Below are 57,671 nucleotides of genomic sequence, written 5' to 3'. Positions count from 1 at the left end.
AGGGCGTTTTTAGAGGAGGCTCGCCCGGGGCTCGGCAGAGCCTCGGGGGAGACTCCCCTTAATCATTAAGTCATTTTCTGAAAATGCTGGAAAAGGGATTGGCAAGCCCCCGATACAGTAGACACCTGACAGCGTTACACTAACGCAAAGAAAACAGGTGTTGAGCATGAGCGGGCAGCGCTACTCCGAAGAGTTCAAGATTGAAGCGGTCAAGCAGGTGACCGAGCGGGGCCACAAGGTCTCCGATGTGTGTCGGCGGTTGGGAGTGACCTCTGGCAGCCTCTACAAATGGATCAAGCACTACGGCGACAGCGACCACCAGCATCAGCAGATCAATGACCAGCAGGATGAGCTGCGGCGTATGCGAGCCGAGTTGCGCCGGGTCACCGAAGAGCGGGACATACTAAAAAAGGCCGCAGCGTTCTTTGCCAAGGAGTCCGAGTAAAGTATCGCTTCATCAGGGCTCACCAGAAGCAGTTCCCTGTCCGGGCCATGTGCCGGGTTCTCAATGTCCATTTCAGTGGTTTCTATGCCTGGCTTCATAACCCGGAAAGTCCTCGCGCCCAAGCGAATCAGCGTCTTTTGGGGCTCATCAAGCAGTCCTGGCTCGAAAGTGGCTGCGTCTATGGTTATCGCAACATCACCCTGGATCTGAAAGATCTGGGGGAGCATTGCAGCCAGAACCGGGTGTACCGGTTGATGCGCTACGAAGGGATCCGGGCGCAGCGCGGCTATAAGCGCCACAGAGGCTATTACGGCGGCCAGCCGGCCCACGTGGCCCCGAACCACCTTAATCGGGACTTCCAGGCCGCTAATCCCAATGAGCGGTGGGTCAGCGACATCACCTACGTTCGCACCCATGAAGGCTTTTTGTACCTGGCAGCAGTGGTTGACCTGTTTTCCCGTCAGGTCGTGGGCTGGTCGATGAAACAACGCATGTCGACCGACCTCATCATGGATGCCTTGCTGATGGCATCCTGGCGCCGACGCCCCAAGCAGAAAGTTCTGATCCATTCCGATCAGGGTGCTCAATACACCAGCCGGGAATGGCAGGGCTTTCTGGAAGAGCACAATCTAATGCCCAGCATGAGCCGTCGTGGTAACTGTCACGACAATGCGGTCGCAGAGAGCTTCTTCTCACTGCTCAAAAGCGAGCGGATCAAGCGCAGGATCTACAAAGACCGGGAAACGGCCCGACGTGACATCTTCGATTACATCGAGATGTTCTATAACCCCATCAGGCGACACGGCACCAATGGTGGTCTGTCTCCAATGGAGTTCGAAAAGCAGTACTTTGAGCAGCTCTCAGGTGTCTAGAATATCGGGGGCTTGCCAGATTGACATGGGAGAAAAGCACGATGCGGCGAAGACATGCCACATTGGCACAATACTAGCCTTCGTGGCGACGCTCTGTCCCTTCCCGCACTGTCACGGTCCAGACCAGGGCCAGGCTCAAGGGGACGGGCGTAAGCCGGGTCCCCGTAGAGGCCGATAGCCCTGATCGGCTGATGAGAAAAACCATAGAACCTTCAAGCCCGGCAGCAAACGCTTAACCGTAGTGGCAATAAAAAAGGTGTCAAAATTCCTTAATAACTCTTAAGAAACTTTGACACCTTTTTTGCGCTGACACCTATTCCTGGCTGGCATCTCAGCCATCTGTACCTCGGCCCCGCCTGCGTTGCACCGCGCAAGGCTTGAGGTACTACGACTGGGATGCTACGCGACTCCGCCCGCCCCGTAATCCTGATCCGTTATGGTTCCAGCGCTGGGTGTTACCTCACCTCTCAGTAGTGCAAAAGCGGTGGGTGATAAAAAAACCTGCACCGGGGAGAAACCTTTGGAACAATGAACCTAAATTTGCTTATAAAGGGTCAGAACATGCTCACGGAAATCTATCATGTTGCAAGCCGATGCGGTGCCGGCAAAAGTCGCGAAACCATCAACGAATTGATCCGCCACCTTTTGGACGAAGGCGATGGAGACCGGGCCTACCTTCTGGCTTCCAAGACAAACGAGCTGACTGGCGAGAACTTTGAGTATGCCAAGCAGCTGATTCAAAGCCATGCCGGCGGAAATAGCCTTGCTATCGAGCGGGTGGATTCGACCAACAATAAGGGCACAGTCGTTCGTGACCTGGAATCACTATTGGAGTCCGAGTTCAAAGGAATCATATTCGTTTCCCACAGGGCTTTGGCCTCCATCAACGCGGCAAAGCTGTCCAATACCAGGGTGGTGACCGATGAAGCACCTCAAGACCTGGCCGGTACTCTGATGGTTCGGTATGAGGCAAGGGACACTGGCTATCCGTGGGAAAAGTATCTCATCGAAGTTCCATCGGCGCACACCAATTACACCCGCGTCGAAATTGCTCCAGGGGCAGACCGGGAGGACATGCGTCGATATATCAGAGGAATCCAACAGAACCGGGATACGGCGACAACCCAGGATGTCGCCGATCTTCTAGAGTTCTTGCTGGAGGGTTATGAGGCCGCTTACACCACCACAACGAGATCGGATGGATCCATTTATCGTGTCTACCAGGCCGTGCATTATCACCGGCTTCAAGCATTGGCCACTCACGTCGATTTTCTGGCCATCCTGGCCGCACAGCTTGACCAGACCCTGTTCGGATTCATCAGCCAGCACCTCCTCGGTTTGCCGATTGTTGAAAGAGACATCACCGATCAGATCACACTTGTGCGCAAACACAGAAACCAAGTCCGGATTGTTCCCCTGCTGGACAGCGGGCGTTGGTCGACCACGCTTCGTGAGAAGCCAGCCTACGAGTCCTTAACGCGCGGCGGTCATCCAATCAGCTCAAAAGAGTCAGTTGGCCAATTTGCTCAAACGTTTGCGGCCCAGCTGTTAAAGCAGGAACCTGCTGTGATCACACTGAACGACGATGAGCCATTAGCTCCCAGCCTTTCACACCTCAAAGACTCCCTGACATCCACGCATGTTCACGGAATGAACCATTTTCGCCATTTGGATCACGCGGTGTATTTGGCCTCTACCAATCCCACGCCGTTCGAAAACAAAATCCTGAGTATGTTTGCTAAAAACCACGAGCTAGAGAAACACAAGCTTACCCGGGCAATTATGGTTGAACGCTGCTATGAAGTGGCCTATCAATGCGTAGCCAGAACCAGCATTCGTAATACCCTCGTTGATCCAGATAAGGAACACCTGATCATTGTTCCTGACATGCATTACGCAAAGTATATCGAGAGCTGGTTTGAGCCTGGGTGCGTCACCATAGACACCCAGTACTCCTACCAGGTCGAGCGCAACCGCAAGAAGAAGGATCTCAAGATAACTAAACAGTTCAATCTAGTCGTCCATATCATCACGCAACACAAGCAGAAAAAGGGCAAACTCCCACAATTGGTAGCGCAGGCAGGCATCTCTATGTCCACATTCAAGCGTTACAGAGAAGAATTCCGGCCAGAACTTGAAGTGGTCGGGTTGATCAAGCCCAAGCGTCAACAGGCTATCAAACAGACGGCCTAAACCTCGCCAACTTCTCAGTACAGGTGGCTCCACACGGAATGTGAGCCAATCCTTCTTCAAAACTTTTCGCCAAATTTATTAAATGCCTACGCCGGCATTACTACCTGTATCGATACCGTAAATCGGAAATACCCCCCCCCTGGGGCCCCGACTCTTCGTATTTCCGATGACTACCCCACCCTTACGCTGCTGACCTACTGCTAAAGCACATCACTACACACCACTAACGCTACACCACCACACAGAAAGCCCAGACAGTCTGCTACAGCAGATCAGAAACCGCTTAAACCTGACAGTTAGCCTGCAAAGCAGAGCCAGTACGGCACAACAAACGCACAGCAGGATGGTCTGGGTCGGTACTGCCTTACCTCTCCCCGATAGAAACCGGGTTCTATTCCCGTTTACCACGATTGAGTGGAGCAATACCGGTACCACCACCCTTAATCCAGATTAAGGCGTCCTCCGGACGCTCGGTGAAAGCTGTCAGGAACAGCCTGTCGGCATTCCCACTTCACTCATTCACTCAACCAGACAACAACCGAAGATAAAACCATGAACAGACCGAAGTTTGACCCAGACTACGTCCAGATCTCCATCCGGGAAGCAGCAGAAGTTCTCGGAGTCAGTCTTCAACAACTGGACGAGCTACGAAGAACCGATGAGAACTTTCCAGACGGCTTCAAGGGCCAACATAACTGGCTCGACCCCATAAAGTTCCGTTTGGCCGACGTATACCAGTACAGTAAGTACCTAATGGCGGAATCAAAGCCAGTAAAAGGCGCCGACCCACCGTCTTAAGCGGAATCTGCCAGCCCTGGAGTCTGATTCTCCAGCTGATCCAGGTAGTCCGCATACCACTGCATCATCTTGCGACGCTGCTCCAGGTACTGGGCCTTGTTGTACACCCCGGCAATGCCCTTCTCCATGTGCGCCAGTTGGCTTTCGACGTACTGCTTGTCCCAGCCATGCTCTCTGAGCAGGGTCGAGGCGGTATGACGTGAGCCATGGCCCACCAGCTTACCTTTGTACCCAATCAGCCCCAGGGCCTTGTTGACGGTCCCTTCACTCATCACCGGGTGCTTGGGCCCGTAGCCCGGGAACAGGTATCGCCCCCTGCCGGTGTATTGGTGAAGCTCCCACAGATCCTCAAGGCTCTGGCGGGGCAGCGGCACAATGTGATCCCGGCTCATCTTCATCTTGGCCGCGGGGATGGACCACAGCGCCTGATCAAAGTCGATCTCCGACCACTCGGCGTAGCGGGCCATGCCCGGACGGCTGGCAGTGCGCAGCAGAAGCCAGATCATCACCTGGGTGCTGTGCTTGCTCTGCGAGCCTCTCAGGGCCTTCAGGAAGGCCGGCAGCTCCGACTCCAACAGGTAGGGGTAGTTGGTCTTCTGGTAGCGATCCACGGCGATGTGCTTGAGCTCAGAGGCTGGATTGAGTTCACACTTGCCCTGGCCGATGGCCAGCGAGAACATCTGATTGAGCCAGCCTCGGATCTTGCTGGCCATCACAAAGGCCTGGCGAGCCTCCAGGTCCTTCTGGATCTGAGCGCAGTCACCCCGGGTGACCTCATCCAGGGGCTTGTCCCCGATTGAGGGCAGAATGTAGTTGTCCAGGTACAGACGCATCTGACGGGTAGTGCCCGATGACCGCCCCGCCTGCAGCTTGTACTGGTACCAGTCCTCGGCCGCCTCGCGGAACAGGATCTTCTCGGCGGGCTGATCCAGGTTATTGAGGTCATGGCCTTCTGAGGCCAGTTCCAACAGCTCCCGGGCTTTCTCACGGGCCTTCTTGCCGGAGATCGCCGGGTAACCCCCGAGCCCTTTCCAGCTCCACCTGCCATTGGGACGCTTGTACCTGAGCAACCAGGACTTGCTCCCGTTGGGTTTGACCCGAAAGTACAGCCCGGTGGAGTCCCGTTCCCGGTAGTCTCTGGCTTCCGGCTCCAGTGAGTTCAGCACACTGTCGGCCAGTGGCCGGCGTTTGATCTGATCGCGTTTCATTATCCCCTCCGTGTACACCTGCTTTGGGGAGTGTACACGCCAGTGTACAGGAACAACACTGCTGGCAGGGTTTAATGTGGTTCAAGTTGGTTCATCGAAAACCCCGGAAATCGCCTGGTGGCGGGGGCTTGAAGCCAGTGTGGGTCAGCGTGGATCAGTACGTTTGGTGCGGCTGGCCGGACTTGAACCGGCACGCCCGAAGGCAGGGGATTTTAAGTCCCCAGTGTCTACCCATTCCACCACAGCCGCAGACGGATCAGGAGAGGCAGAGGATTGTATAAACCCCCGCAAGGGAACGCAATCAACGGTTCAGAAACAGAAAACCCCGCGGCCGTAACCGCGGGGTTTTCAACAGAGTCACTCAGCGGTGGTGTTTATGCTTCCGGCGGACGGAAAGCCACCTGCTGAATGAAGTCCACCTGGTTCAGGATGAACGGGCGCTGCATGTCGCCGTAGCGTTCAACGTTAACGAAGCCTGCATCCTCAAGCAGGTGCGTTACGTAGTTCTGACGCAGCGGATACATGTTGAGCTGGAACGTACGACCATCCTTGAAGGTATAGTGGAACTGTGCCAGACCGCGATGCAGCTGGGCCGGGCCAACATCCACACCATCACCACAATAGTTGTACGCATGCTTGGAGCTGTAGCCCTCGTCCAGCATGGTGTCGTAGTTGCGGTGATCGATGATCAGCATGCCGCCCGGGCGCAGTGTCCGGAACATGGCGTGCAGGGCATCGCGGCGCTGCTCGTGGTCGAACAGATGGGTGAAGGAGTTACCGAGACACACAATGGCGTCGTACTGTTCCTTGCCCAGGGTATCATCCAGGGTCAGCCAGTCGGCAACGCAGGATTTGTTGAAAGTTGCCCCGCGCGCCTTGGCGTTCTCCCGCGCCTTTTCGAGCATGTTCTCTGAGCCGTCAGTGGCGGTGACTTTGAAGCCACCCAGAGCCAGGGCTACGGCGTTGACGCCGGTACCGCAGGCAACGTCGGCGACGTCTTTTGCGCCGTGAGCGTTGAGCAGCCGTCCGTAGAAGGGTCCATCGCGTTCCAGGCGATCGTCCCAGCCGACCAGGTCATCCCAGTATTCAGCGAAACTGGGGGTATACTGCTCGTACTGTTCGCCGGCATTCGCGTTTTCTACAGCTGTCATGATTCGTTTCTCCTTGAAAATTGGTCCGCAGGAACATCCGCTTGTGTCATATAGGGAGTCCTGCCGTGGTTAACCGTACGCAGGTATTGCATACCGCTTCCCCATCGGTAGGTGGTTGGCACCACCGCCTGAAGGACCAGGCTGGCCAGCGATGGGAACGGGAACGCCGGGCGGGTTTGATGCCGGCGTCCGACCACGACCAAGGCGAACTGTACGCAGATTTCCGTTGACGGTACAGATTCAGAAACGTAAAAAAGATACCATTACAGTTTTCGGTTTTCCCCTATGGCAGCGCCAGGGAGCGATGTAGTTAAGGAGTACAGATGGGCAAGTGGCTCTACGAGGATGTGGCGGGACAGATCGCCCAGCAGATTGAGGACAGTGTCTACAGCCCGGGGGACCGGCTGCCGGGTATCCGCAAGCTGTCACAGCAGTTCGGGGTCAGCCTGGCCACCGCCGTGGAAGCGTGCCAGCTCCTGGAGGATCGCGGCATCATCCGGGCACGGCCGCGTTCCGGGTTCTACGTCCAGGAACCGGATGGTGCGCCTGTGGAGTGGCGCAAGCCCGAGAGTACCGAGGACGGGCCCACGCTGGTCACAGGCCAGGCCCGTGTACTGGAGCTGATCCGCCAGTATGGTGATCCTGCCCTGCTCCCCCTGGGACCCGCCGTTCCCGATCCCGAGCTGCTGCCACTTACGGCCCTGGACCGCTGCATCGGGCATGCGCGGCGGGTCCACAGGAACCGTGTGGCCGGCTATGATTTCCCTCCCGGCGATGAATCCCTGCGTGTGCAGATCGCCCGCCGGATGGCGGATGCCGGCTGCCACATCAGCCCGGATGACGTGGTCATCACCAGTGGCTGCCAGGAAGCAATCTCCCTGAGCCTGCGCGCCGTGGCCAATCCCGGCGACGTGATCGCTATTGAGTCACCCACTTTTTACGGCATCCTTCAGGCCATTGAATCCCAGGGCATGCGGGCTCTGGAGTTGCCGACCGAACCCGGTGGCGGCATCCACCCGGAGACTCTGGAAAGCGCCATCGAACGATGGCCGATACAGGCCTGCGTGGCCATGCCCAACTACGGCAATCCGCTGGGCCACCTGGCCTCCAATGAACGCAAGGAAGCGACTGTCCGGCTGCTTGCGGACAATGGCATTCCCCTGATCGAGGACGACATCTACGGCGAGCTGGGGTTCTCCGGCGATCGTCCCTGGGCGGCCAAGGCCTGGGATACGGACGGGGGCGTTCTGTACTGCAGCTCCTTTTCCAAGACACTGGGCGCCGGCATGCGGATCGGCTGGGCGGTACCCGGGCGCTTCCGGGACCAGCTCACCTACCTCAAGTACGCCACCAACCAGGCCGCCCCAACCCTGCAGACGCTCGCCCTCGCCCGCTTCCTGGACCAGGGGGGCTACGACCGTTACCTGCGGCGTATACGGCGGATCTATCAGCGTCAGGTCAACCGTGTTGCACGCGGCATACAGGAGCACTTCCCCCGGGGCACCCGGGTCAGCCGACCACGGGGCGGATTCGTGCTCTGGGTGGAACTGCCGGAGCACGCCAACACCCTCAACCTGCAACAGCACGCCCTGGAGGAAGGCATCAGCATCGCCCCCGGCCCGCTGTTCTCCTCAACGGAACGGTTTCAGCGCTACCTCAGGGTGAACTGTGGCATTGCGGACGCGGACCGGGTTGACGCAGCCATCGCACGCTTGGGGCGTCTTACACGGAAAAGGGCGTAAAATCAGGATAATGGAGGCGCGGGTCGGAATCGAACCGGCGTAAACGGAGTTGCAGTCCGTCGCATGACCACTCTGCCACCGCGCCTGAAACAGGGAAGGAAACTGGAGCGGGAAACGAGATTCGAACTCGCGACATCCACCTTGGCAAGGTGGTGCTCTACCAGCTGAGCTATTCCCGCTCTATGGAACTGTGCGCTGCCCTCGACAACGGGTGTGTATTTTACTGACGCCGTATCCGTCGTCAATAGCTGTTTTCAGGTGATTGATTCATCCTGGGTTTACGACGAACGGGCCCGCAAACCTATAGTCAGGAACGCCCACAGGCTGATGTGACCTGAGATCAGCGCGCTACAACCTGTTACACACTTCAATGCCTCCCAGCCCGTCAATGTGCGTATATCCCGGTACATACATCAATGACCAAGGAGTACCCATGGAACGCGTCAACTTCGGTTCGGAAGACATCGGGAACAAGCTTGCCGAGATGAGTGACCGTGACATCGACAAACTCGCCTTTGGTGCCATCAACCTCGATGCCAACGGCAAAATCCTGAGCTATAACAAGGCGGAAGGTGAAATCACCGGGCGTAAGCCGGAAGAGGTGATTGGTAAGAACTTCTTCACGGAAGTCGCTCCCTGCACCAAGACAGACGACTTTTTTGGCAAATTCCAGGAAGGCGTGAAGAGCGGCAACCTGAGCACCATGTTCGAGTACACCTTTGACTATCAGATGAAGCCGACGAAGGTGAAGGTGCATATGAAAAAGTCCCTCGACGGGGAGAGCTACTGGGTTTTCGTCAAGCGCGTGTGATGCAGACCGGAACCGACACCACCCTGGCGGTGCTCAGCCACCTGATCGGGAACGAACTCGCCAGCCAACGTGCTGCGGGCAGTAGCGATCTGGTAACCAGAGCCTCCGCCGGGGGCTCTCTCCGAGACGGCCCACTGGCGGTCGACTCTATTGAACAACTGGCACTGGCCAGAGTGGTCAATGAATTCTTTGACCTCGAGGCCAGTGGGCTTGATGAATGGCTCCTGCGAAAAGATACCATTGAGGACTGGGTCGCCCTGATCCGGGAAGGGCTTGCCGATGGCGCCCGGCATATCGGATTCCGTTCCGGGGGTACGACAGGCGACCCCAAACTCAACCGTATCCCGCTGCCCCAACTCGAGGCCGAGGTGGCGCTCATAGCCGGCGCCTTTGCGGACAGACGGCGTATCATCGGTGTGGCGCCCCCACACCATATCTATGGTTTCCTCTGGGGACCGCTTCTGGCCGACGCGCTGGACGTGCCCTACTGTCATGGTGACATGGCTCACCGGTACGCACTCGACCCGGCCCCCGGCGATCTGGTGGTTGCCTTCCCGGAGTGGTGGCGCTATCGCAGCGCTCGCGATACCGGTTTCAGTGCGGGCATTGCGGGCGTGACCTCGACTGCGCCCTGCCCGCCCGAAGTCATCCGGGCGCTGGAAGACAAGGGGCTTGACGCCATGACCGAAGTCTATGGTTCCTCCGAGACAGGCGGCATTGCCTGGCGATCCGACCCGGCCTCTCCCTTCACGCTCCTGAATCACTGGGAACGTGCCAATGACGGAGATGCTTCCAGCCTCTTTCTGCGGCCCCTTAAAACGAGGGTTACCGCTCCTGACGAACTCCATTGGCACGACCAACGGACGCTCACCCCCGCCGGAAGACGGGACGGGGCGATACAGGTTGCGGGCACCAATGTTGACCCCGCCGCCATTGGGCGGACGCTGGTAGAACACCCCGATGTTGCGGAGTGTGCGGTACGCTCGTTCGAGACAGGCAGCGGATCCCGGCTCAAGGCGTTCGTCGTACCGGCTGCGGACGGGGACAGAGAGACACTGGAGAAGACGCTGCGGGAATGGGTGAATGCCCGCCTCACAACGCCGGAACGCCCCGTGCGCTTTGATTTCGGTACGGCACTGCCACGCAATGAACTGGGGAAGCTGAGTGACTGGTGAAGGTGTCCGCTGGAGCGGACAAGACACAACCACTGATGATGTCGAATGCATCACGCTGGGCGCGGACCTGTCACTTGATGAAACCGCCTGGGAACGGATCCGTGAAAGCCATAACCGCCTGACTCGCTACCAGGGTGAACAGCGCCTGATCTATGGCGTGACCACGGGCTACGGTCCGCTGGCGAACACCATTGTTGGCAGCGACCACAGCGAGGCGCTTCAGCGCAATCTCGTCGCCCACCTCAGCGCCGGTGTGGGAGACCCCCTGAGCCGGGAACAGACGCGCGCCACCATGGCGGCTCGGGTCAGCGCTCTTAGCCGGGGCGCCTCCGGCATTGCCCCCGCAGCTCTCAATCAGCTGCTGACCTGCCTCAATGCCAACGCCCTTCCGGTTGTGCCCGCCATGGGAACGGTAGGCGCCAGCGGTGACCTGACCCCACTGGCCCACATTGCGGGCGCCCTCATGGGGAAAGGCTGGATCCGCCACGGTGACGGTGACCCCGAGCCCGCAGCGGCCGTTCTGGAACGTCTGGGGCTGGCTCCACTGGAGCCAGGGGGCAAGGATGCCATAGCGCTTGTGAACGGTACCTCTGCCATGACCGGGATTGCGGCGCTCAATGACCGTCTGGCGGACCGCGCGCTGCGCTGGAGTACACTGATCACGGTGGCTCACGCCCAGGCCCTTCGGGGACGCCGGGAGGCTTGGCACAGTGCGTTTGGCAACCTGCGGCCGCATCCAGGGCAACAGAAGCTGCACCGCTGGCTGGGGATTCTGGATGAGGCCCCGCCCGATGCGATGACTGATGAAGGACAGGTCGCAACAGATGCCCTGCAGCAACTCAGTGCGCCTATACAGGACCCCTACAGCCTGCGCTGTGCACCCCAGCTGCTCGGTGCCGTCGCGGACCAGGTCGACTGGCATACGCAGATCGTGACCACGGAACTCAACAGCGTGACCGACAACCCCATCCTCCCGGAAACGCTGGATCAGGCACTGCATGGCGGCAACTTCTACGGCCAGCATGTGGCCCTGGCCTCGGATGCACTCGCCAATGCGGTTATCACGCTGGCAGTGCACGCGGAGCGGCGTATTGCCCGCCTGGCCAATCCCCGCCTGAACCAGGACCTGCCGGCCTTCCTGACGGGATCGGAGACCGGCCTGCATAGCGGGTTCATGGGGGCGCAGGTGACGGCGAGCGCCCTGTTGGCGGAGATGCGCACCCAGGCAACGCCCGCCTCAATCCAGTCCATCCCGACCAATGGCGATAACCAGGATGTCGTGACCATGGGAACCATCGGGGCGCGCAGGACACATCACCTTCTGGCCCTGCTCTACCGGATTCTGGCTATCGATGCCCTGATGGCGGTCCAGGCCCTTGAGTTGCGTGCGGAGCCTCATCTGCGTTCCGAGGCAACAGCGCAGATGATGGCCTGGGTCCGCGCCCGTTCACCCTCGCTCACCAGTGACCGGGCCCTTTCCGAAGACATTGAAAAAACAGCCGAAGCCATGCGATCCCCATGGATGGTACCCGCCGACCTCGAGCTGAGCCATCAAGCGGATTGAAACGACCCGGATGTAAAACAGCCAGAGCTCTTCCGTTCAGACCGACGGCAGACCCGACAGTGCCATGGCGAGCTCCTCGTCACTGTACTCATGGTCGCTGAGCTCACCCGCAAAATAGGACGTGTAAGCCGCCATATCGAAGTGACCATGACCGCACAGGTTGAACAGGATGGTCTCGGCACTGCCCTCTTCGCGACAGCGGATGGCCTCGTCGATGGCACCACGCACCGCGTGGTTGGCTTCAGGCGCCGGCACAATCCCCTCATTACGCGCGAACAGGATCCCTGCCTCGAAACAGGCCTTCTGGGGATAGGCAACCGCCTCGAACAGGCCCAGCTGTTTAGCGTGCGAAACCAGCGGCGCCATGCCGTGATAGCGCAACCCACCGGCATGGAAGCCGGGCGGCGTAAAGCCTGACCCCAGGGTGTGCATGCGCGTCAGCGGGGTCATCTTCGCCGTATCGCCATAATCGTAGGCATACTGGCCACGGGTCAGTGTCGGGCATGATGAGGGTTCCACGGCCACCACACGCGGGCTTTCACCGCCACGCAGTGACTGGCCGATGAACGGGAAGGCGAAACCGGCGAAATTGGAGCCGCCACCAGTGCAGCCCACAATCACATCGGGCGAATCCCCCGCCATGGCCATCTGTTCCATGGTTTCCTGGCCGATGACCGTCTGGTGCAGCAGCACATGGTTCAGGACCGACCCCAGAGCGTACTTGGTGCCGGGATCCTGCGCTGCCAGCTCCACCGCCTCGGAGATGGCGATCCCCAGGCTGCCGGTATGGTCCGGAGTATCCGCGAGTACACTGCGGCCGAACTCAGTCTCATTGGACGGAGAAGCAATACAGCGCGCCCCGTAGGTTTCCATCACCGCGCGACGGTAGGGTTTCTGATTGTAGGAAACCCGGACCTGGAACACCTGCACGTCCATGTCCATGAGCGCACCGGCGTAGGACAGCGACGTTCCCCACTGCCCTGCCCCGGTCTCCGTGGTGAGACGCCGGATACCGGCTTCGTGGTTGAAAAAGGCCTGGGGAATGGCGCTGTTGGGTTTGTGGCTGCCGGCCGGACTCACGCCCTCGTACTTGTAGTAGATCCGTGCCGGCGTTCCCAGCGCCTTCTCCAGCGCGTGCGCACGATACAGCGGTGCGGGCCGCCACTGGCGATAGACCTCTCGAACGGGCTCCGGAATCGGGACCTCCCGTTCCGTGGTGACTTCCTGTTCGATCAGGGACGCCGGAAACAGGGGTTCAAGATCCGCGGGGGTCACCGGCTCATGGGTTGCCGGATTGAGTACGGCCGGCAACGGCTCAGGCAGGTCCGCCTGGAGGTTGTACCAGTGCGTGGGAATACGGCTTTCGTCGAGCAGGAACTTGGTGGTCATTGCGAGCCCCGGATTCAATGTTGAAAACGCCCCGCATGATACCCGGGCCGACTGCCGGCGTCATCGGGTCTCAGCCCGCAATACAACCATTCCAATTACTGAGACAACAGGCCAGTGATGGTCTCTCGTGTGGGCACTGAACCACTGTGTCTCAGCTGACCATCAACGGCCACAGCCGGGGTCGACATGACCTGGTACTGCATGATGACCTGCGGATCGGTGACCTTCTCTACCTCGGCATCAACGCCAAGCTCCGACGCGACCTCACGGATCGCGTCCGCGGTGGTGTCACATTTCTTACAACCGGTTCCAAGCACTTCAATACGCATTGGTATCCACTCCTCCTTCTTGATCAGGTTCAGGTAACGGAGCCCTCAGGCTCCAGCGAACAGCCAGGGACTGACCGCATTCATGATCCAGCCGACAACCATGAAATTGAGCAGCAGGATCACAAAGATGAGCCCAAGCAGACGGTACTGCATGACCTGCTTGAGCATGATGAACTCAGGGAAACTCGCCGCCACCGTGCTCATACAGAAAGCCAGCGTCGTGCCCACGGGCAGGCCTTTGACGATGAGACTTTCCATCACCGGGATGACCGCGGTCGCGTTGGAATAAAGCGGCAGTCCTGCAAGAACGCCCGCGGGAACGCTCCACCACTGGCCGGATCCAAGGTTCTGCGCAAACCATCCCTCCGGTACAAACCCATGCAGCGCTGACCCTAGCGCGACGCCGATAAGGACCCACTTCCAGATACGGCCCACTATGTCACGCACTTCCGAGCTGGCGAACCGGTGTCGGTCCTTGAGTGTCAGCTTCTGGGGGAGATCGCCCGCGTCGGGACTGTTCTGGACACCGGATTCAGCCTGTTGGTAGGCCTTCGCCGCGAAGGACTGGAGCCAGCGCTCGCCGCGCAGTAGATCCAGAATCATGCCACCGCTAACACCCACCAGAACGCCGATTACCACATACACCAGCGTGAACTGCCATCCGAGAAGGCCCCAGAGCATGATCACAGCCACTTCGTTGATGATGGGAGAGGTGAACAGGAACGCCATGGTCACTCCCAGCGGAATGCCGGCGCTGGTAAACCCCAGGAACAAAGGTATGCTGGAGCATGAGCAGAATGGCGTAATGGCGCCAAACCCGGAACCGAGAAAGTACCCCGTCAGGCGATGACGATGCTGGATGTAGTACCTTACGCGCTCCAGGTTGAGAGAAGCCCTGGCCAGGGCGATCACGTAGATCATCACAACCAGCAGCACGAGGATTTTACTGGTATCCTCCACGAAAAAGTGCATCGCATCGGCAAGCCGGGTTCCTTCCTCGAATCCCAGACTTCTATAGACAATCCAGTCGGCAAGCCATGTGAAAATCGCCAGCATTGGTATCCTCATTGAATGAAATGATCAGCTCTACAAAGGGAGACGAACCAATACGGAAAAGGATGCAGCTTTTTCAGGCAGACGGAGAGGCAGAGGTACGATGAGCTACGAATGCGTTCTGAACGCTTGGCATGACAATAGCGACGAGCTCGCAGGATTCCTGACACAGCGCGCGGTATCCCCCGAAGAAGCCGAGGATCTGCTGCAGGAAGTATTTGTGCGTGCAATGCGAGAGGGCAACGGCTTCTGTGGGCTGGATAACCCGAAAGCGTGGCTTTTCCGCGTTGCCAGGAATCAACTCATTGACCGCCAGAGACTGAGGAAGCCGCTGTCAGACCTTTCCGAAATCACACTTGAGACGCACAACGAGTCACGCTCTCCCGTTTCCGAACTGCAGCAGTGCATCGCCCGGAATCTCCCCGAGCTCGAGGAGCACGACCGGCATATCCTGCAGGCCTGTGATCTTGATGGGATGACCCACAACGATTACGCCAGCCATCAGGGTCTATCCCTGCCAGCGACCAAGGCCCGGGTCCGCCGGGCCCGGCAGCGCCTTCGAGCGCTTCTGGTCCAAAACTGCAATATAATCCTTGATGAGCAGGGCAGGGTCTGCTGCCATCGCGCGCTCAGCGTCCTCGACAGATGAGCGGCGCGGCGCGCCTTTACACCTTTACAGCCAGGCTTTCACGGCAGATTTCCCCAACAGAGCGTGCACCGGTCAGCGTCATCGCCACACGCATCTCACTCTCTATAAGCCCCAGAAGGTGGGCAACGCCCTGCTCTCCCGCCGCCGCCAGCGCATAGACATAGGCGCGGCCGAGCAGCACCCCGTGAGCGCCAAGGGCGAGCATGCGGACCACATCCAGACCGGAACGGATGCCCGAATCCGCCAGAAGCGTGAGTTCATCCCCGACCGCCTCCGCGATCATGGGCATGGCGCGGGCGCTGGAGAGCGCCCCGTCGAGCTGGCGGCCACCGTGGTTGGAAACGACGATGCCATCGGCCCCAAAGCGCACGGCATCCCTGGCGTCCTCGGGATCCAGGATGCCCTTGATCACCATGGATCCTTTCCAGAACTCCCGGATCCACTCAAGATCCTTCCAGCCGATGGCAGGGTCGAAGTTCCTGCCAAGCCAGCCCACATAGTCCTCCAGACTGATCGTCTCCCCGAGATAGGCAGACACATTACCCAGATCATGTGGGCGCCCCTGCACGCCCACGTGCCAGGCCCAGGAGGGATGGGTGGCGGCCTGCAACATACGGCGGGCCCCCGAGTACGGGCCGGACATGCCGGAATGGGCGTCACGGTAGCGGGCGCCCGGCACCGGCATATCCACCGTGAAAACCAGAGTCCGGACACCGGCCTCCCAGGCCCGCTCCAGTACGTTCTTCATAAAGCCCCGATCCCGGAGCACATAGAGCTGGAACCAGAGGGGGCGTTGCGAGGCCTGCTGCACCTCCTCGATCGGGCATACCGAGACGGTGGACAGCGTAAAGGGGACCCCCTTGGCGGCGGACGCCCGGGCCGCCTGTGCTTCGCCGCGCCGGGCATACATGCCCGTCAGCCCCACTGGCGCCAGGGCCACCGGCAGACTCAGATCCTCACCAAAAAGACGGGTTGAGAGGTCGACGTCACCGACTTCCTGCAGCACCCGCTGGCGCAGTGACAGCTCACGCAGGTCCTGGGTATTGCGCTGCAGGGTGTATTCGTCGTAGCTGGCGCCATCGATGTAGTGGAACAGGAAGGGCGGCAGCCGCCGGCGTGCCGCCTCACGGTAATCCTGGGTCGAGGAAATGATCATGGGAATACTGTCCTTGTCATGCTTACCGGTGTTCGGACGGGTCACCCCTGAGCCGCACGCCGAGGCCGGAATGGCGCTCCACGGCCTGGCTGATGCCGGCACGCCAGACGGCCTCATCCCCGATGACCATCAATCGGGAACGGGCCCGGGTAATTCCAGTGTAGATCAGCTCCCGGCTGAGAATCGCGGACGGCCTCTCGGGCAGCACCAGGGCCACGGAATCAAACTCCGAGCCCTGTGTCTTGTGGATGGTCATGGCGTAGACCGTTTCATGGTCCGGCAGTCGCCCCGGCGCCATGGGCATAAAGCCCTCCTCACCCGGGAACCAGGCCAGCAGTGGGGGCGCCTCGCCTTCCCGCTCCGGCTCGTCCGGCCAGATCAGGCCGATATCGCCATTGTAGAGGCCAAGCCCGTAATGGTTGCGCGTGATCATGATGGGCTGGCCGCGGAAGAAACGTTGCCGCTCCGGGTTGAGCGCAGCGGTAACACGCTCATTGATTGACTGGACACCATTGGGACCAACGCGGGCGGGACAGAGGATCCGGAAGGCCTGCAGCCGCGCGAAGGCGTCCTTCAGGTCGGTCGCTTCCGTGATGGGCCGGTAGTGCTGCTCCGTCCAGGCAGCAAGCTGTTCGGACAGCGCACCGCCGCCCTGCCAGACCACGTCCTCTTGAGCGCCCCGGAGAACATTGAGAGTGCCCTCCTCATCGCCGCTGATGGCAGCAGCGGCAAGCTGGCCGATACCACTGCTGCCACCGAATCGCCGGCTCTCCCTCAGGAAACTCAGGTAGTCCGCACCCCCCGAACCGTCGTCGGCGGGGTCAAGCTCAATGCCTAGGGCGGCGAGCTCGCGGCAGCGTTCGGGGCTGTAGGCTGCTACATTCCGGGGCGCCAGGTCCGCCAGCACCGACCCCGCGGCGACCGAGGGCAGCTGGTCGGCGTCGCCCAGCAGGATCACCCGGCATTCCGGCGGCAGTGCGCGAAACAACCGCGCCATCAGGGGCAGGTCCACCATGGAAATCTCATCCACCACCAGTATGTCCACATTGAGCGGGTTATCTTCGTTGTGGCGGAAGCGGTGGCTGTTCGGGATCACGCCGAGCAACCGGTGCAGCGTGGTGGCTTCCTGGGGGATGGCCTCCATTACCCGGGGAGCCACATCCGACGCCAATCCGGAGCTTGCCTTCACCACGGACTCGGCCAAGCGCTGGGCCGCCTTGCCGGTGGGTGCCGCAAGGTGCACCCGGGGCATTCCCTCACCGGAGGCGGACGCCTCAATCAGAAGGGCCAGAAGCCGGGTAACCGTATGCGTCTTTCCGGTGCCGGGCCCACCGGCGATCACGCTGAAGCGCTGGAAAAGCGCGTTAGCCGCGGCCACCTTCTGCCAGTCAGTCCTGGCCTGCCCTGCCTGACCGGGGAAGAGCCGCTCAAGGGCCGCCCGGGCGCCGGGCGCATCCACATTCCCAGTGACCGCCAGTCGTTCGCGGATGGACGCTGCCACTTCGGTCTCAAAACGCCAGTAACGACGCAGGTAGAGCCGATCCCGCTCAAACACCACGGGGGCATCATCATCCGGGCTGATCGCCAGAGCCGATAGGCCCTGCCGCCACTCTCCCAGCTCCGGGAACCGGATGCCCGGGAAGGTGTCACTCTGCCAGCGGGTCTGGCCGGCCCAGTACGGCAGGTTCAGACAGGTATGACCGTCCTGCAGTGCCTCGCTGACGGCCATCAGCGAATGCCGGAACCAGTCCTCACGGCAGCCGATCCATTCGCAAAGGGCGTCCGCCAGCGCCTGGTCGATGGCTTCCGGGGCCTCGCCTTCCCGCACAGGGTTGAGCACCGCGCTCATACCGCCACCTCCCGACCCTCAAAAAGGGCATCCAGGGCGAACAGTGCGCCCAGATCCGGCTCCTGTGCGTGGACACCGGTATCACGGCCCGGCGCCATCCCCCGCAGGTAAAGGTAGTGCACGCCCCCGAGATGCTGCCCCGGATCGTAATCCGGGATGCGGATCCGCAGGAAGCGATGGAGTGCCAGCATATAGAGCAGGTACTGGAGATCGTAGAAGCTCTCGCGCATATTGGCGGTCAGTGCCTCCGGGTTGTAATGGCCAAAGCCGTTGCCCAGGTGATTGGACTTGTAGTCCACGATGTAATAGCGCCCCTGCCACTCGTAGACCAGGTCGATGAAGCCCTGGAGCATGCCGTTGAGGCTTGCCGGCGGTGGCAGCGTGACCGCGGCATAACCTCCCCTGTGGCGTGCCAGGATGCGGCCCAGGGGTGGGTGCTGGTCCGCGTTCATGGGAAAGTAGAATTCGCTTTCCCTCAGGGTCTTCTCCGGCGGTAGCGCTCCCAGGGTTGCACCGCTGGGCAGCTTTACGGCCAGCAGGTCCCGCAGCCAGGCTTTGATGGGCTCACGGGTGGTTTCAGCAGGGGCCATCAGGCCCGGGTAGCGCCTTTCGGCCTGGTCCAGAACCCCGTCCAGGTCCGGGTTACTGAAATCCAGCCATTCCAGCACGTCGTGCAGCAGGTTGCCGGCTTCGGCGCCTTTCTGGAGGGAAAAGCGGATGTTGTCCGCTTCCCCATGGGGCTGGGTCTCTTCCAGTTCGTCCTGATCCCGGTCCCGGGCACTGGTGCCGCCATGGCGCGCATTGCGCGTGAGCGCCGAGAAGGAGGACAGCCACCAGTCCCTCTCAATACGTCCATGGAATTCAGCCGCGGCCAGCCCGTCAGGGGAAGCCGGCGCCGGAGCACTGCTCACCGGCTCATCGGTGCTGGTGATCGTCAGTACGCCACAGGCTCCTTCGTCATACTGTTGCCGTACAGCGCCTTCCAGCGCCTCAAAGCTGCTGACCCCAAGGCAGCGCGCCAGCGGCGAAGACGCCAGCTGATCAAACGCCGCGGCCAGCATGTAGACCCGCCGCTCGCCCCGGGTCGCGGCCACGTAAAGGAGACGGATGCTCTCCGCCGCTTCCTCCTCCGCAGCAAGATCAAGCTGCTCGTCCGACGGGTTCAGGGCCAGGTGCGTAGTGTGGTCCCGGGGATCATGGTAACGCACCAGCATGTCCCGGCCGCGGCCGCCCTGTTTGCCATAGCTGACGAACGGCAGGAACACGATAGGATACTCCAGCCCCTTGGCCCCGTGCATGGTCACCACACGCACCAGGTGGCCGTCGCTTTCCAGCCGGAGTTCGGTGTTCTGGACGGTGCTGTCCGTGCGCGCCTGCTCAAACCAGTGCAGCAGCGCCTCGGGCTGGCGGTGCTGCTGGCTGGCCTCCTGCAGCAGCTCCATCAGGTGCATGAGGTTGGTGAGGCTGCGCTCATGCCGCTGCGGCTCCGGTCTTGCCCGCCACTGAAGGAGCTGCAGCGCCATGCTCATGAACCCCTTGCGGTGCCAGCGCTCGCGCAGGGCCGTAACGTCGTCCAGAAGCCTGGCCCAGTCCCGTTCGCTGTTGCGCAGGTCAAACAGCTCCCGGGTGCTGTAACCGAACAGCATGGTCGCCAGTGCCGCCATCAGCTGGCGGTCATCCTCAAGGTTCAGGATGCCCCGCAGGGCCCGAAGCAGATCGAGGGATTCCGGGCTTTCCAGTACGTTGTCCCGGGCGCTCAGGTAGACGGAATCCAGCCCCCGGGCGGTCAGCGCTTCCTGCATGAGGGCGGCTTCCGTGCGGTCCCGGACCAGGACAGCGATATCCCCGGGCGCCACGGCTTCACCATCGACCTCTGCATCCGAAAGCAGCCTCAGGATTTCACGAGCCGTCCATTGCGCCAGGGGTTGACGCCCCTCCTTGGTATAGCCGGTGCCCTTGCTGCTGAGCCCTTCCATGTCATCCGCAACCGGCAGCAGTCCCCACTGGAAAGCCGCCCGTCCCGCCGGCCCGCGAACCGGCTCCCGGTCGGGCCTGCCGGCACTGACTGGCGGGTACTGGATGCCATAGCCGAAGATCCGGTCATGGGGGATGGCTTCGCGTGGATCCCCGGGTACGGCCTCGCCATGGAAGAGCCGGTTATAACCCCGGATCACTTCCGGCGCCGAGCGGTAATTGGCGCCCATGAACCACTGGTGATCCGCGTCATTGCGGGCGGTGAGATAGGCAAAGACATCACCGCCACGGAAACCGTAGATGGCCTGTTTGGGGTCGCCGATCATGCACAGCATCCGGCCCTGTTCCCTGGCCTCACCGTAGATCCCCTGGAGGATGGCGTACTGGTCCGGGTCCGTATCCTGGAATTCATCCACCAGTGCCACCGGGAACTGCTCTCCCAGGCTCCGGGCCAGGGCCGGTCCGCGCTCCTCCGACGCCAGCTGTTCACTCAGGCGGCGGATCAGATCGCTGAAATCCAGCTGGTCCAGCCGATCCTTGCTGGCGGCCAGGTGCGCCCGCGCGAAGATCACGCCCTTCCAGGCCCACCAGGCCTCACGCGCCCGCTGGAGGCCGGCGATGCCGCTGGCGAGCTCATACAGCGCGGGCATGCTCTGTTGCTTCTTCCCGCTGCTGAACGCCTCCTTCAGGAACCTGCCCTGGAAAACGTCCGGGATACTGCCATCCCAGTGACAATCGCTGAGGCGCTCCAGCTCCTCCTGGACGGCCTGCCAGTGGGCCTTGGTGTCCGGCGTTTTCCGGGCCGCAACATTCAGCGTCGCGAAGGCCTCCCGTTCCTCCGGCCACTGGCGGCGGAATTCCTGCCAGGCTGTCGCCAGATCCGGCACCCCGGGTTCCGGAAGCGTTTCGGTTCCCTTGATGGTGGATTCCCAGACCTTTGCGAAGGCGTCGGGCGTGGGCTGATAGGCGTAAAGCTGCTGGAAATCAGGCCCCTGTGCCTCCTGCCGGTACCAGTCCTCCAGCGCTTCACGCACCAGCGCGCTGCTGTCCACTTCCATGGCCGCCTCAAAGCTTATGCCACTGGTAAAGGCTTCCTGGGTCAGGGCTCGCCGACAGAAACTGTGGATGGTGTAGATGGCCGCCTCGTCCATGTGCAGGGCGGCGTTGCGCAGGCGGGCTTTCACGCGGTCTGTGTCCGGGAAACGCGCCCGCAGCGACACGTAGAAGGGCTCCTCCAGCTCTTCCCACTGACCATGGGCACGCTGGATCTCGCCCGCCAGGCGCCCCTTCAGCTCGGCGGTGGCGGCACGGGTGAAGGTCATCACCAGCAGCTGCTGCACCTCCAGTTCCCGCTCCAGCAGCAGGCGCAGGTAAAGCCGTGTGATGTTGTAGGTCTTGCCCGTGCCCGCACTGGCCTCGATCAGATGTATGCCTTCCAGCGGCAGGTGGGTAACGTCCAGCTCCTTCATCACACCGCCTCCGTGGTGTCGGTGATCGTCACGGCGGCCATCAACGGCCCGTACCGGCGGTCGATAGCGGCCAGAAGGGATTCCGCATCAGTGTCTTCATCAAAGAACCATCCGACATAGGCATCATCCCTGACCCCGGGGAAGCCGTTCCAGCTGTCGCCCAGCCAGGCCTTACGCAGCGCCCGGAGCCGTTTCGTCCCATCCGCATCAGCGTCCATGGTGGCCAGCTCACGCATCAGGTCGGCGTGCAGGCGCGAGGGCTCACACAGGCTCTCCCGCCAGGCTTCCACCAGCGCGGTCAGCTGGGATTCCGCCTCCCCTCGCCCCATGGGGTCCAGCTGCATCATGCGGAGGGCGCCGTCCCTGCCCCGGTGAATCCCAACAGAGGACCGCTCCGCCTCAAGGTTGGCCACCAGGTGATGGCACCAGAGCCGCAGCAGATCCTTGCCTTTCGGATTCGCCATGCGCCACAGAACCAGACGGCCATCCGCTGTCAGAGTCAGTTCCGCGGCCAGCGTCAGGCCATCAATGCTGTATTCAACAGCGGCGGTCTGGACGTGTGCGGCTCCTGAATCCACCAGAGCCTGCGCGAAGCCACTGGCCTGCTCCCGCCAGTCCGCCAGTTCCGAGGCCATCGGCGCATGGTCCGGAAGCTCCCCGGAAAGACGCGCGCGCTCCAGCACCGGGGTTTCATCGGCACCCTGAAGCTCGCAGTGGATCAGAGCTTCCTGGATCAGATAACGGCTGAGATGATTAGCCGCAAAGGGCTCCACATCCTCGAGTTCAGGCAGCTCGGATTCCTCCAGATAGAGGCCGAGGCGTTGCTGGGCATGGTGACGGGCCGGGTTCTCCAGCGCCCGGACCAGCTGCTCCAAAGTCAGCTGGTCGGGTTCAGGGTCAGGCGGCGGCAGGCGCTGTGCCTGCTCCCGTTCCGCCCCGGACTCGGTAAGGCGGAGCCACCCCGGGTCAAAGCTCGGCTCCGGGCCCTGGTAGTTGGTCGGGCTGAACGGCTGCAGCGGCAACGCCCTGATGGCGTCACGGCGCCAGCCGGTGGCGCCTTCCAGATAGTTCATCAGTTCTGTGAGCACCAGGGATGGCTGACGCTCCGCATTGGTATTGAGATCCCGCCCCTGGTAGCTCAGATAGAGATGCTCCCGGGCCGAGAGTATGGCTTCCAGGAACAGGTAACGATCATCCCCGCGGCGCGAGCGGTCCCCCGGGCGTGGGCGATCATTGGCCATCAGATCAAAGCCCAGAGGTGGGCGCTGGCGCGGGAATTCGCCGTCGTTCAGTCCCAGGATCGCCACGACCCGGAATGGAATGGAACGCATGGGCACCATGGAGCAGACAGTGATCTGCCCTGTCATGAACTGGCGACCCGTCCGGGCCGGGCTCTGCAGATTCTGTTCAAGGGCATGACGGATGACCGTGAGCGGCACCGGGTCCGTGAACGCCGCGTGGCTGGCGTACTGCCCCAGTTCCCGGATCACCTCCCGGAGCTGTTCATGGATCCATTCATGGCTTCGTTCCGTGCTGAACAGCGCCTGGCGCAGCCGCTCATGCAGGAATGTCTGCCAGTCACTGACCGTGCGCGCCCGGGCCATATCCCGCCGCAGCGCCTTGAGTGCGCGCAGGAAAGCGATCAGACGGCCGAGCACCACGGCGTCGCCGCCTTCCACCTGGGGCAGCAACAGCCGGTCCCGCAGCACCACTTCCTCATCACCCCAGGCAAACCCGATCAGTAATCGTTCGAGCCCCTGATCCCAGCTGTAGCGTTCACCGGCGCCCTCCCCGAGCCACTGCTGCTTGTGTTCGGCATCCAGCCCCCAGTGGATCGCAGCGGCATTGAGCCACTGGCCGAGCTGGGTTACCTGTTCGGTATCGAGCCCGAATCGCTGCTGTATGGCCGGCACCTGGAGCCAGCTGATGACACGGCTCACTTCAAAGCGCGCATCCGGCAGTGACAGCAGTTCAATGAACGCCGCCACTGCCGGGTCCGCATCCCCCGGATTGCGGTCGGCAATGGAACTGGGCAACGGCGGCACCCTTTCGGACAACGCCTCGCCACGGCCGGCAAACACCGCCTCCACGAAGGGCGCATACTGCTCCACGTTGGGGCACATCACCACTACGTCCCGTGGCGCAAGTTCCGGATCGTTATTGAAACGGTGCAGGAGCCAGTCATGCAGCGCCTGGACCTCACGCAGCGCACTGTGGGCACTGACAACACTGATACTGTTGTCACAGTGGTCACCGGGGGCTTCACGGCCATCCCGGAGATGCAGCACGTCACTCTGGAGTCGGGCCAGAAGGTCATCATTGTCCGGCTCAGTGAACAACGGCATTTCCTCGTCCGCCACCTCGCTGAGCAGACGCACGAACTGCTGACCCTGGTGGCCCAGGCCGGTGAGAAGCGGATTGCCGATATCCAGAACCAGTCCGCTGTCATCGTCGTGCTCATCCAGCCAGCGTGCCCGCTGGCGGGCGGCCTGGCGGTCGCTGACGGCATCCCCCCAGTACTCATCCGAGGGGTTGAGGTAAAGGATGTGGAAATCCACCCCCGCCTTCCGGGACACCTCACTGATGAATTCCAGCCACAGGGGCGCGAGACTGTTAATGCCAAAGATGAACAGGCGCTCCGGTAACGCGTCCGCTGGTGCGGTCAGGCGCTCCCGGGCCTCATCCATGAGTCGTAGCGGGTGATCCGGAATCTCCGCAACCAGCGCCTGCCAGAGCCGGGCCTGCCAGTGATCCGCCTGCCCCGCGTCCCAATCCCGGATCCAGTCCGGGCGGTACATCAGGTACTGCTCGTAAAGGTCCGCGAGTTCCCCGGCCAGCTGGAAGCGGCGCAAAGGCTGCTGGCGTGGGCTCTGTTGTTGCCAGTAGCGGGTGGGTTCGGTAAAGGCGGGATCCCTGGTCACCGCCTCTGAAGCCAGCAGCGCATAGAGGCGCCAGACCAGAATCTCACGCTGATAGGGCGATACCTCCGGCATGCGGTCGGCGCCCAGGATCCGGCGGATCAGGGTCCAGAAGTAGCGCACCGGCAGCGGGTATTCCAGGTTCATCGCCACCCGCCGGGTGGGTTCCGCAGCCAGCTCCATGTTGAGCCAGTGCGCCATTCCGGGATGCTGGACCATGATCACATCAGGCTGCAGCGGGTTGGCCACCGGTACCGCCAGAAGCCTGGCAAGCGGGCCAACAAGGTGTTCCAGCTGGTTGCCGGGAAAGGTGTGGATCATCCTGTTGCTCCTGGCGGCAGTCCATCATTCTCGGATCCGATGAGCAGGATAGCCCATGCGGTCACGGGACCATAGTCATGGATCCAGGCGACAGCCGCGGTCGCAGCTGTCCGCAACCGTCATCGAGTCAGCCGCGTCTGACGGCATTTTTGCATCATAATGCCAACTGAAGTAGTGTTTCTTCGATGATCTGTATCCTCAAAAGGACGCGATGGCATGGATACCCGGGAATCGCTGGATACCAAGGACGCCCTACAGCAGCTGCAGGATCTGAAGGCAACCGTGGACAGCATCGGTTCCTTCATCTTCATGAAAGACCGCCACGGGCGCTACACCTACGCCAACCAGCGGGTTCAGGCACTTTTTGGCCTGCCTATGCACGCCATTCTGGGCCAGGACGACAGCGCCTTCTTCTGTCTGGACGCCTCTCGGGATCTGAGTGAAAACGACACGCAGGTCCTGGTCCACGGACGCACCGTCGAGAAAGAGGAGCGCAACGTCATCGCCGGCACTGGCGAGGAGCGTTGGTACTGGTCGGTCAAACAGCCCCTGTTCAACGCGGACGGCAGCATCCGTGGTATGACCGGTGTATCAACCGACATCACAGAGAAGGTCCAGCTTGAGAGGGCGCTCAGGGAGAAACAGAAGCTTCTGGAAACGGCACTGGACCACTCGCCCGCCTGCATCTATGTCAAGGATCCGGAAAGACGCTACGTCTACCTCAACCAGCATACGGCGTCACTCTACGGGCAAAAGGCCGAGACCATCATCGGAAACCGGGATGAGGATATTCTTCCGAGTGCCGACGCCGACAGCTGCCGGCGTCTGGACGAACGGGTCATAGCCACTCACCAGCCCCAGTCCGATGAAGAGGAGATTGCAGGCCAGAACGGCACCCTGCGTATCTATGAAACTCAAAAAGTTCCGTTGTTCAGTGAGGATGGCACTTTTACTGGCTTCATCGGGTTTTCGCGCGATATGACAGAGAACCGCCGACTCCATCAGAAACTGGACCAGATGGCCCATGAGGACCAGCTCACGGGGCTTCCCAATCGTCGCCGCACCGAACAGATTCTGGAGGAGGAAATCAACCGCGCTCACCGCTCGGGGCAGCCTCTGTCACTACTGGCGCTGGATCTGGATCACTTCAAATGGGTGAATGACCAGCATGGTCATGACGTTGGCGATCAGGTGCTGTTGCAGGTCGGGATTGCGCTGAACGAACGTCTGCGCTCTACCGATAGCATTGGTCGCTGGGGTGGTGAGGAGTTCTTCGTGATCCTGCCGGAAACAGCGTCTGAAGGGGCCCGGCAGGTGGCGGAGACGCTGCGCCAGACCACCGAGTCGTGTGTCCTGATCGGTGGCATGCCTGTGACGGTCAGCATCGGCGTCACCGAATACGACGGGATGGAGGGGTTGAGAGCGCTCATCAGCCGGGCTGACACCATCCTGTATAATGCCAAGCATTCCGGTCGCAATCAGGTGTCGCTGATCTCTTCCCAGGCGGCCTTGAGATAAACGCACATGGACCAGAGCGTAAGCGCGGCGGCAACGGCCAGCATCACGAGCCCGGCCATGGCCACAGGCTCACCCGGGGGATAGGCCAACAGCATCACGATGGCTACCATCTGAAAGCCCGTCTTTACTTTGCCGATGAGCGACACGGCCACACTGGCGCGCTTGCCCATCTCCGCCATCCATTCGCGCAGTGCCGAGATTACAATCTCACGGCCAATGATCACGATGGCAGGAATGGTCAGGAACAGGGAGCCGTAATCGTGGATCAGCACCGCCAGCGCCCCGGCCACCATGAGCTTGTCCGCCACCGGATCCAGAAAGGCACCCAGCGGTGTTGACTGGTCCCAGCGCCGGGCCAGGAAACCGTCAAGCCAGTCGGTTATAGCCGCCACCGCGAAAATAACGGCACTGGCCATGTAGGCCCACTGGAACGGCATGAAGAAGACCAGCAGGAACAGCGGGATCATGGCGATCCGTGAAAAGGTGAGGATGTTTGGAAGATTCATGCGCTACCCGTTGTGCAGTGCTGAGTGAATGGATTCGGCCAGGGTCTCACTGATCCCCCGAACCTTGGCAATCTCACCAACGCTGGCCTTACGCAGCTCCTGCAGGCCACCGAAGTAGTTTATCAGGTCCCGGCGCCGGCGCGGCCCCACGCCCGGGATTCCCTCCAGCGTGGAGCTGCTGCGCTTCTTGTCACGTCGCTGCCGGTGGCCAGTGATTGCGAACCGATGGGCCTCGTCCCGGATGTGCTGGATCAGGTGCAGCGCCGGCGAGTCCGGCGGTACCCGGAAACGGTTCTCGGTCAACGCCTCGATCAACTCTTCCATACCGGCGCGGCGCGCCTCACCCTTGGCCACGCCGATCAGGGTAATGTCTTCAATGCCCAGTTCATCAAAGACCGTGCGTGCCACATTGAGCTGCCCGAGACCACCGTCAATGAACACAAGATCCGGCCGTTTGCCGTCACCCGCCTTGATACGGCGGTAGCGGCGGCGCAGAACCTGCCCCATGGCCGCATAGTCATCCCCGGCTGTTTCGCCTTCAATATTATAGAGACGGTAGTCACTCTTCAGGGGTCCATTCTCGTCAAAAACCACGCAGGATGCGACCGTGTTCTCGCCCTGGCTGTGGCTGATGTCGAAGCATTCCATGCGGGCCGGAATCTCGTCCATTTCCAGCAGCTCCCGCAGCGCCAGCAGCCGCCGGTAGACGGTCTCCTTGTTCGATAGATGACTGCGCAGGGTCTCCTCGGCGTTGGTGCGGGCCATCTGCAGCCATCGCCGGCGCTCATCGCGCACCCGATGGCGCACACGGGTATCCCGGCCGGCCTGGTTGGACAGCGCCTGGTCCAGCACTTCCCGGTCCGGAATCTCCTCCGCGACGATGATCTCGCGGGGAATCTCCCGTGGGTTGTCCTCCCCCAGATAGAACTGGCCAATGAAGGCGGTGATGAGCTCGCTCTCCTCCTGGTCCATGGAAAGCCTGGGGAAGAAATGCTGGGTGCCAACGATCCGCCCACCGCGCACGGACAGCACCACAACGCAGACAACCCCGGCCTCCTGGCTGAGGCCGATCACGTCCAGCTCCGCGCTGCCGCCCTCGATGGCCTGCTGCTCCTGCACATGGCGCAGGTAATTGATCTGATCCCGGAACTGGGCCGCCCGTTCAAAATCGAGGCTGGTCGACGCCTGCTCCATGGCGTCCATCAGCTCCTGGATGATCTCCGGGTTCTTACCCTGCAGGAAGAGCCGGGCGCGGCGGACATCCTGCTGGTATTCCTCCGGGGAAATCATGCCCACGCAGGGCGCGGTACAGCGGTTGATCTGGTACTGCAGGCAGGGGCGCGTGCGGTTACGGAAGTAGCTTTCGCTGCAGTTGCGGATGCGGAACACCTTCTGGAGGATGTTCAGGCTCTCCCGGACCGCCCCGCCGGAGGGAAAGGGACCGAAAAAGGTCCCCTTATCCCGCTTGCTCTTGCCACGCCGGAACGTGAGCGACGGATAGTCGCTGTGGTTCGAGAGATAGATGTAGGGATAGGACTTGTCGTCGCGCAGCAGGATGTTGTAAGGCGGACGCTGGGATTTGATGAGGTTCTGCTCCAGCAGCAGCGCCTCGGTCTCGCTGGCGGTCACCGTGACCTGGATATCGGCAATCCGGGTGACCAGTGATTGGGTTTTGATCGCCTGCCCTTGCTTGCGGAAGTAGCTGGCCAGGCGCTTGCGCAGGTTGGAAGCCTTGCCGACGTAGAGAATATCGCCATTGGCGTCGTACATCTGGTAGACGCCCGGCTTTTCGGTCACCTGCTTGAGAAAGGCCGTGGCATCAAAGGTCCCGGCGGTTTCAGACTTCATCGGCATCCAGCAGGCCGTATTTCACCGCTTTCAGGGTCAGCTCCACGTCACTGTCGATACCGAGTTTCTCGAAGATCCGGTAGCGGTGGGTATTCACAGTCTTGGGGCTCACACAGAGTTTATCGGAGATGACCTGTACCTTTTGGCCCTGCACGATCATGGTGGCGATCTGGAGCTCACGCTCCGAGAGTTCGTCAAAGGCGCTGAACTCCTCCGAGCCTCCGTTGACCTTTCCCAGCGCCATCTTCTGGGCGATTTCCGGGCTGATGTAACGCTGACCGAGCGAGGCACGGCGTACCGCCTGCAGCATCTCCTGGAGATCCGCGCCCTTGGTGATATAGGCATGCGCGCCACCCTGCATCACCCGCGTCGGATAGGGATCGTCAGCACAGGCGGTCACGGCAATCACCCGCACGTCATCATTGATCCGGTGGATCTGCCGCATAGCTTCCAGCCCGCCTATACCAGGCATCCGAAGGTCCATGAGAACCACGTCCGGTGGGTCCTGCCGGACCTGATCCACGGCTGCTTCACCAGAGTCGGCCTCCCCCATGATCTCGATTTCTTCATCGTCCGCCAGCATCCGTGTTATGCCGGTACGCACGAGCTCATGATCATCCACAACCAGAATCCGGATCACGCTGTTTCCTCCCGCTGACTGGATTCAGTCGTTCATCGCGCCACGGATCCGGTCACGGTAGGGCCGGACGGCCTCAATGTCCTCCTCGGGCGCATCGGCCATCGCCTTCATCCCTGCCATGGCCTGCTCCATCTGCTGGCGCATGCGCTTGCGCTGCTGCTCGGAGATATTGGGGTTGTTCTCCATCTGCTCCATCATGGCGCCCATTTCCGCCTGCATGTCGCCACGATTGTGCTTTTTCAGCTCCATTGCCGCCATGGCGCGCATAATGCGGTCGCCTGTATCCGCCCAGTCTTCGGGGCGCTGGAACCCGTGATCGGAGACCGCGGCCGCGAACTCATCGTGCATCTCATGGTCACGCATCTTCTCTACCATCATGCGCATGGGCCGGAATTCGCCCTTGCGCATGGCCTGTTCCTGGATCTCCTGGCCCATGTCCCCGAACATGTCCGTGTTCTCAACCTGCTCGCCCAGGCTCTCCAGATCCTCGAGGCTTGCAAGAAAGCGCTCAATGCGATCATCAGAAAGTGGCTGCGCCATTGCCGGCAGAGCCACCAGAAGCAGCACAATGGCTGCGCAGAAAGTGTTCAGAGGCCTGATCATCATCCGTTTCTCCCAAAAAGGATCCGTAGAGCTGAATTGTGAAACCTAAACCGGAAGACGGCAACAGCACTCGTGCGGCAACTTCCCCCTTCTTTTCGAACACCCCGGCCGGCTCAGACCAACCGTTCCGGTGAAATCTCCCCTGTGGAGGAACAGCCCGCAAGTCCCATGGTCAGCTCAAAGTCCGTTTTCAGGTTGCGCAGTACCTCACGCACGCCGTCCTCACCGTTGAGTGCCAGGCCATAGACCCAGGGGCGACCCAGCCCCACCGCAGTGGCTCCCAGCGCCAGCGCCTTGAATACATCCGCACCACCGCGGATGCCGCTGTCCAGAATCACCGGCACGCGGCCCTGCACCGCCTCCACCACGCGGGGCAGCATCTCGAAGCTTGATACAGCACCGTCCACCTGGCGCCCCCCGTGGTTCGAGACAATGACGCCATCCATGCCGTAATCCACCGCCATACGGGCATCCTCAGGGTGCAGGATGCCCTTGAGCAGAATGGGAAGACGGGTATGCTCGCGCAGCATGGCGAGATCGTCCCAGGTCAGCGAGGGCCGTGAGTAGGTGTTGATGAACTCCTGGACCGCCGCCCTCGCCTTGCCGGAGCGAAGTCCCTCCAGGGTACTTCCGGGCCAGGACTGGGCCACTTCCCGGAGGACTTTCAGCGTTTCCATGGTCACCCTGGGTTTGGGGGCATCGTCCCCCCCCTCCTGGATTGCCTGTTCGAGGCGCTTCAGGAAGACCGGGTCACTGGTGTACTGGGCAATGCCCTTACCGCGCAGGAACGGCAGATAGGCCAGGTCCAGGTCACGGGTGCGCCAGCCCAGCATGGTGGTATCCAGGGTCACCACAATGGCCTCACACCCTGCTTCCTCGGCCCGGGTAACCAGACTTTTCACAAGGTCGTCGGACTTGCTCCAGTAGAGCTGGAACCAGCGCGGGCCGTCGCCCATGGCGCCGGCAACATGCTCCATGGGCTGGGAAGCCTGGTTCGAGAAGATCATGGGCACGCCTTCCGAAGCCGCCGCACGACCCACGGTTGCATCACCGTCCGGATCCACCATTTCCAGAACGCCTATGGGGCTCAACAGGAAGGGGCTGGGCAGGCGCCTTCCGAAAAGCGTTACGCTGGTATCACGTTCGGAGACATCGTTGAGCATGCGCGGCAGGATGCGACGCTGGCCGAATGCCTCACGGTTGCTGTCCATGGTGTGCTCATGCCCGGCGCCACCCGCGATGTAGGCAAACGCCTCCGGCGCAAGCGCCCGCTCGGCGCGCACCTCGAGCTCATCGTAATCCACGGGGACCATCGGGCGGTCACCACTGAGTCCGTTGAGATAGATCTCACGCTGGCGATCCAGGGTCGGACTGACCGTTTCCTTGTTCTTGTCATTCATATAAGGGCTGCTCAGCTGGTATGGTTTCGCGGTAAACCTTCAAAATACCACCTGACCAGCCACCTGCAAGAGGACCCGTTTTGCTGGAATCCACTGTCGGCTTTCTGAATACCATCTTCTGGAACTACATCCTTGTGTACGGGCTGCTGGGCGTGGGCGTGTTCTTCACCATCCGCCTTGGCTTCCTGCAGTTCGTCAACTTCGGCGAGATGATCCGCGCCATCCGCGGCTCCCGCCAGAGCGACAGGTCCGGCATATCGCCCTTCCAGGCCGTCTGTACGAGTCTTGCCTCGCGCGTGGGCACAGGCAACCTGGCCGGTGTCGCGGTGGCGCTCTACCTGGGCGGTGCCGGCGCCATTTTCTGGATGTGGATGGTGGCGCTGGTCGGCATGGCCACCGGCTATGCCGAGAGCACCCTCGCCCAGCTCTACAAGGTGCGGGATGAGCAGGGCCAGTATCGCGGTGGCCCGGCGTTCTACATGGCCCGTGGTCTGAACGCCCCCTGGGCCGGAGTGATCTTCGCGCTCTGCCTGATCCTGTCCTTCGGGCTGGTGTTCAATGCCGTGCAGTCCAATGCCATCGCCACGGCGGTTGAGGGTGCCTTCGGGATCAACCAGGGGCTGGTCGGCATCATTGTCGCTGCGGTCGCAGGCCTGGTGATCTTCGGCGGACTGCGTTCAATCGCCCGCTTCGCCGAACTGGTCGTCCCCGTCATGGCCGGCCTCTACGTTCTCCTGGCCATAGGGATCATGATCGTGAACATCACCGAGGTGCCCGGCATCCTGGCGAGCATCGTCCAGAATGCCTTCGGCTTCGGCGAGGCTGCCGGTGGCGCGGCCGGCTCCATCACCGCCGCCATGCTCAACGGGATCAAGCGTGGCCTGTTCTCCAATGAGGCCGGCATGGGCTCGGCGCCGAACATTGCCGCCACCGCCACACCGGTCCCCCACCACCCATCGTCCCAGGGTCTGATCCAGGGTTTTGCGGTCTTTATCGATACCATTGTCATCTGCACCGCCACCGCGGTCATGATCCTGCTTTCGGGGGTTATGGAAGGCGGCACCGATGTCACTGGCGCGGAACTCACCCAGGTTGCCATGGAGAGTCATCTCGGAGACCTGGGCGGTGAATTCATCGCCATCGCCATCATGTTCTTCGCGTTCACCTCCATTGTCGCGAACTACTCCTATGCGGAGAACGCGCTGGTCTACCTTGGCGCCCAGTCACGCGCCTGGCTCTACGCCCTGCGCGGTGCAGCACTGGCGATGGTGATCTGGGGCGGCTACCAGGCGGTGATCACTGTATTCAATACGGCGGACGCCTCCATGGGACTTATGGCCACGGTGAACCTCATCGCCATCGTCTTCCTCTCGGGCACCGTGGTGAAGCTGACCAGGGACTATCTCGCCCAGCGGAAGCAGGGGCGGATACCCCACTTCCAGCTCAGTGACTATCCGGAACTCCAGGATCGTGTGGACGGAGAAATCTGGAAGTGATCAGGAGGCCAGCGCCTGCCACAGCAGACGCAGTGCCAGCAGCGTCAGGATGATGCTGAACAGTCGCTGGAACGTATGATCGCCCATGCGGTGAACCAGGTGCAGCCCCAGCCGGGTACCCACGAGGCCGCAGGCGATCATTCCGCCCACCCAGGGTAACCACTCGGGAAAATGGAAACCGGCCAAACCGAATACCAGCGCCTTGGGGAGGTGCTGCATCGTCATGGCGCCGGAGAAGGTCGCGATGGTGCGGAAACGGTCCTCATGGAGCTGCTTGATAAACGCAGCCACAAGCGGGCCCGTGGCACCAACAAACAGCGTGATGAAACTGGTCACCGTGGAGGCCAGCAGTATGCCCGTGCGCCCAAGGGCGGCAGCGGGCAGTGATGGCCCCCAGCACAGGAACAGGATGAACCCGGCAATGGTTACCTGCCATAGCTGCTCCGGCAGACGCACCAGTACCAGGGCGCCCGCGAGCATGCCGAGGATGACCCCGGGGGCGAAGGCGGCCAGAGCCCCCCAGTCCGCCCGGCGCCAGGTCATGGCGAAGCGCCCGGTATTGGAGCCCAGCTGAACCAGTCCATGCACCGGTATGATCGCCACTGGAGGCAACCACAGCGCCATCAGGGCAAGCAGCAGCACACCACCGCCGGCCCCCAGGGCCGCTGTGATCATCGAGGTCACCAGGGAGGCGGCCAGCAGCAGACCCGCGGTCAGCGGATCCAGCGCTGCCGGCAGAAAAACGTCGATCATGCCCGTTCGTCAGGCGCCAAGACCGTCCAGTGCTTCGGCGAGCCAGTCAACCGTGCGATCGATGTTACGCAGCTTATCCAGCCCGAACAGGCCGATCCGGAAGGTCTTGTAGTCCTCGGGCTCATCACAGGCCAGCGGCACACCGGCTGCCGTCTGCAGGCCCTGCTCAATGAAACCGCTGCCCTTGTGCAGGTCATCACGCTGCGTATAGAGAACGACCACACCCGGCGCCTCGAAGCCCTCGGCGGCAACACTGACGAACCCGCGCTCGGCGAACAGTGCCCGGACGCGGCGTCCCAGTTCTTCCTGGCGCTCGCGCGTGACATCCAGACCGTCGTTGACGGTTTCGTTCATAGCGTCCCGGAAATCCTTGAGCGCATCCGTGGGCATGGTGGCGTGATAGGCATGGCCACCGCCCTCATACGCCTGCATGATCTGGTGCCATTTCTTCAGGTCACAGGCGAAGCTGCTGCTGGTGGTCGCCTCCAGGCGCTCCAGGCCTTTATCGCTGAGCATGACCAGGGCCGCACAGGGCGAGGCACTCCACCCCTTCTGCGGTGCACTGATAAGCACATCCACGCCGATGGCCTTCATATCCACCCAGAGTGCACCCGAGGCCACACAGTCCAGCACGAAGATTGCGCCAACCTCATGCGCCGCGCCCGCAACCTGCTTCAGGTAATCCTCGGGCAGCCGCATGCCGGCGGCTGTCTCCACGTGAGGAGCGAACACCACCTCGGGTTTCTTTTCACGGATGGAGGCGACCACTTCCTCCACGGGCGCCGGACGGAACGGAACCTGGCTGCCCGACTCCAGCTGACGGGCTTTGTGGACGGTCGTTTCCGAGGCAATACGCCCCGCGTCCAAGATCTGGCTCCAACGGTAGCTGAACCAGCCGTTGCGCACGACCAGGCAGCGCGCATCGTTGGCGAACTGGCGTGCCACCGCCTCCATGCCGTAGCTCCCGCCCCCGGGCACCACGATGGTGGCACTGGCGTTGTAGACGCTTTTCAGAGTACCTGAAATGTCATTCATAACCCCCTGAAATTCCTTGCTCATATGGTTCAGGGAACGGTCGTTGAACACAACGGAATATTCCAGAAGCCCTTCGGGATCAACGATCGGGATCTGCTTTGACATGGTTCAGACACTCCTCAGTCCAGTTTGGAAAGGGCCTATTTCTAACATCTTCCGGCATCGGCCTCCACCAATCGCGGCCAATGGCCGCTCCCACAGGGACAGACTCTGGCTTTTCCGCAAGGGTCGGAGCCGTTAGAATGCGCGCTGTCCGCTGCGGAGAGGTGGCAGAGTGGACGATTGCACCGGTCTCGAAAACCGGCGACCGTGTAAGCGGTCCGAGGGTTCGAATCCCTCCCTCTCCGCCACTATCAAAGCCCTCCGACGGTGGGTTTTGATAGTGGCAGAGCGGGCGGACGAGAACCCTAACGGTTCGACCGAAGCCTGCCATCGGCAGGCTGAGGAACGCCTTCGCCAAGCGAAGGCGGCCCCGAAGGGGTGAGGCCCAAAGGGCCTCATAATCCCTCCCTCGGCCAGCACTCCCCACGCCATCTCTTTCAGTTCTGCCTCAACGCCACATTCCTACCGTGAACCAACCGCCAACACGGACTATCCTTTTCCGGTGCCCCCAAACCAGCAAAGGCCTTGAGGTTCATGCTCCATTCCCTGCTGACACGAACCCCACTCGCGGTCATCGTCATTGCGCAACTGTTCGGCACTTCCCTCTGGTTCAGCGTCAACAGCGTCGCGCCCGCACTGGCGGAGGCCGTGGGCCTCAGTGAAAGCGAACTCGGAATCCTGACCATGGCCGTTCAGGCCGGTTTTGTGACGGGCACCCTGATCATCGCCATCAGCGGCCTCGCGGACCGCATCCGGGCCAGCCGGCTCTTTGCCATCGCCGGGGTCATGGGGGCCCTCATCAACGCCGCCTTTATCCTGATTGCCGCGGACCTCTACCTGGCGACGGCGGCACGTTTCTTCACGGGCCTTTGCCTCGCCGGTATCTATCCCATGGGCATGAAGCTGGTGGTCAGTTGGACACCCCGCTATGCCGGTGCGGCCCTGGGGTGGCTTGTGGGCATGCTGACACTGGGCACTGCCCTTCCCCATCTGCTCCGGGGTGCGACCTTTGAACTCCCCTGGCAATGGCCCCTGCTTCTGGCTTCCGCCCTGGCCGTGGTGGCCGCAGCCCTGATCCACAGTCTTGGAGATGGTCCGCATCTGCCCACCGCGTCCCCTGGCATCCGCCCCGGTGCCGGCATAAAAGCCTTCGTCCAGCGCAATTTCCGGGCCTCGGCTTTCGGGTACTTCGGCCACTGCTGGGAGCTCTACGCCTTCTGGACCCTGACACCGTTCCTCGTCACCAGGGAACTCGAGCGCCTTGGCTCCGACCCGGCGCTCACGCCCTGGGTCGCATTCCTGATCATCGGGCTCGGATTACCGGGCTGCGTCCAGGGTGGCCGCATGAGCCGATGGCTGGAAAGTTTCAACGTGGCCCGGGGTGCGTTAGCGGTGTCCGGCGCACTCTGTCTCTTCTATCCGCTTCTCGGCACCGCGCCCCCACTGCTTCTTCTGGCGCTGTTGGCCGTCTGGGGCACTACGGTGATTGCTGACTCACCGCAGTTCTCAGCCCTGGCCTCGGCAACCGCCCCCAGGGAGAACGTGGGCGCGGCCCTGGCGATCATGAACGCCGTTGGTTTCGCGGTCACGATTCCCGCCATCGCGCTCACCACCAGCCTCTGGGCAAGCCAGTCCCTGCATGTACTGTGGTGGCTGTTGCCCGGGCCGGTACTCGGCCTTCTGACCCTGCATCGCATGAACCGCCGGGATCTGCACGAAATCTAGTTTGTCCGCTCAGCCCTGACGCTCGCCCATACGGCGTGCAATCCACCAGCCAGCCGCCATGGCAGCCACGAACGCCGCCAGAGGCCCGGTCAGGCCGCTGATCGACGCAACCGCTGGCCCTGGGCAGTAGCCCGAGAGCCCCCACCCAATACCAAAGAGGGCAGCGCCGCCCAACAGCCGCACATCCAGGTCCTCGCGGGTAGGAATGAAGAAGTGCGGCTCCAGTCTGGGGGCGCCCATCCGCCAGACCAGGCGATAGCCAATGAAGCTGGTCACCACGGCACCTCCCATGACGCCGATCAGCGTCGGATCCCAGGCACCGGCAACATCCAGAAAGCCGAGAACGCGCTGGGGATCGGTCATACCACCAACAGCAAGCCCGAGACCGAACAGAAGCCCCGCGACAAGACCCGCCAGTACCTTCATGCGCCACCTCCAAGCAGATGCCTTACAATGAACACCGTTGCCATGCCGCAGGCCAGGAACACCAGGGTCGCCATGATCGAGCGGGTGGAAAGGCGTGCCATGCCACAGACACCATGACCACTGGTACAGCCCGCACCGAGCCCCGTGCCCAGGCCCACAAGCAGACCGGCCACGACCATAACGGGCACGCTGGCCACCGGCGCACCGATCGCCCCTTCAGCCACACCCGCCACGTTGCCCCACTGGGGCGCCACCAGGGTAAGCATAAGCGGCCCAAGCACCAGTCCCAGCACAAAGGCCCCCTTCCAGAGGCGTTCACTGCTTACGGGCTCGTAGAGCATTCCGGAAACGATGCCACTGATCCCGGCGATCCGGCCCATCATCCCCATGAGAAAAACGGCGGAGGCGCCGATGAGAACGCCTCCGGCCACACCATTGAGAAGACTTGCTGTGTCCATCAAGAGTACCCTGTCGGTTTCTATGACTTTTTTATATTAGATTATAATAATATAAAAGAACCCAATACGGGAAGGCTCTTGCCTGGATAGCCTCTCGCCATTGCAGGGAGACCAGCTGGTGTGGATGATTCAGGCATAGTCCATCACAAACCCCGGTTACATGGATCTCGACACCCCGGAAGCCATCCACCAGTTTGTTCACGCGTTCTATGGGCGCCTGCTTCAGGACCCCGTCATGGCACCCGTCTTCCTGGAAACCGCGGGCATCGATCTGGATCATCACCTGCCGACCATCGAAGCCTACTGGCGCAAGATGCTGCTGGGCGAGCGCGGGGCGTACACGCGGAACATGGTTGCCAAACATGAGGCTGTTCACGCGAAGCAGCCGCTGGAACCCGAACACTTCGAGCGCTGGGGCGACCACTTCCATGCAACCCTGAATGAGCGCTTCGACGGACCCTATGCGGATCGGGCACACCGGATTGCCGACCGGATCCTCACCAACCTCAGGGCCTGGCTTCTCGAACCTCAGGAAGCGTAGAGCCGGGCCGCCTCCTCCGTGACCATGGCGTGGCGCCGTGCGAGCGCCTGGCGATCGTCGTCGTAGCCGCCGGCGATCACGGTGGCCACTGGGGTGCCGCGCTGTTTCAGGGTTTCCAGTACCAGCGCCTCCCGCTGGCGGATGCCTTCAAGGCTGACACCCAGACGCCCCAACGGGTCTCCGGCATAGATGTCCACCCCTGCGGCGTACAGCACCAGGTCGGGCTGCCACCGGTCCAGCTGTGCGTGCAGGCAGTTGGATACCTCGTTCAGGTAGTCATCGTCCTCCAGCCCGTCCGGCAGGGCTACATCCACGTCGCTCAGGGCCTTGGTGAAGGGGAAGTTGCGACCACAGTGGATGGAACAGGTGATGGCTCGGGGCTCATCCGCCAACAGGCGGGCAGTGCCATCGCCCTGATGCACGTCGCAATCGAAGATCAGGATCCGCTCCAACCGATTCCGTTCAAGCAGCACATGGGATGTCACAGCCAGGTCATTGATAATGCAGAACCCAGCCGCGACGTCATACTGGGCGTGATGGGTCCCCCCTGCCTGATGGCAGGCAACGCCGTAATGCAGTGCCAGCTGCGCTGCCAGGACCGTGCCCGCCGGTGAGGTAAGGGTTCGCCGCACCAGCCCTTCGCTCCAGGGCAGGTTCACACGCTTGAGTTCCCGGGAAGTCAGGCCATTGTTACGGAACCGTTCAATGTAATCCGGACTGTGCACTGCATGCAGCCACTCCTGCCGGCACCGCCCCGGTCTGAAACGGTTCCCGGAACAGGCGATCCCGGCTTCATTGAGATGGTCCATGAGCAGGCCGAACTTGCTCATGGGAAACCGATGCGACCCCGGGAACGGGAAGCTGTAGCATGGGTGATGGATGATCGGAATCAAAAGACGACCTTTCAAATCGGGACCGTCTAACTGTATAAGGGGACCGGTATCCTGCCAACCTGAAAGAGGATCGGACGTGAGCCGACGGTTGAATTATCGGCATCTGCACCATTTCTGGGTCGTGGCCCGGGAGGGCTCGATCGCCCGCGCAGCGGAAGCGCTGGATCTCGCACCACAGACACTCAGCAGTCAGATAAGCACGTTCGAGGCGGACCTTGGAACCCGCCTGTTTGAGCGCCGGGGCCGCCGTCTGGTCATGACGGACACCGGGCACAGGGTCTTCCAGTATGCTGACCCGATGTTCCGCACTGCGGAGGAACTGGAGGCATGGCTTGACGACGCGCAGGCGGCACCGGCCCGTAAGCTGCGGGTTGGCATTGTGGCCTCAATCCACAAGCTGTTTGCCTACCGGGTTATCGCTCCTGCGCTGGAAACCCCCACACCCATCACGCTCAGATGCCGCACCGGAACCCCGGAGGACCTCACCAGCGCCCTCGCACGCCACGAGTTGGACGTGGTGATCACCGACAGGCCGCCGGCAGGCGACGAGGATTTCCGATGGTATCTGAATCCTCTCAGCCAATCCGCCATCAGCCTGTTCGCGGAACCAGCACTGGCGCAGCGTCTGGCCCCGGGATTTCCGGACAGCCTGGATGGGGTTCCCTTTCTTGCCAGCGCCCTGGAAGCGCCCTATTACCAGCAGCTGATGCAGTGGTTCCGGGACCGGGGCATCTGTTTGAACGAGGCCGCGGAAATTGACGACAGCGCCCTGATCAAGGTGTTCGGTCGTGCGGGGCTTGGTGTCTTCGCGGCACCAACGGTGATCCGTGAGGAAGTCTGTCGCCAGTACCAGGTCGAGGAGATTGCCAGCATTGAAGCAGTCCGCGACCAGATCTACGCCCTCTATGGCGTGGAGGGCATGCGCCATCCCGGGATACAGGCAATCTGCTCCGGACGCTGACTATCAGATTTTTTAGTTGCAGAAACTCACAAAACCTTATTTATTCGATTCGTCAAGGAACCGATACTGTGGCTGTCACCAACAGAGGAGACCGGCCATGAAAACCATCCTCAAGTACCGCCTCGATGCCTCAGGCAACGATACCTCTCTGACACTGACCGACGGCTTCCGGGTTGTGCGTACCGAGTATATCCCCGCCGAGAAACGGGTTCACCTGTGGGTGGAGGTCCCACTGAAGGCGGGAACTCCCGAGACGCGGGTGGACTTCCGGGTCATCGCCTCGGGGCAGCCCATCGGGGATGACTTCGGATACGTCGGCACCGCGCTGGATACCCATGCTCCCGAGGCCTACCACGTGTTCAACCGTGTCGCGGAACAGGTCGCCCAGTCTTCCGGGGGTGACCATCTGGTGAGAGTTGCCTGACAGGATCCAGGGCCGCCCGGCGCGGCCCTCAGAACCAGCCGCCATCGTCGCGGTTGGCCTCGAACTCAAACTGCAGCCGCACTTCATCCCCTACCAGGTCATCCGCAACCCCATAGGTCATCCCCCAGTCACTGCGCTCAATCACAGCGTGCGCCGACAGCCCCAGCGTATAGTCACCGTGTCCGATGGGGTACTCTGCGGCCTTGTTCAGGACCACATCAAGCGTGACCGGGTTGGTCTCGCCCAGCATCGACAGATCCCCGGTCAGTTTCCCGGTGGATTCCCCGGTCATCTCAAAACCCGTGACCTCAAAGCGGATCTCCGGGTGCTCGGAAACATTCAGGAAGTCCTCGCCCCGCAGGTGCTCGTCCCGTTCCTTATGATTGGTAAACACGCTCTCCGCCTGAAAGACGACTTCGCCGTCGCTGACAGTCTGTGTCTCCGGGTCATAGACAAACTGCCCCTCCACATCGCGGAACATCCCGATCACCCGGGCATAGCCGATGTGCATGACCTTGAAGGTCATGGTGAAGTGTTCATCGTCGATGGTGTATTGTTGAGGCTCCGCAACCGCATTGCCGCCGGTCACAAGTCCCCCTGTAAGGATGCCCGCAACAAGTGCGTTACGTTTCAGTGCCATGCCTTTGCGTTTCATGCTGTCCTCCCGCCCGGTAGAGCCAGGCCAGATCCACGGTGAATGAGTACGCCAGCAGCATCAGTGCCGGCGCCAGTATCCAGACCGCAAGCCAGGACGGCGTGATCGGCACCAGGACGATCACCAGGCTGGCAATCTGCCATACACAGATGGTCTTACGCCGGAAGCTTTCGGGCAAGGGGCAATTGACCCAGGGCCAGATCCAGCCGGCGGCCACAAAGAGGTAGCGCATCAGCCCCAGCAGCATAACCCAGGGCCCGGTGATGCCGAGCCCCCAGACCGCCAGGCTGAGCGTCAGGATCAGAGCCGCGTCCACTTCCATGTCAAAACGTGCCCCGAAATACGTACTCACGCTGAAACGGCGCGCCAGGTAGCCGTCGAGACCATCCAGAATGAGGACTGCCAGCGCCAGCATAACCCAGGCCCACTGGGCGACGGCCAGAAGCTGCGGTTCAAGCAGAATGCCGGCGAGAATGACCACACCCAGCGCCCGGTAGAAAGTCACCCTGTTGGCAGGACCGATCCCCTGCTGCCCTGGGACGCCCGCCACGACCAGCCAGGCAAGCAGGGCGTACCCCGCCAATGGCAGGGCGAGAGAAACCAGCGGCATGCCCATCCACCACCAGATCCCGCCCGTAACCACAGTGAAGGGCAACGCCGTCAGCAGCAGTTCCCGACTGGCACCGGTTCGATCCGGAATTTTCTCACTGGCCATTTCTTCCCCTTTGTCGTGACCCCCGGCAGGGTCAATAATGGTCCCGAACCAATCCCAAGGCGCCCATCATGACCGCTGATCACACCCCAAGAGTACGCTCATTCTGGATCACTGGCCCAGCCCATGGGGAGATCCAGCCCACCAACCCGGACCTGGACGCCCCTGACAGCGAGCCAACGGTGGAGGTCGCCACCCTGTACACCGGCATCAGCCGTGGCACGGAGTCGCTGGTGTTCAATGGCCGCATTCCCCGCTCCGAGCATGAGCGCATGCGGGCGCCCTTCCAGGCGGGTGATTTCCCGTGGCCCGTACGCCATGGCTACAGCAACGTTGGCCGTGTGGTTCAGGGGCCCGCCGAACTGCAGGGCCGTACTGTTTTCAGCCTGTTCCCCCACCAGACGCGGTTCCGGGTACCCGCTTCCGCGGTTGTACCGGTACCCGACAATGTGCCGGCAGAGCGCGCCATCCTTGCTGCCAACATGGAAACAGCCATCAACGGTGTCTGGGACGCACAGGCCGCGGTTGGGGAGCGCATCGCGGTGGTTGGCTGTGGTGTCGTGGGGGCCCTCATGGCCTGGCTCTGCCAGCGCCTGCCGGGTGCGCGGGTAACAGCCGTGGATACAGAACCTTCCCGCCACGGCATCCTCTCGGAACTGGGCGTACGCTTTGATCCGGATCTCCAGAGTGATGACCATGACCTGGTGATCCATGCCAGCGGCAATCCGGCAGGCCTCGACCACGCCATCGCCCTTGCGGGCACCGAGGGCCGGATCGTCGAGATGAGCTGGTACGGCGACCAGCCGGTCAGTGTCACGCTCGGGGGCGCCTTCCATTCCCGCCGCCTGACTCTCAGGGCCAGCCAGGTTGGCCGCGTCAGCCCGGAACGCCGCCCCGCGTGGACCCACCGGGACCGCCTGGAACTGGCGCTGTCACTGCTCGCAAGTCCGGAGCTGGACGTACTCATTGATGGTGAAAGCGACTTCGAGGCGCTGCCCGAGACCATGACAGCGCTCTGCCGTGATGGCAGCACGGCCCTGTGCCACCGGGTGCGCTACCCGGAAAACCACTGACCCCGAGGATGCCATGTATCAGTTGACCGTCAGACAGCACATGATGATCGCCCACAGTTTCAGCGGGGAGGCATTCGGCCCGGCCCAGGCCCTGCACGGCGCAACCTACGTGGTGGATGCCACCTTTGAGAGGCCGCGGCTCGATGACAATGATCTGGTTGTGGACATTGGCCTGGCAACCCAGGTGCTCGGCGAGGTTCTGGGTGAGTTCAACATGCGCAACCTGGACGACCACCCGGATCTCAAGGGCCGCAACACCACCACCGAATTCATGGCGGGCATGGTGTTCCAGCGGATGGCCGACGCCATCAAGGCCGGCCGCCTGGGTGAATCCGCCCACGGCATCAGTGGCCTGGCGATCACCCTCAGCGAATCGCACATCGCCTGGGCCAGCTACCGTGGCGACCTCTGACCACGACCTGACGTTCATTGTCCCCGGCGACCCCGGTCAGCACACAGGCGGCTACGCTTATGTGCGGGAGCTGGCAGCGGCCCTGGAGGCAGGCGGCTGGTCCGTGCGGATCGAGGGCCTGTCCGGCCGGTTCCCGATAGCCGACGACCGAGCCCGCAAGGCCATGGAGCAGTGCCTTCGGCGCCTGCCCGACGGGGCCAGCGTGGTCATTGATGGACTGGCGCTCGGTGGCGTTCCGGAAGCGGTTGAGCCCCATTCGCAGCGGCTCCGCCTGACGGCGCTCATCCATCACCCCCTGGCCCTGGAGACAGGGCTGCCCGACGAGACCCGGGCTCACCTGTTCGACAGCGAGCGGCGCGCACTTGCAAGCATGGCCTCCGTCGTCACCACGAGCCAGAGCACGGCCCGCGAACTGGCAGCGTACGGTGTCCAGGAAGCCAGCGTGACGGTCGCGCCCCCAGGCGTTGCCATGGCGCAGTTGCCGGAGCCCCACAAGCCCCGCGACCGGGGGACCACGCTTGAACTGCTCTGCGTAGCCCACCTGGCACCGCGTAAGGGGCAGGACATTCTTGCTGCCGCCCTTGCCCCATTCGCCGGTGAACACTGGCACCTGACCCTGGCGGGAAGCACCACACGGAACCCCGACTTCACTGCCCGCCTTCGCGGGATGCTGGCCCAGTACGGCCTCACGGATCAGGTCACACTCACCGGGGAGCTGGAGGGCGAGAACCTGATCCCCCTGTGGAACCACGCCCACGGTTTCATACTGCCCGCGCGTTACGAAGGCTATGGCATGGTGATCGATGAAGCGCTTGCGGCCGGGCTTCCAGTGTTGAGCTCTGACGGCGGCGCCCTTGCCGAAACCGCCGATCGTCCCGGCGTACGCCTGCATCCAGCCGGCGATCATACGGCACTAAAAGACCATATCCACGCCTGGCTTAACCACCCGGATCAGCTTCACAGCCAGGCCCGTGCAGCCTGTGGGTCAGCCCGCAGTCTCCGGACCTGGTCCATGACTGCCCGGGAATTCGAGGGCGCCCTGAAAACCTGCCGTCCGGAACAAGGCAGCGCCGTCTTTGAGGCCGGCTGGCTTGGGCTGCGTGAGCGGGCCGACCAAAAAGCCCGCAGTGAGCGGTTAACCACCAGACTCCGGGATCGAATCGCGACACCCCAGACGCCCCTCGCAATCTGCGATCTCGGCGCCGGTACCGGATCCAACCAGCGGTACCTGACTCCCCGACTCCCTGATCCCCAGCAGTGGTTGATGGTGGAACCGGATCCCGCGCTGGCCCCCACGATCCACCAGCCCCAAATGGGCAATGGCTCAACCACCCATTGGTGGCAGAAGCAGGTTACTGCGACGAACCTGAATGAGGTCATTCCTGAGAAAGTGGACCTGATCACCGCCTCAGCCCTGCTCGACCTGATGAGCCGCGAGTGGCTCGAGGCCCTGGCGGCGACTGCCGCCCACCGCCATGCGCCCCTCCTGATGGCCCTCAACTACTGCGGCAACTTTGAGCTGCAACCTTCTGATTCAGAAGATCAATGGCTTCGAAAGACCGTCAATGAGCACCAGCACCGTGACAAGGGCACCGGCAGCGCTACCGGCCCTGACGCCACCAGGATCCTGTCCGAAGCCCTGACAGCACATGGCTTTGAGGTCCTAACCGATCCCAGCCCCTGGGAGCTGGATCACCGTGACTCCCACCTCCAGCAGGCGCTCATGGCGGGATGGTGCCAGGCTGCCCGTGAACAGGCGCCCGGGGACCAATCCGCCATTGACCGATGGCAGGCCCAGCGCAATGCCCAGGCGCGGAGCGGGCAGCTGCGGATTCGGGTGGATCACCTGGACCTGCTTGCGCTTCCACCCTCAGAAGCGCGGCAACCGTGAAGCGTTACGGTCGACTGCTGGTAAGCCTGGCATTGCTGGGGGTGGTGGCGATGACCATCCAACCCGCGGAGGTGGTTACGGTTCTGCAGCGCCTGCCCGCCTGGAGCCTGGTTGCCGCCCTTGCCCTTTCAATACCCCAGGTGGTGCTTTCCGCCCTGCGCTGGCGTTACACAGCCTATCGTCTGGGCCTTCCACTGGGTTCCAGGGAAAGCGTTGTCGCCTATTACCGGGCAACGCTGGTCAACCAGATCATGCCGGGCGGGGTGGTCGGGGATGTGGAACGCGCCTGGCGCGCCCGGCATCCGGAAGCACGCACCAGCGCGGCTGCCCACAGTGTGATGATTGAGCGCTTCTCCGGTCAGCTGGCCCTTGTGCTCACCATTACAGCGCTCCTGCTCATTACCCCGCCTTTCGCCCTCCCTGGCCCGCAACTCAGCGGGCAATGGCTATGGGGCGCTGCCCTTGTGCTGTTGCTGGCGATCGCCGCAGGGCGTCTGCCCAGGGTCCGGGATTACAGCGCCCTGCTCCGCGCGGATGTTCATACCGCCCTCCTTCGCTGGCCATCGCCGGTCATCCAGCTGGCCCTCTCCCTGGCGGTAGTGGCCACCTATTTCGCGACCCTGGCACTGCTGGATGCCGGTATCGCCACGCAACCGCTCACACTGGAAAAACTTGCTCTTCACGCCTGCCTGTTGCTCAGTATGGTACTGCCTGTGAGTATTGCCGGATGGGGGGTTCGCGAGGGCGTTGCCGCCGCCCTGTGGCCTCTGGCAGGCTTGCCCGCCAACGAGGGGGTGGCACTCAGCATTGCCTACGGGGTGGTCATCCTTCTGGGCAGCCTGCCGGGCCTTATTCCTGTGCCCGGAGGGAGCCGCCGGAGCGCCTGAGATCAAGGTCAAACAACACGTCACTGCCCAGATTCACCACCTGGGCCTCAGGCCATATGGCATCAGACAGACGGTCTACTTCAGGCAGCGTAAAGGCGGGATAGCCGCTACCTATAATCATGGGGGCGACCATCACATGCAGCCGGTCAAGCCGGCCGGCTGTCAGGAACGCTGAAACCGTGCGACCGCCGCCTTCCACGAAGACACGCCCAAGGCCGAAACACGCCAGCACTGCCAGAACCCGGTCCGGATCAATGGTCTCACTTTCCGGATCCAGGCAGGGCACGCGGGTGACCCCGGTTTCCGGGCAGGGCCGATCACACTCCGGAGTGGCATCCCCGGCCACCAGGTGGAGGGTGGGTGCATCTCCATCCGTGAGCAGGTGGTGGTCCCCGGGCAGGCGGTCCCTGCGGTCCACCACCACGCGCACTGGCTGATGTCCGGCCACACGCCTGACCGTAAGACGGGGATTATCCTCAAGTGCCGTACCAGCACCCACCACCACGGCATCGGCGATCGCCCGCAGCCGGTGCAGATGGGTCAGCCCATCATCCCCGTTAATGTAACGGGATGCGCCCGAAGCCGTGGCAATACGGCCATCCAGGCTCTGCCCCAGCTGCCCGATAACCCAGCCGTTTTCTCCGGGACACAGGGGCCGGAACACGCGCAGCAGCTGCTCTACCGGAGATGGTTCCGTATCGGTTGCGGGAACGGGCAGACTCTGCCCCCTGGCTCTCGCCTCCAGTATGTCGCCCCAGACCGTTTCGATGCTCTGCATAAAAATCCCAGCCAGCCATCCACGCTTTAGCGAATCTGTCCTGATTACGCTTGAAACCTCTTTATGGACCCCTGCTGGTCCGTACGCTCCCTTTGACCGTATATCACGGCACTCCCACTGTCTGCATGGAAAACTGCATGGATACACTCTTCTACGATGGCCAGTGCCCGCTCTGCATGAAGGAGATCCGTCTGCTGCGGCGCATTGGCGATGACCACCTGCGGCTTATCGATGTCCACGGCCTGCAGGATTCGGAGGTCTGGCCCGGTATTCCCCATGAACACCTGCTTCAGCGGCTGCATCTGCTCGATGACGAGGGCATCTACCGGACAGGACTCCAGGCAACGGTCCAGACCTGGCGTCATACGCCTTTCGGCTTCCTCTTCCGGTTGATGCTCATTCCTGGCATCCGGACACTGGCCGAAGGCGCCTACAACCGTTGGGCTGAGCGGCGCTATTGCCGGCGTTACGGATGTGCGATAGTACCCGGCAGCCATTGAACCGGAAGGACGCTGACGGCATGCTGCGACAACCCGCGCTGGCACTGGTTGGGCTGATGGCCCTGAGCATGGGATGCAGCAACGTGAACCCGTACTACGATCCGGATAAACCGCACCACACCCAATCGGGCTTCACCAACAACTACAACCCGGAGAAGCCCGGGGGTGGCGATTTCCTGCGCTGGCAGTGGAATCGCTGGTGGAACGACCTCCCCAAACCGCCGACCGAGCCCATCAAGGGCATTGAGCCGGATCTGGCGTTCATCCAGAACAACGACGATGAGGTGGCCGTGACCTGGATCGGCCACGCGACCGTCCTTCTGCAGGTGGGCGGGTTGAACATTCTCACCGATCCCCAGTTCTCCACCCGAGCATCCCCACTCTCCTTCGCCGGTCCACCCCGGCATCAACCACCCGGGGTGGCACTGGAAAACCTGCCACACATTGACGCTGTGGTGATCTCCCACGCCCATTACGACCACCTGGATTTGGCATCCGTAACGGCGCTCTATCAGCAGGACGGCGGGCCGCCGCGATTCTTTCTCCCGCTGGGCATGGACCAGTGGTTCCTCGACAACGTCACAGACGGCGACGAGTCCCACCTGACCCCCATGGACTGGTGGCAGACCCATGACTTCCGGGGTGTCACCCTCCGCTTCCTGCCGGTCCAGCACTGGAGCTCGCGCACCCCCTGGGACGAGAACGAGATGCTGTGGGGGGCCTGGGCGGTGGAACACCCGGATTTCGATTTCCTGTTCGGCGGGGACTTCGGCTATTCAAAAGATCTGAAAGACATTGGCGCCCGGACGGACGGCTACGACCTGGCCGCCCTGCCCATCGGCGCCTACGAGCCGCGCTGGTTCATGAAGAGCAACCACGTGAACCCGGAGGAATCCGTACAGGCCATGAAGGATGTCGGCGCCCGCCGGGCCATCGCCATCCACTGGGGCACCTTCGAGGGGCTGACCGATGAACGCCTCGACGAACCTCCGAAGAAGCTCGCCGAGGCGCGGGAACGAGCAGGCATCCCGGAGGCGGCGTTCCGTGTCCTCAGCCATGGAGAAACAATCCGCCCCGGGAAGGAAAAGTGAGTTCCCGGGGCGGATGAACGTGAACGGGCAGAGCCGGTGGGGCTAACGCTCGAACACGAACTCCTGGTACAGCAGCTCCTCGCACTGGCGGCGCTTCTTCTCAAGGTCCTGCTTGGAAGAACCCCCAAGGAACAACAGCGCCACCCGGTAACTGTAACTGTCCTGGTCCATCAGGTCTGACAGGCGTTGGCCGGGCTCGGCGACGACCTGGATGGTGGAGTCCGGGATGATCTCCTGTTCGATCCGGCGGACCGTCTCCTCGCTGGGAACCTGCGCCACATAGGCATCCTCCCACTCACGCAGGAAGAACTTGCCCGAGACCTCGAACTTGCCCTGACGGTGCGGGAAAGTCGGCCGGCGCCCGGCCGCCAGTTCCACGGCCACCTGATGGTGGGAACGGCCATCCACCTTCTGGAAAAGCCGGCAGTGGGACTCTGAGATGCGGGTATTGATTTCCAGCAGCCAGATCTGGTCCTTTTCCCGGTCCCAGAAATATTCGATGTTGAACGGCGCATTGTCGTAGCCGATGTGCCTGACCACCTTCTGGGTGATCTCGGTCATCCGCTCCTGCACCTCGTCCGGGAGAATGGTCGGGTACTGGTAACTGGAGAACGTGGTCAGGTTGGCCTCGCGGAAGGAGTCCACGGTGCCGTACACCTCCACTTCCCCCTTGCAGGAGAAACCTTCCTGGGTGCACTGCATGCCGCCGATGATGCTCTCGGCGATGCAGTACTCACCGCCGATCTCATCGAATTCCGGCGGCATGGTGACCATGTCGAGCAGGTAGTTGAAGGGGCCGGAGAAACGGCCGATGTTGTCCCGCACTTCCTTCATGGCCTCGTGGAACTGGCTGGCCTCGTCAATCCGGAACCCGAGGTAGGAGGAGAAGGATTTCACCGGCTTGATCCAGAACGGAAAGTCCATGACTTCAAGCACCCTGTCCAGGGCCTGCTCGTCAAACGGATTGAAGGCGGTGAACGTCGGGATGTTATCCGGAACAACCGCGCGCTGTTCAATCCGGCTCCAGTATTTGTGCTCGCATTTCAGCACGGATTCCAGGCTTGCCGACGCCAGGTCAAAGGCGTCACAGATAATAGGCACAATGGTACTTACGGGGAAATCAATGTAGTGGATAACGCCGTCCACTGCCCCTTTGTGTTCGCGGATCTGTTTCTTGGCCTGCTGGATGATGTCCTGGATCTCGTATTTCTGCTGCTCCAGGATCTGCCGCGAGTTGAGCAGTGGCACGAAGTTGTAGTGGTCGGCCATGTCGATGGTGGCCAGCATTTCCCGGTTGAAGTCGTTCAGCCCGATAACAAAGATCGTTTCCTCGGCAAACAGGTTGAACGAGCCGTTCTCATCTTCAATCTCGTGCCCCGCAAGCGCCGGGTAGTACACGCACAGCAGCTGCAGCTCGGTATGCGCCCGTACAACGTACTCCTCGTTCTGGCTGAGCGCGTACACAGCCCCGGGATTGAGGGGGTGGCGGGTACCATCCCGGATGGTTTCCACCTCGCCCTCGCCGCGGATGCAGTAGACGGTTTCCATGTGGTGCCTGTGCCAGAAACGATTCTCGGTTCCGGCCTGCATGATGGTGTCATGCAGCGAATAACCCATACGGTCATCGCGGCGGATCAGGCGCCGGCTTGAATAGTTGGGTCCTGATACAACCCGGTTGGTATCAGCAAGCTCATTAACGTGACGATAGATCATAGTTTCCTTCCCTCATCTGGATTCCGAACAGGGGCCAAGCGTGTATTCCCAGCACTGTCGATAGTGGACCCAGCCAAAATTCAGTTATGGTCACGTGGCACATAGCTGTTCCAGTTTTTTGCCACCACACGCTCATCCCCCTCATAGGCGTCCATTTCCGCATAAACGTGGAAATGGGTACGGCTTGCGGTGAGCACGGTGCGGGTTGTGACCTCCACGGACCAGTCGCCACGGGCCATTCCGCTGACACAATAAGTCTCGCCACGCATGGACTCAAAATCCTCACCCACATGGCTATACCACTCGCGCGTATCGCTCCACAGGGTGAGGTCGATCTCCTCGATCCTGAAAGTGCCGTCGTTCTTGATCACTTCCAGCGTGGATTCGTCCCGGGAGAGATCGCGTATCACTCGCCAGTTCTGTTCCGGCGCCTCAATGGCCGGGGTGGCTATCGCTGGTGCCGACTCCGGCTCCCCGAAGGCCGGCAGTTGCTCATCCGACTCGCGCGGTGGTCGCACCGGCAAACGAAGGCGGCTGCCACGCGGGTGCACGGTCAGGCAGGCGACCTCCGGCGCCGGCCAGGCGAGCGGCCAGTAGGAGGTGGAGACCGAGATCCGCAGACGGTGCCCTGCGGGAAAACGCTGGGCGATACCATTCAGTTGCACCGCCACACGATAGCGTTCGCCGGGCACCAGGGGGCTGGGCTCGCCGTGACTGTGCCGGTGGCTGAGATTGAGCATGCCGTAGGTGCTGCGGGTGGCCTTGTTGTCCGGCGCCAGGTCCGAGAGGCGGACACAGATCATTGCCTGGGGCTTGTTCGCCTCCAGCTCCAGCTCGATGACCGGCGCGCCCATGATCTCCAGGGGTTCGCTCAGGGGCTCGGTGTCGAACACCAGTGCACCGCCGTCTTCCTCGCGCTGGTCATGGGGCAGGTCCGGCGTGGCGCTGTAGGAGCACCACTTGCCCGCGAACAGGCCCAGGCTCAGGGGCGACTGGATCCATAAGGGCGTGTCACTGACCGGCGTTTCAGGATCAACCAGATGGCCCTCACTCAGACCATAGACGGTTTCATGGACATTGGACGACGGCCAACCCGGCTCCGCAATCCAGCGCCCCGGCCGCCGCGTGTACTCCGTCGCAGGGGGGACGCTGTCCTGCATCCAGACGCGGAAATCCGGCTCATCCATGATGCCCGTGTCCTTTCCCTTGAGCCAGTGATCCCACCAGCGCACGGACTCCTGCAGGAACCCGATGGCGGGCCCAGGCTTACCCATGTGCGGGTACATGTGGCTCCAGGGTCCGATCAGCCCCTTGGTGGGCACATCGAGATTGCTCAGCAGCCGGAATACGCTGTTGGAATAGCCATCGGCCCAGCCACTGACCGCCATCACCGGGCACTGCACCGCCGGGAAATCCTCGCAGATGGAGCCATGACGCCAGAAGTCGTCCCGGCGCTGATGCTCAAGCCAGTTTTCCAGCCAGAGGCCACTGTGCTCCAGCCGGTCCCGCCACATATCGCGCCACTTCTCCCCCACCAGTTCGGGATCCGGCGGAAGGCTGGTGTAGGCGAACATTGTTGACGCCCAGGAAAGGTTGTCCGTCAGCATGCAGCCGCCCATGTAGTGGACGTCGTCCGCGTAACGGTCATCGGTGGAGCAGACACTGATGACGGCCTTGAGTTCGGGCGGTCTCAGGGCGGCGATCTGCAGGCCGTTGAAACCACCCCAGGAAATGCCGATCATTCCTACTGAACCGCTGCACCAGTCCTGCTGCGCGATCCAGCGGATGATTTCCACCCCGTCATCCAGTTCCCGCTGCAGGTATTCATCCTGCAGGACACCTTCGGAGTCACCGCTGCCGCGTATATCCACCCGGATGCTGGCATAGCCGTGCCCGGCGAAATAGGGATGGTTCAGCGCGTCCCTGGAACGGGTATTGTCCCGCTTGCGATAGGGAATGTATTCGAGGATCGCCGGCACCGGACTGGTCTCGGCATCCTCCGGCATCCAGATGCGCGCCGCCAGGCGGGTACCATCGGACATCGGGATCCATACGTGTTCAAGGTGCCTGGTCGCGTGGGGAAAGGACGTAACGGTTTTCAATGCGGTTGTTTTCCTTATAGCCCGGATTTCGGGGTCATGTTGCACATGATTGTTGCAACTATCTGCATAATAGGGGTTGGATTGCGCTGGCGCCATTGGCAAGGGGTTAAAGCCATCACCCTCCTCCAGTCACGCCTTCTCCATAATCCTGCAGGCGCAGTTCCTCGGGCCTGAAGGTCAGCAGCTTCTCCGTCGCCTGGACGAGCACGTGCGCCACCTTCTCCGTGGCCTCCAGGGACACCCGTTCGTCCGCGGAATGGGCCCAGTCGATATCGCCGGGCCCATAGACGACGGTGGAAGCCCCGGTCAGCCGCACCCAGGCGGACATGTCGCAACCATAGGGCGCTCCCGTGATGCGCGCCGGACGCCCGAAAACCGAGGCCGCCGCATCCGCCATTGTGGTGACCAGTGGATGCTCCATGGGGGTATGCGCGGAGCCGAAACCGGACGCCATGAGCCGCGCCTGGGGCGGATTCTGTTCCAGCCAGGGATCGCCCGCGCAGGCCTCGGCAATCACCCGCTGAACCCGCGCCTTGGCCTGCTCCACGGTTTCGTCGAGCGTCACCCCGACGCGGATCTCCGCCGTCAGCCGGTCCATGACGCTGGACGACCAGTTACCGCCGTTGATCAGCCCCACGTTGGTGGCGTACGGCAGGTGCAGGGCCCGCATCAGCGGGTGGTCCTCGGCGTCATTAATGCGTTTTTCGTCCTCGCGCAGGGCCCTGTGGATCGCCAGGTAATGATCCAGAGCGCTCTCCCCCAGATGCCGACGGCTGGCGTGGGCCGCCAGTCCCATCACTTCCAGGAAGAACGACATGGCGCCGGCATGGGCAACCACCAGCTTGGGGGACCCCTCGTCATCCAGGGTGGGTTCCGGTACAACCACGGCATCCGGATGCCAGCCCCTGCGGATGGCTGCGAGCGTGCCGAGGCCGCTGTCCTCTTCCGCCGGCACGCCCACGAATACAACCCGGCCGGCGAAATCCCGTGGGCCCAGGGCAAAGGCCTCGAAGGCTTCCAGAGCCGACACTACGCCGGATTTCATGTCACTGGCGCCACGTCCATAGACGGTATCGCCGTCCATATACCCTGAATACGGATCCATCGTCCACTGGTTGATATCGCCCGGTGGAACAACGTCCAGGTGCCCGGTCAGAACCACCGTGGGACCCGGCTTGCGCCCCCGCACCACGCCAACCACAACCGGCAGCCAGGCACGCTCCACCTCATGGCCCGGGTAATTGGGATCCGTGAGGACATCCGCAATACCCTCGTTCCAGTGGTCCACCTCCACACCGAGCTCATTGAGCCACTCGGCAAGCCGGGCGATCACCGCATCCTCCTGCCCGGTCACCGACGGGATCCGGATCAGGTCCACCAGCCGCCGCCGAACCCGGGTGGCATCTATGTATTCGCAATGGTCCGTCATAACAGGTCATCTCTTTCTGCTTACAGGGGGTCCCGGACGCCCGGCTCCTAGAGGTTCCGGCGTGGAATCAACCGATCCCAGTCATGCTCATAGACCAGCTCCCCGTGCTCATACGCCCTGAGCGTGGCCTCAATCCGGAACGCCTCGGGGGTGCAACTCATACGCGTCCAGGTTTCGGTGTTCACTCGCCAGTCATCGCGGAAAAAACCCATGCGCCAGAACGTCTCAGCCTGGGCCGAATTAACATCGTCGCCCTCGATCCGGTAGCGCTCGTAACCACTCTTCTGGACATCCGTACCGGTGGCATCGATGTGGAATATCCCCTCGGAATCATCGACCTCCAGCGTATGGGCGTTGGCATCAAAATCGTAATGCAGTGACCAGTTGGTGGCCTCGGCCTCGATTTCGGTCATTACTACGTGGGGGGCGCCCTCGGGCGGCGCAAACTCGGGGAGTTGCCGATCAGTCTCACTGGGCGGGCGTACCGGCAGTGTCAGGGTGCTGACCTCCGACCAGAGGGTCAGTGCTGTAGCGTCCGGGGACGGCCAGATCAGGGGCCAGTAATTTGAGCTTACACTGACGCGAATACGATGGCCCGCCGGGAAATTCTGGGCAATGTCATTGAGCTGAATGCGCACGCGATAGGTCTCACCGGGCACCAGGGACGCCGGCTCGGCGTGGCTGTCCCGGTGGCTGAGGTTCAGAACCCCGTAGGTTACCCGGGTTGAGGCACCGTCCGGGGCCACGTCACACAGCCGAACCGCGACCTGGGCCTCAGGCTGGTCACTGGCCAGAACCAGCTCCACCACCGGCGGGCCAAAGATCTCAACCGCTTCCGACAACGGCTCCGTATCAAAGCACAGGGAATCCCCATCCGTCTCGCGCTGGTCCCCCGGCATGTCCGGCCCTGCGGAATAGGAACACCACTTGCCGGCACTCAGGCCGGTGCGCAGCGGCGACTGGCACAGAAGTGGTTCACTGGTGCCTGCCGTGCCGTCGTGCTCCAGACCGTTGCGGGTCAGGCGGAGCTCGCGGCTTTCGATACGCGGGCTTGGCCACTCGCTCTCGGCGATCCAGCGCCCGGGACGCTCCACGTAACGGGTCGCGGGCCGGATACTGTCCTGCATCCACACCCTGACCTGCGGCTCATCCATGATGCCGGTCGCCTCATCCTTGAGCCAGTGATCCCACCAGCGCAGCGTGTCCTGGAGGAAGCCAATGGCGGGACCGGGCTGACCCAGGTGCGGGTACTTATGGCTCCAGGGACCCACAAGGCCCTTGCGGGGCACATCCAGATGCTGCATCAGGCGGAAGACGCTGTTGGAATAGCCGTCGGCCCAGCCGCTCACCGCATAGACCGGACAGCGGATAGCGCTGAAATCCTCGCACACGGACCCGTGGCGCCAGAAGTCATCGCGCGTCTGGTGACTGCTCCAGGTCTCCAGCCAGAGCCCACTGCCCCGCAGACGCTGGAACCAGTCATCGCGCCAGCCATCCCCGAAGAGGCGCGGATCCGGTGGGCAGCTGTTGTGGGCGAACATGACCCCAGCCCAGGAAACATTGTCGCTGAGCATGCAACCGCCCATGTAATGCACATCGTCGGCATAGCGATCATCCGTGGAGCACACCGTCAGCACCGCATACAGCTCGGGCGGCTGAAGGGCGGCGATCTGGAGGCCGTTAAAACCACCCCAGGAGATCCCCATGATGCCGACACGGCCGGTACACCAGGGCTGCGCGGCGATCCAGCTCAGAATCGCCAGTCCGTCGTCGAGCTCCTGTTGCGTGTATTCATCCGTGAGCACACCCTCGGACTCGCCGCTGCCACGGATGTCCACCCGCACACCGGCATAGCCATGGCCCGCGTAATAAGGGTGATTGATGGAATCTTCCTTGGTGCGCAGGTCGGCCTTGCGGTAGGGAATGTATTCCAGGATGGCCGGTACCGGATGCGCCTCGGCATCCTCGGGCAGCCATATCCGCGCGGCAAGATGGCAGCCGTCCGGCATGGGAATCCATACGTTTTCCAGCTCCCGAACCGCCCTGGGCCAATCGCTCCTTGTGTGCATTCACATCTCCTCGAACGACAAGGCAATATTAGAGCCGAGCCGGGTAACCACCCGGGTCGGCGAACACGGCGGCCTCAGCGGTCAGGACCGTCTCTGAGGTCAAAGCTGAGCCGCTCAGCAATAGCATTATAGTTGGCCATCAACTGCTCGTGGGTGTCAGCGCCCACATAGACCAGCGCCAGCACGTAGCTGTAGCTGTCCTGATCGTGCAGCTCCGACAGCCACATGCCCGGATGCACATCCAGCTCCACGTAGGTGCCGGGGTAATCCTCGGCAATCGCCGCCAGTGTCTGCCCGGAAGGCACATCGGCCACCCAGGCGTCCTCATGCCGGCGCAGCCAGAAGGCGGCGGCGCACTTGAACCTGCCCCGGGCAGCCGGGAATTTGGGGTCGTGACCGAGCGCCAGCTCAACCGCGACCTGATGATTGGAGACCCCGTGCACCTTGTCGAACAGGTCGCTGTGGTGCTGGGCGATCCGGGTGTTGATCTCCAGCAGGCTGACTTTATCCGTGCTGCTGTCCCAGAAGAACTCAATGTTGAACGCGGAACCATCGAAGCCGATGCGCTGCAGCGTTTTGCGCGCCACCTCCTCCATCCGCTCGGTGACCGACTGCGGCATCTGGGACGGGTACTGGTAGCGGGCGAAGGAAGAGCTGTTGGCTTCCCGCACCGAGTCCACCACCCCGTGCACATGGACTTCGCCCTGATGGACATAGCCCTCAAGGGTGCACATATCGCCCGTGAGCAGCGCTTCCGCCAGACAGTAATGACCGCCGACCGCCGCGATATTGTCGGGCAGCTCAACGTACTCGAGGATCCTGTCAAAAGGCTCTGCAATACGGTTGATGTGCTCCCGGATCTCGGCCACTGCCCGGTGGAAGGCGGCCTCGTCGTCGATGCGGAACCCGAGATAGGAGCCCGCCGATTTCACCGGCTTCAACCAGAACGGATACTCAAGCTCGAGCTGGGTCTCGGGCGAGTCGAGAAAGGGATCCACCAGCTGGAAGCGGGGAATGAAATCCGGCACGACCGCTTGCTGCTCCAACCGGCTCCAGTACTTGTGCTCGCACTTGAGCATGGCCCGCAGGTCCAGCCCCGGAAGCCCCAGGCGCCCGGTCAGAATGGGCAGGATGGTGCTCACCGGAAAGTCCATGTAGCCAACGATGGCATCCGGGGCCGGATCCGCCTCCTGGAGCTGTTTCTCAGCCCGGCTGAGCATGGATTCAATGGGGAAGTCGTCCGCGTAAAGGATCTCTTCGGGCGTCAGCACACCATGGAAACGGTAGTTCTCCGCGCCCGGCAGTGACTCCAGCTTGGCCCGGTTGAACTCGTTCATGCCGAGCACATACACCTGCTTGACGGCGTTATCTCTTGGGGATTCGGAACTCATCTCGGTTTCAACCTTCGACAGAGCGATACAGGAGGAGCATCGGTTAAAGCACGACGCCACGCAAGGGTTTTGATACGCTGGATCAAGAGGTCCTTATAAGCACTTTCCCCCGACCAGAGGACGGAGACCGCAATGGCCCAATCGAGCAAAACCCCTGAAATCGGCGTTGTCCTGGGCGATCCCCGGCTGCCCTATCCCTATGCCGTGGATAACCGGTTCGGTTACGAGGAAATCGAGGCGGTTCGCCAGCTGAAGACCTCACTCGCAGAGCTGGAGGGCTATCACTTCACCTTCTACGACGACCACGAGCGCCTGATCGACGACCTGCGCAGCGACAAGCCGGACCTGGTACTCAACCTCTGTGACACCGGCTTCCGCAACGACTGGGACCTGGAGCGCAACATTCCCGCATTCCTTGAAATGCTTGGCATTCCCTACACCGGCGCCGACCCCATGGGCATCAGCCTGGGCACCGACAAGGCCATCGTGCGGGCTCTGGCGGTGAGCCTGGACATCCCGGTGCCCAACGAAACCTTTGTGGATCTCACCGCCGACCCGCTGACGCTGCCCACC

General features: G+C 61.9%; 48 protein-coding genes and 4 tRNA genes (1 of these 52 cut by a window edge). 22 read left to right on the top strand and 30 right to left on the bottom strand.

The window, feature by feature from the left end; genetic code table 11:
- Positions 1-166 precede the first annotated feature (166 nt).
- The 3 genes from CK501_RS06075 to CK501_RS06065 all read left to right on the top strand — a co-directional run bounded on the left by CK501_RS06075 (position 167) and on the right by CK501_RS06065 (position 4,308).
- A protein-coding gene (locus CK501_RS06075) for an IS3 family transposase (RefSeq protein WP_095616851.1) occupies positions 167-1,317 on the top strand; the annotation gives its coding sequence in 2 pieces (ribosomal slippage) (positions 167-410 and positions 410-1,317; 1,152 coding nt in all).
- A 561-nt stretch (positions 1,318-1,878) separates the two neighbouring features.
- Positions 1,879-3,510 (top strand): hypothetical protein, encoded by a 1,632-nt coding sequence (locus CK501_RS06070; RefSeq protein WP_143421391.1) that lies wholly within the window; start codon positions 1,879-1,881, stop codon positions 3,508-3,510.
- 552 nt (positions 3,511-4,062) lie between these two features.
- Positions 4,063-4,308: a hypothetical protein gene (locus CK501_RS06065; RefSeq protein WP_095616849.1), complete on the top strand. Its 246-nt coding sequence runs from the start codon at positions 4,063-4,065 to the stop codon at positions 4,306-4,308.
- Here the strand turns inward: CK501_RS06065 and CK501_RS06060 are convergent.
- The 3 genes from CK501_RS06060 to CK501_RS06050 form a co-directional block, all read right to left on the bottom strand.
- Positions 4,305-5,516 carry a tyrosine-type recombinase/integrase gene (locus tag CK501_RS06060; protein WP_095616848.1) on the bottom strand — a complete coding sequence of 404 codons (1,212 nt, stop codon included), beginning with the start codon at positions 5,514-5,516 and terminating at the stop codon, positions 4,305-4,307. The two genes, CK501_RS06065 and CK501_RS06060, sit on opposite strands and share 4 nt — an antisense overlap.
- A 164-nt stretch (positions 5,517-5,680) precedes the next feature.
- Positions 5,681-5,765 (bottom strand) — tRNA-Leu (locus tag CK501_RS06055).
- A gap of 125 nt (positions 5,766-5,890) precedes the next feature.
- Positions 5,891-6,667 (bottom strand): class I SAM-dependent methyltransferase, encoded by a 777-nt coding sequence (locus CK501_RS06050; protein ID WP_095616847.1) that lies wholly within the window; start codon positions 6,665-6,667, stop codon positions 5,891-5,893.
- 323 nt (positions 6,668-6,990) lie between these two features.
- Here CK501_RS06050 and CK501_RS06045 point away from each other — a divergent pair, with 323 nt between their 5' ends.
- Positions 6,991-8,409, top strand: coding sequence for an aminotransferase-like domain-containing protein (locus CK501_RS06045; protein WP_095616846.1), 1,419 nt, complete (start codon positions 6,991-6,993; stop codon positions 8,407-8,409).
- 11 nt (positions 8,410-8,420) lie between these two features.
- On the opposite strand, the gene CK501_RS06040 is transcribed toward CK501_RS06045, so the two are convergent.
- Positions 8,421-8,494 (bottom strand) — tRNA-Cys (locus CK501_RS06040).
- An 18-nt stretch (positions 8,495-8,512) separates the two neighbouring features.
- Positions 8,513-8,588, bottom strand: a tRNA-Gly gene (locus CK501_RS06035).
- A gap of 254 nt (positions 8,589-8,842) precedes the next feature.
- Between CK501_RS06035 and pyp the strand changes: the two genes are divergently transcribed.
- Genes pyp through CK501_RS06020 form a run of 3 tightly spaced genes read left to right on the top strand, consistent with a single transcriptional unit; the run spans position 8,843 to position 11,959 of the window.
- The gene (gene pyp / locus CK501_RS06030; protein ID WP_095616845.1) at positions 8,843-9,220 is read left to right on the top strand and encodes a photoactive yellow protein; all 378 of its coding nucleotides are present in this window, start codon (positions 8,843-8,845) and stop codon (positions 9,218-9,220) included.
- Entirely contained in the window at positions 9,220-10,395 is a 1,176-nt protein-coding gene (locus tag CK501_RS06025) for an AMP-binding enzyme (RefSeq protein WP_095616844.1), read from the top strand. Before pyp ends, CK501_RS06025 begins: the two co-directional genes overlap by 1 nt.
- The gene (locus CK501_RS06020) at positions 10,385-11,959 is read left to right on the top strand and encodes an HAL/PAL/TAL family ammonia-lyase (protein WP_095616843.1); all 1,575 of its coding nucleotides are present in this window, start codon (positions 10,385-10,387) and stop codon (positions 11,957-11,959) included. The genes CK501_RS06025 and CK501_RS06020 overlap by 11 nt, the downstream gene beginning before the upstream one ends.
- Positions 11,960-11,995: 36 nt before the next feature.
- Here CK501_RS06020 and CK501_RS06015 read toward each other — a convergent pair whose 3' ends face one another.
- The 3 genes from CK501_RS06015 to CK501_RS06005 form a co-directional block, all read right to left on the bottom strand.
- On the bottom strand, positions 11,996-13,348 hold the full coding sequence (locus CK501_RS06015; protein WP_095616842.1) for a TrpB-like pyridoxal phosphate-dependent enzyme: 1,353 nt from the start codon (positions 13,346-13,348) through the stop codon (positions 11,996-11,998).
- A gap of 95 nt (positions 13,349-13,443) precedes the next feature.
- On the bottom strand, positions 13,444-13,677 hold the full coding sequence (locus CK501_RS06010; protein ID WP_095616841.1) for a thioredoxin family protein: 234 nt from the start codon (positions 13,675-13,677) through the stop codon (positions 13,444-13,446).
- Between the two features lie 45 nt (positions 13,678-13,722).
- Positions 13,723-14,733, bottom strand: coding sequence for a permease (locus CK501_RS06005; protein WP_095616840.1), 1,011 nt, complete (start codon positions 14,731-14,733; stop codon positions 13,723-13,725).
- A 100-nt stretch (positions 14,734-14,833) separates the two neighbouring features.
- On the opposite strand from CK501_RS06005, the gene CK501_RS06000 reads away from it, so the two are divergent.
- On the top strand, positions 14,834-15,379 hold the full coding sequence (locus tag CK501_RS06000) for a sigma-70 family RNA polymerase sigma factor (RefSeq protein WP_095616839.1): 546 nt from the start codon (positions 14,834-14,836) through the stop codon (positions 15,377-15,379).
- Between the two features lie 16 nt (positions 15,380-15,395).
- Here CK501_RS06000 and lldD read toward each other — a convergent pair whose 3' ends face one another.
- Genes lldD through recC form a run of 4 tightly spaced genes read right to left on the bottom strand, consistent with a single transcriptional unit; the run spans position 15,396 to position 25,066 of the window.
- Positions 15,396-16,535, bottom strand: coding sequence for an FMN-dependent L-lactate dehydrogenase LldD (lldD, locus tag CK501_RS05995; RefSeq protein ID WP_095616838.1), 1,140 nt, complete (start codon positions 16,533-16,535; stop codon positions 15,396-15,398).
- 22 nt (positions 16,536-16,557) lie between these two features.
- Positions 16,558-18,384, bottom strand: a complete 1,827-nt coding sequence (gene recD / locus CK501_RS05990; protein WP_095616837.1) for an exodeoxyribonuclease V subunit alpha — start codon at positions 18,382-18,384, stop codon at positions 16,558-16,560.
- Positions 18,381-21,827: a UvrD-helicase domain-containing protein gene (locus tag CK501_RS05985; protein ID WP_095616836.1), complete on the bottom strand. Its 3,447-nt coding sequence runs from the start codon at positions 21,825-21,827 to the stop codon at positions 18,381-18,383. The genes recD and CK501_RS05985 overlap by 4 nt, the downstream gene beginning before the upstream one ends.
- A complete protein-coding gene (gene recC, locus CK501_RS05980) occupies positions 21,827-25,066 on the bottom strand; it encodes an exodeoxyribonuclease V subunit gamma (protein WP_095616835.1) in 3,240 nt (1,079 codons plus the stop codon). The genes CK501_RS05985 and recC overlap by 1 nt, the downstream gene beginning before the upstream one ends.
- A gap of 216 nt (positions 25,067-25,282) precedes the next feature.
- On the opposite strand from recC, the gene CK501_RS05975 reads away from it, so the two are divergent.
- The gene (locus CK501_RS05975) at positions 25,283-26,584 is read left to right on the top strand and encodes a sensor domain-containing diguanylate cyclase (RefSeq protein ID WP_095616834.1); all 1,302 of its coding nucleotides are present in this window, start codon (positions 25,283-25,285) and stop codon (positions 26,582-26,584) included.
- On the opposite strand, the gene pgsA is transcribed toward CK501_RS05975, so the two are convergent.
- From pgsA to CK501_RS05950, 5 genes are all read right to left on the bottom strand, one after another.
- A complete protein-coding gene (gene pgsA / locus CK501_RS05970; protein WP_095616833.1) occupies positions 26,545-27,090 on the bottom strand; it encodes a CDP-diacylglycerol--glycerol-3-phosphate 3-phosphatidyltransferase in 546 nt (181 codons plus the stop codon). The genes CK501_RS05975 and pgsA overlap by 40 nt on opposite strands.
- 3 nt (positions 27,091-27,093) lie before the next feature.
- Positions 27,094-28,938, bottom strand: coding sequence for an excinuclease ABC subunit UvrC (gene uvrC / locus CK501_RS05965; RefSeq protein WP_198949414.1), 1,845 nt, complete (start codon positions 28,936-28,938; stop codon positions 27,094-27,096).
- Complete coding sequence (gene uvrY, locus CK501_RS05960; RefSeq protein ID WP_095616831.1) at positions 28,928-29,578, bottom strand: UvrY/SirA/GacA family response regulator transcription factor; 651 nt, start codon at positions 29,576-29,578, stop codon at positions 28,928-28,930. The genes uvrC and uvrY overlap by 11 nt, the downstream gene beginning before the upstream one ends.
- Before the next feature lie 24 nt (positions 29,579-29,602).
- Positions 29,603-30,184: a hypothetical protein gene (locus CK501_RS05955; protein ID WP_095616830.1), complete on the bottom strand. Its 582-nt coding sequence runs from the start codon at positions 30,182-30,184 to the stop codon at positions 29,603-29,605.
- A gap of 110 nt (positions 30,185-30,294) precedes the next feature.
- Positions 30,295-31,581 (bottom strand): lactate 2-monooxygenase, encoded by a 1,287-nt coding sequence (locus tag CK501_RS05950; protein ID WP_095616829.1) that lies wholly within the window; start codon positions 31,579-31,581, stop codon positions 30,295-30,297.
- Positions 31,582-31,661: 80 nt separating this feature from the next.
- Between CK501_RS05950 and CK501_RS05945 the strand changes: the two genes are divergently transcribed.
- Positions 31,662-33,077: an alanine/glycine:cation symporter family protein gene (locus tag CK501_RS05945; RefSeq protein ID WP_233128853.1), complete on the top strand. Its 1,416-nt coding sequence runs from the start codon at positions 31,662-31,664 to the stop codon at positions 33,075-33,077.
- Here CK501_RS05945 and CK501_RS05940 read toward each other — a convergent pair whose 3' ends face one another.
- Positions 33,078-33,830 (bottom strand): sulfite exporter TauE/SafE family protein, encoded by a 753-nt coding sequence (locus tag CK501_RS05940; protein WP_095616828.1) that lies wholly within the window; start codon positions 33,828-33,830, stop codon positions 33,078-33,080.
- 9 nt (positions 33,831-33,839) lie between these two features.
- A complete protein-coding gene (locus CK501_RS05935; RefSeq protein ID WP_095616827.1) occupies positions 33,840-34,970 on the bottom strand; it encodes an aminotransferase class V-fold PLP-dependent enzyme in 1,131 nt (376 codons plus the stop codon).
- Between the two features lie 155 nt (positions 34,971-35,125).
- Between CK501_RS05935 and CK501_RS05930 the strand changes: the two genes are divergently transcribed.
- Positions 35,126-35,215: transfer RNA gene (locus tag CK501_RS05930), tRNA-Ser, on the top strand.
- 286 nt (positions 35,216-35,501) lie between these two features.
- Complete coding sequence (locus tag CK501_RS05925) at positions 35,502-36,692, top strand: MFS transporter (protein ID WP_095616826.1); 1,191 nt, start codon at positions 35,502-35,504, stop codon at positions 36,690-36,692.
- A gap of 9 nt (positions 36,693-36,701) precedes the next feature.
- Here the strand turns inward: CK501_RS05925 and CK501_RS05920 are convergent, their stop codons facing one another.
- Positions 36,702-37,118, bottom strand: coding sequence for a DUF6691 family protein (locus tag CK501_RS05920; RefSeq protein ID WP_095616825.1), 417 nt, complete (start codon positions 37,116-37,118; stop codon positions 36,702-36,704).
- Positions 37,115-37,576 (bottom strand): YeeE/YedE family protein, encoded by a 462-nt coding sequence (locus CK501_RS05915; RefSeq protein ID WP_095616824.1) that lies wholly within the window; start codon positions 37,574-37,576, stop codon positions 37,115-37,117. Before CK501_RS05915 ends, CK501_RS05920 begins: the two co-directional genes overlap by 4 nt.
- 160 nt (positions 37,577-37,736) lie before the next feature.
- Between CK501_RS05915 and CK501_RS05910 the strand changes: the two genes are divergently transcribed.
- Positions 37,737-38,117 carry a group III truncated hemoglobin gene (locus CK501_RS05910; protein WP_095616823.1) on the top strand — a complete coding sequence of 127 codons (381 nt, stop codon included), beginning with the start codon at positions 37,737-37,739 and terminating at the stop codon, positions 38,115-38,117.
- Here the strand turns inward: CK501_RS05910 and CK501_RS05905 are convergent.
- Positions 38,105-38,947: a histone deacetylase family protein gene (locus CK501_RS05905; protein WP_095616822.1), complete on the bottom strand. Its 843-nt coding sequence runs from the start codon at positions 38,945-38,947 to the stop codon at positions 38,105-38,107. The two genes, CK501_RS05910 and CK501_RS05905, sit on opposite strands and share 13 nt — an antisense overlap.
- 139 nt (positions 38,948-39,086) lie before the next feature.
- Between CK501_RS05905 and CK501_RS05900 the strand changes: the two genes are divergently transcribed.
- The gene (locus tag CK501_RS05900; protein WP_198949413.1) at positions 39,087-39,971 is read left to right on the top strand and encodes a LysR family transcriptional regulator; all 885 of its coding nucleotides are present in this window, start codon (positions 39,087-39,089) and stop codon (positions 39,969-39,971) included.
- 97 nt (positions 39,972-40,068) lie between these two features.
- Positions 40,069-40,395 carry a DUF7352 domain-containing protein gene (locus tag CK501_RS05895; protein WP_095616820.1) on the top strand — a complete coding sequence of 109 codons (327 nt, stop codon included), beginning with the start codon at positions 40,069-40,071 and terminating at the stop codon, positions 40,393-40,395.
- A gap of 28 nt (positions 40,396-40,423) precedes the next feature.
- Here the strand turns inward: CK501_RS05895 and CK501_RS05890 are convergent, their stop codons facing one another.
- Positions 40,424-41,050 carry a YceI family protein gene (locus CK501_RS05890; RefSeq protein WP_095616819.1) on the bottom strand — a complete coding sequence of 209 codons (627 nt, stop codon included), beginning with the start codon at positions 41,048-41,050 and terminating at the stop codon, positions 40,424-40,426.
- A complete protein-coding gene (locus tag CK501_RS05885) occupies positions 41,019-41,765 on the bottom strand; it encodes a CDP-alcohol phosphatidyltransferase family protein (RefSeq protein ID WP_095616818.1) in 747 nt (248 codons plus the stop codon). Before CK501_RS05885 ends, CK501_RS05890 begins: the two co-directional genes overlap by 32 nt.
- Positions 41,766-41,833: 68 nt before the next feature.
- Between CK501_RS05885 and CK501_RS05880 the strand changes: the two genes are divergently transcribed.
- Genes CK501_RS05880 through CK501_RS05865 form a run of 4 tightly spaced genes read left to right on the top strand, consistent with a single transcriptional unit; the run spans position 41,834 to position 46,025 of the window.
- Positions 41,834-42,835: a zinc-dependent alcohol dehydrogenase gene (locus CK501_RS05880; protein WP_095616817.1), complete on the top strand. Its 1,002-nt coding sequence runs from the start codon at positions 41,834-41,836 to the stop codon at positions 42,833-42,835.
- Positions 42,836-42,848: 13 nt separating this feature from the next.
- Positions 42,849-43,247: a 6-pyruvoyl trahydropterin synthase family protein gene (locus CK501_RS05875; RefSeq protein ID WP_095616816.1), complete on the top strand. Its 399-nt coding sequence runs from the start codon at positions 42,849-42,851 to the stop codon at positions 43,245-43,247.
- A complete protein-coding gene (locus CK501_RS05870; protein WP_095616815.1) occupies positions 43,234-45,138 on the top strand; it encodes a glycosyltransferase family 4 protein in 1,905 nt (634 codons plus the stop codon). Before CK501_RS05875 ends, CK501_RS05870 begins: the two co-directional genes overlap by 14 nt.
- Entirely contained in the window at positions 45,135-46,025 is an 891-nt protein-coding gene (locus tag CK501_RS05865; protein WP_158223059.1) for a lysylphosphatidylglycerol synthase transmembrane domain-containing protein, read from the top strand. Before CK501_RS05870 ends, CK501_RS05865 begins: the two co-directional genes overlap by 4 nt.
- Here CK501_RS05865 and CK501_RS05860 read toward each other — a convergent pair.
- A complete protein-coding gene (locus tag CK501_RS05860; RefSeq protein WP_095616813.1) occupies positions 45,988-46,803 on the bottom strand; it encodes a RibD family protein in 816 nt (271 codons plus the stop codon). The genes CK501_RS05865 and CK501_RS05860 overlap by 38 nt on opposite strands.
- 137 nt (positions 46,804-46,940) lie before the next feature.
- On the opposite strand from CK501_RS05860, the gene CK501_RS05855 reads away from it, so the two are divergent.
- Positions 46,941-47,303 carry a thiol-disulfide oxidoreductase DCC family protein gene (locus CK501_RS05855; RefSeq protein WP_233128852.1) on the top strand — a complete coding sequence of 121 codons (363 nt, stop codon included), beginning with the start codon at positions 46,941-46,943 and terminating at the stop codon, positions 47,301-47,303.
- Between the two features lie 20 nt (positions 47,304-47,323).
- Entirely contained in the window at positions 47,324-48,394 is a 1,071-nt protein-coding gene (locus CK501_RS05850) for an MBL fold metallo-hydrolase (protein ID WP_095616811.1), read from the top strand.
- Between the two features lie 42 nt (positions 48,395-48,436).
- Here CK501_RS05850 and CK501_RS05845 read toward each other — a convergent pair whose 3' ends face one another.
- The 5 genes from CK501_RS05845 to CK501_RS05825 form a co-directional block, all read right to left on the bottom strand.
- Positions 48,437-50,107 carry an ectoine synthase gene (locus CK501_RS05845; protein ID WP_095616810.1) on the bottom strand — a complete coding sequence of 557 codons (1,671 nt, stop codon included), beginning with the start codon at positions 50,105-50,107 and terminating at the stop codon, positions 48,437-48,439.
- 80 nt (positions 50,108-50,187) lie between these two features.
- The gene (locus tag CK501_RS05840; protein WP_408607569.1) at positions 50,188-52,209 is read right to left on the bottom strand and encodes a CocE/NonD family hydrolase; all 2,022 of its coding nucleotides are present in this window, start codon (positions 52,207-52,209) and stop codon (positions 50,188-50,190) included.
- 115 nt (positions 52,210-52,324) lie between these two features.
- Entirely contained in the window at positions 52,325-53,638 is a 1,314-nt protein-coding gene (locus tag CK501_RS05835; protein ID WP_095616808.1) for a M20 family metallopeptidase, read from the bottom strand.
- A 47-nt stretch (positions 53,639-53,685) separates the two neighbouring features.
- Positions 53,686-55,707, bottom strand: a complete 2,022-nt coding sequence (locus CK501_RS05830; protein ID WP_095616807.1) for a CocE/NonD family hydrolase — start codon at positions 55,705-55,707, stop codon at positions 53,686-53,688.
- A gap of 74 nt (positions 55,708-55,781) precedes the next feature.
- Complete coding sequence (locus CK501_RS05825) at positions 55,782-57,098, bottom strand: ATP-grasp domain-containing protein (protein WP_095616806.1); 1,317 nt, start codon at positions 57,096-57,098, stop codon at positions 55,782-55,784.
- A 132-nt stretch (positions 57,099-57,230) separates the two neighbouring features.
- On the opposite strand from CK501_RS05825, the gene CK501_RS05820 reads away from it, so the two are divergent.
- Positions 57,231-57,671, top strand: partial view of a D-alanine--D-alanine ligase family protein gene (locus CK501_RS05820; RefSeq protein ID WP_095616805.1) — the start only. The gene runs 594 nt beyond the window's last position; only the first 441 of its 1,035 coding nucleotides appear in the window; the start codon lies at positions 57,231-57,233; the stop codon falls past the right edge of the window.

It is taken from the genome of Halovibrio salipaludis, assembly GCF_002286965.1.
In the GTDB taxonomy this organism is placed as follows: Bacteria; Pseudomonadota; Gammaproteobacteria; order Pseudomonadales; family Oleiphilaceae; genus Halospina; species Halospina salipaludis.
This window is presented reverse-complemented; position numbering and strand designations above follow the sequence as displayed.

What these genes read in the sequence shown, in the direction of transcription:
- pyp (WP_095616845.1), top strand. Translation starts at nt 8,843, where the DNA reads ATGGAACGCGTCAACTTCGGTTCGGAAGACATCGGGAACAAGCTTGCC.
- CK501_RS06050 (WP_095616847.1), bottom strand. Translation starts at nt 6,667, where the DNA reads ATGACAGCTGTAGAAAACGCGAATGCCGGCGAACAGTACGAGCAGTAT.
- CK501_RS05835 (WP_095616808.1), bottom strand. Translation starts at nt 53,638, where the DNA reads ATGACGGACCATTGCGAATACATAGATGCCACCCGGGTTCGGCGGCGG.
- pgsA (WP_095616833.1), bottom strand. Translation starts at nt 27,090, where the DNA reads ATGAATCTTCCAAACATCCTCACCTTTTCACGGATCGCCATGATCCCG.
- recC (WP_095616835.1), bottom strand. Translation starts at nt 25,066, where the DNA reads ATGATCCACACCTTTCCCGGCAACCAGCTGGAACACCTTGTTGGCCCG.
- CK501_RS05855 (WP_233128852.1), top strand. Translation starts at nt 46,941, where the DNA reads ATGGATACACTCTTCTACGATGGCCAGTGCCCGCTCTGCATGAAGGAG.
- CK501_RS05875 (WP_095616816.1), top strand. Translation starts at nt 42,849, where the DNA reads ATGTATCAGTTGACCGTCAGACAGCACATGATGATCGCCCACAGTTTC.
- CK501_RS05830 (WP_095616807.1), bottom strand. Translation starts at nt 55,707, where the DNA reads ATGCACACAAGGAGCGATTGGCCCAGGGCGGTTCGGGAGCTGGAAAAC.
- CK501_RS05880 (WP_095616817.1), top strand. Translation starts at nt 41,834, where the DNA reads ATGACCGCTGATCACACCCCAAGAGTACGCTCATTCTGGATCACTGGC.
- CK501_RS05860 (WP_095616813.1), bottom strand. Translation starts at nt 46,803, where the DNA reads ATGCAGAGCATCGAAACGGTCTGGGGCGACATACTGGAGGCGAGAGCC.
- CK501_RS05915 (WP_095616824.1), bottom strand. Translation starts at nt 37,576, where the DNA reads ATGGACACAGCAAGTCTTCTCAATGGTGTGGCCGGAGGCGTTCTCATC.
- CK501_RS06010 (WP_095616841.1), bottom strand. Translation starts at nt 13,677, where the DNA reads ATGCGTATTGAAGTGCTTGGAACCGGTTGTAAGAAATGTGACACCACC.
- CK501_RS05845 (WP_095616810.1), bottom strand. Translation starts at nt 50,107, where the DNA reads ATGATCTATCGTCACGTTAATGAGCTTGCTGATACCAACCGGGTTGTA.
- CK501_RS06005 (WP_095616840.1), bottom strand. Translation starts at nt 14,733, where the DNA reads ATGCTGGCGATTTTCACATGGCTTGCCGACTGGATTGTCTATAGAAGT.
- CK501_RS06015 (WP_095616842.1), bottom strand. Translation starts at nt 13,348, where the DNA reads ATGACCACCAAGTTCCTGCTCGACGAAAGCCGTATTCCCACGCACTGG.
- CK501_RS05935 (WP_095616827.1), bottom strand. Translation starts at nt 34,970, where the DNA reads ATGTCAAAGCAGATCCCGATCGTTGATCCCGAAGGGCTTCTGGAATAT.
- CK501_RS06070 (WP_143421391.1), top strand. Translation starts at nt 1,879, where the DNA reads ATGCTCACGGAAATCTATCATGTTGCAAGCCGATGCGGTGCCGGCAAA.
- CK501_RS05890 (WP_095616819.1), bottom strand. Translation starts at nt 41,050, where the DNA reads ATGAAACGCAAAGGCATGGCACTGAAACGTAACGCACTTGTTGCGGGC.
- CK501_RS06065 (WP_095616849.1), top strand. Translation starts at nt 4,063, where the DNA reads ATGAACAGACCGAAGTTTGACCCAGACTACGTCCAGATCTCCATCCGG.
- CK501_RS05910 (WP_095616823.1), top strand. Translation starts at nt 37,737, where the DNA reads ATGGATCTCGACACCCCGGAAGCCATCCACCAGTTTGTTCACGCGTTC.
- CK501_RS05885 (WP_095616818.1), bottom strand. Translation starts at nt 41,765, where the DNA reads ATGGCCAGTGAGAAAATTCCGGATCGAACCGGTGCCAGTCGGGAACTG.
- CK501_RS05975 (WP_095616834.1), top strand. Translation starts at nt 25,283, where the DNA reads ATGGATACCCGGGAATCGCTGGATACCAAGGACGCCCTACAGCAGCTG.
- CK501_RS05985 (WP_095616836.1), bottom strand. Translation starts at nt 21,827, where the DNA reads ATGAAGGAGCTGGACGTTACCCACCTGCCGCTGGAAGGCATACATCTG.
- CK501_RS05920 (WP_095616825.1), bottom strand. Translation starts at nt 37,118, where the DNA reads ATGAAGGTACTGGCGGGTCTTGTCGCGGGGCTTCTGTTCGGTCTCGGG.
- CK501_RS05940 (WP_095616828.1), bottom strand. Translation starts at nt 33,830, where the DNA reads ATGATCGACGTTTTTCTGCCGGCAGCGCTGGATCCGCTGACCGCGGGT.
- CK501_RS05825 (WP_095616806.1), bottom strand. Translation starts at nt 57,098, where the DNA reads ATGAGTTCCGAATCCCCAAGAGATAACGCCGTCAAGCAGGTGTATGTG.
- lldD (WP_095616838.1), bottom strand. Translation starts at nt 16,535, where the DNA reads ATGATCATTTCCTCGACCCAGGATTACCGTGAGGCGGCACGCCGGCGG.
- CK501_RS06025 (WP_095616844.1), top strand. Translation starts at nt 9,220, where the DNA reads ATGCAGACCGGAACCGACACCACCCTGGCGGTGCTCAGCCACCTGATC.
- CK501_RS06060 (WP_095616848.1), bottom strand. Translation starts at nt 5,516, where the DNA reads ATGAAACGCGATCAGATCAAACGCCGGCCACTGGCCGACAGTGTGCTG.
- CK501_RS06000 (WP_095616839.1), top strand. Translation starts at nt 14,834, where the DNA reads ATGAGCTACGAATGCGTTCTGAACGCTTGGCATGACAATAGCGACGAG.
- CK501_RS05925 (WP_095616826.1), top strand. Translation starts at nt 35,502, where the DNA reads ATGCTCCATTCCCTGCTGACACGAACCCCACTCGCGGTCATCGTCATT.
- CK501_RS05850 (WP_095616811.1), top strand. Translation starts at nt 47,324, where the DNA reads ATGCTGCGACAACCCGCGCTGGCACTGGTTGGGCTGATGGCCCTGAGC.
- CK501_RS05895 (WP_095616820.1), top strand. Translation starts at nt 40,069, where the DNA reads ATGAAAACCATCCTCAAGTACCGCCTCGATGCCTCAGGCAACGATACC.
- CK501_RS05950 (WP_095616829.1), bottom strand. Translation starts at nt 31,581, where the DNA reads ATGAATGACAAGAACAAGGAAACGGTCAGTCCGACCCTGGATCGCCAG.
- CK501_RS05905 (WP_095616822.1), bottom strand. Translation starts at nt 38,947, where the DNA reads ATGAGCAAGTTCGGCCTGCTCATGGACCATCTCAATGAAGCCGGGATC.
- CK501_RS05955 (WP_095616830.1), bottom strand. Translation starts at nt 30,184, where the DNA reads ATGATGATCAGGCCTCTGAACACTTTCTGCGCAGCCATTGTGCTGCTT.
- uvrC (WP_198949414.1), bottom strand. Translation starts at nt 28,938, where the DNA reads ATGAAGTCTGAAACCGCCGGGACCTTTGATGCCACGGCCTTTCTCAAG.
- recD (WP_095616837.1), bottom strand. Translation starts at nt 18,384, where the DNA reads ATGAGCGCGGTGCTCAACCCTGTGCGGGAAGGCGAGGCCCCGGAAGCC.
- CK501_RS06045 (WP_095616846.1), top strand. Translation starts at nt 6,991, where the DNA reads ATGGGCAAGTGGCTCTACGAGGATGTGGCGGGACAGATCGCCCAGCAG.